The following is a 55,900-nucleotide window of genomic DNA, read 5'->3' on the forward strand; positions in this document are numbered from 1 at the left end:
AGCTGGACGTCCGCCACAAGTTCACTCGCCCCTACCGGCCGCAAACGAACGGCAAGGCCGAACGGTTCATTCAGTCCGCCCTCAGGGAGTGGGCCTACGGCTTCGCGTACCGGCACTCCAGCGAACGCACTGCGGCCCTGGATCGCTGGATCCATCACTACAACTGGCACCGCCCCCATCAGGGCATCGGAGGCGCCGCTCCGATGTCCAGACTCAACAAGTCAAGAAACAACCTCTTGACTCTTCACACCTAGTCGAAGATCTCGGTCAGCTCGCCCAGGTGCGTGAGCGTCAGCTGCGGCTCCTGCTCGTGCGGCCACAAGGCATCCGAGCGATTGAGCCACGCCGCCTGCATGCCCGCATTGAGGGCGCCCAGCGCATCCAGGGTGGCGTCGTCGCCGATGTGCAGCATCTCTTCCGGCAGCGCGTCGACGGCGCCGGCGGCCGCATGGAAGATGCGGGGGTCGGGCTTGCCGACACCGAACTCCCGGGCGCTCACGTTGGCGCGGAAGTAATGCCCCAGCCCGATGCGCTGAAGGTCCGCATTGCCGTTGGACAGCGCGACGACCGGGTAGCGGCGGGCCAGGAACTCCAGCGCGGGCAACGCGTCCTCGAACAGCATGACGCGCTGGCGCTCCGCGAAGAACACGTCGAATGCGGCCTCGGCCAGCAGCGGGTTCTCGCCGGCGCGGTACAGGGCCAGCCGGATCGACTCGCGGCGCAGGGCACTCATGTCGTGCTTGAGGTCGGGCCGCGCCGTGGTCATTTCACCGCGGATCTCGCGTAGCGCCCCGGGGCTGGAGAACAGCGCCGCCGTCATGGGCGCATGTTCGACCAGCCAGTCGTGCAGCGCCTTCTCGGCCCGTTCGATGGTGGGCCAGATCGGCCACAGCGTGTCATCCAGGTCGATGGAGACGGCCTTGATTTTCCGCGTGTCCAGCATGGCGGCGAGAATACCTCATGCCCGCGAACGAAAGCTCCCAGGTCCCCCGCCCCCACCAGCATGGGCAGGCCCCCTTCACCGCCGTGCTCCTGTGCAACCTCGGCACCCCCGACGCGCCCACGCCGGCGGCCGTGCGCCGCTACCTGGCGGAGTTCCTCGCCGACCCGCGGGTGGTGGAGATCCCGCGCGCCCTGTGGCTGCCGCTGCTGTACGGAGTGATCCTGCCCCTGCGGTCGGCGAAATCGGCGGCGAAGTACCGGACCATCTGGACGCCCGAAGGCTCACCTCTGAAGCTGTGGACGGAGCGCCAGGCCAAGCGCCTGCAAGGCTGGCTGGGGGAGCACGGCCAACGTGTGCGCGTGGCCTACGCCATGCGCTATGGCAGTCCCTCCATCGCCTCGCAACTGGGCGCGCTGGCCGACGCCGGCGCCGACCGCATCCTGGTGCTCTCCGCGTACCCGCAGTACTCCGGCACGACGACGGCCAGCGTCATCGACGCCGTCACGCAGTGGACCCGCACCCGGCGCGCCGTCCCCGAACTGCGCTTCGTGAACCACTACCACGACGACCGCGGGTACATCGAGGCCCTTGCCCACCGCATCGAGCGCCACTGGCGCGAACACGGCCGGCCCGACCACCTGGTGATGAGCTTTCACGGCGTCCCCGAACGCACCCTGCACCTGGGCGACCCGTACCACTGCGAATGCCGCAAGACGGCACGCCTGCTGGCCGACTGGCTGCAGCTGGCGCCCTCCGACTACACGCTGACGTTCCAGTCCCGCTTCGGCAAGGCGAAGTGGCTGGAGCCGTACACCGAGCCGACCCTGGAGGCGCTGGCGCGCGACGGCAAGCGGCGCGTCGACGTGGTCTGCCCCGGCTTCACCAGCGACTGCCTGGAAACCCTGGAGGAAATCGCGCAGGAAGGACGGGATGCCTTCCTGGCCGCAGGCGGGCGCACGTTCCACTACATCCCGTGCCTGAACGACGAGACCGAATGGATCCGGGCCCTGGGCGGCATCGTGCAGCAGCACCTGGGGGGATGGCCCACGCAGGCCGCACCGGATCCCCAGGCGCTGGCCGCCCAGAAGGAGCGCGCGATAACGCTCGGCGCGGCGCGTTAGGCCGCGACGGAGCTGGCCGGATCGACCACTGTCTCGTGCTGGTCGATGAAGGCCCGCACCAGGTCCAGTTGCTCCGGGACGTTCAGCGCTGGTGCGTGGCCGCAACCCTGCACCTCCACGACCTGCGTCAGCCCCAGTGGGCCGGGACCGCGCGCCAGCATCTCCGTGGCCGCGTCGGACAGCACCAGGTCGGATTCGGCACCGCGCAGCAGCAGCACGGGGATGCGCAGCCGGTCGTAGTGCTCCCACAGGTCATAGTCGTCGGGGTGGTCGGTGAACTGCCGGACCATGGACGGGTCGTAGTGCGGCGTGACGCGCCCATCGGGCAAGCGCCGGGTGGAGGTCTCCGCCAGGCGCCGCCATTGCGCATCCGAGAGCCAGCCGTAGGGCTTGTACACCTGCCGGAAGAAGCCTTCCAGTTCCGCCATGGTGGCAAAGGCCGGTGGATTGCCGGCGTAAGAGCGGATGCGCGCCACGGCCGCGGCGGCCAGCCGCGGCGCGTTGTCGTTGAGGACCAGGCTCTGGATGCGCGCCTTCAGCTGCGGCTGGAACAGGCCGGACGCGCACACCGTGCCAATCGCCCCGCCCATCGACGTGCCGACCCAGTGCGCGCGCTCGATCCCCAGCCGATCGAACAGCTCCGCCGCGAGCCGCGCATAGAACTCCAGCTTGTACTCGTTGCCCGGGTCCGGGCTCCACTGGCTGAGGCCGCGGCCTATCGTGTCCGGGCAGATCACCCGGTAGCGATCGGCCAGCGACTGCGCCAGTTCGTCCATGTCCCGTCCAGTGCGCGCCAGGCCATGCCAGGCGATCACCGTCCCGCGCTGGCCGCCGCCCCACTCGGTGAAGTGGATCTCACGTCCGGCGCAGGTGACGTAGTTCGAGCTGAAGTCCATGGCGTCCTCGTCTTCAGCCGCCGGTCATTCGACGTGGATCGCCTGCGCGGCGGGAGTGGCGTCGAACACCAGCTTTCCGGGCCAGGTCGGCCAGGTGACGCCGAGCGCAGCGTTGTTGGGATCGCCGTTGCGCGCAAACGTGGAAAGCGTCTGCATCACGGTGGCAGAGAGCTCCAGGCGCCCGGGCCGGCTGGCCTCGCCGAACCACACATTGCCGAACAACGACGGCCCGAAGTTGCCGAAGATGAACGGCAGGTCGATCACGTGCACGGCACCGTAGATGTCGTTCCAGGGCGCCGGCTGCTTGTCCCAGTCGAAGCGGTAGTACCAGACGTCCGGCTGCTTCGCCTTGAGCGCATTGAGCACGTTGTCCCGGCTGGCGAGGAAGAAGATCTGGTTCAGCCTTTCAGCGCGCGCCGTGAACCCCGTGACCGGCGCGTTCACCGGCAGGTAGGAGGCGGCGATCCACTGTTCGACCGTCGTCTGCGGCGCCGCGTTCGGGTCGTACGAGAAGTGGTTGGCGAACAGCTGCGCGTCCGTGACCAGGCGCGCGTTGCCGGTGCCTCCCACCAGCGGCAGGAAGGACGGGAACAGCTTGCCTTCGTCGCGCGCGTTACCGGCCAGGACCGGCACGTGCACGTAGTTGCCCGCGGCGATCGCGTTGATCGGGTTGGCCGCCACCACCGTGCCGTCCGGGATGGGACCGGAGCCTGAAAGCCCGAGCAAGGCCAGGCGGGTCAGCAGCGTGGAGAACAGCTGCGCAGGCGACTTGCCGCGCATGTAGGCCGCGATCTGGGCGTTACTTTGGGTGGCGATGTAGGCCAGCGCGGATGCGGTATCGGTGGCGAGCCCGTCCGCGATCACCAGGTTCTGCAGCAGCGCATTGCCCTGCAACAGGTAGGTGGAGGCGGGACTCAGTGTCGGCAGGCTGCCCGCGGGAAGGTTGCTGGCGAGCGAGATGCCGCCGGACAGCGGCACGTTGCGGTGGAACAGCTTCGGGTTCGCCGCCGTCATCAGCGGCGACGTCTGCAGCGCCCACACGTTGATGGCGCCCGCGGACTGTCCCATGATGGTGACGTTGTCCGGGTTGCCTCCGAAGGCGCGGGCATTCTTCTGCACGAACTGCAGCGCCTTGATGCTGTCCAGCATCGTGTAGTTGCCGGAGTCGTTTGCCGGGTCACCCGTCCGCAACTGCGGCAGGTTGAGGAAGCCCAGGATGCCCAGCCGGAAATTGGCCGTGACCACCACCGCGTTGGCCGTGCTCGCGAGCGCCGCGCCGTCGTACACCGGGTCCGCCGTGTAGCCGGACACGTTGCTGCCGCCGTGGAAGAAGACGATGACCGGCAGGTTCTGCTCGGAGCCGCGCGGGCGCCAGATGTTCAGGTACAGGCAATCCTCGCTGCCGACCGCCTGGTTCAGCGTCGTGCCTATGGTTTCGTCATAGCGGTTGTTCGCGCCGGGACCGTAGATGCGCCCGTATTGCGCACATGCGGGCGCGAAGGCCGTGGTGGCACGCTGCGCCGTCCAGGGCTCCGGCTCTTGCGGTGGCTGCCACCTCAGCGCGTCCACCGGTGGCTTGGCATACGCGATGCCCTTCCAGGAGAAAGTGTTGGATGCATCCGGCGCGCCGCGCACGTCGCCCAGGTGCGTCGTTCGCACCAGGCCGGACTTCGCATTGGACGACTGGAGATTCGCGGAAGCGTCGGTGCCTCCGCCGCCGCACGCGGCGAGCGACAGGAACAGTCCGACCGTGGCCGCGCAGCTCACGAGCCGCGATCGGCACTTCGAATCGAAGGACCGGGCGGATCGCGTTGTCTCTTTGGTTTTCAACTGACTCTCCTTGCAGGCTGGGGTGAATCCGGCGGGGAAGCCGGGGCGGGGGAAGGCGTTCGATGCAAGGCCGGGGACCGCAGCGCGCGCAGGCGACCCACGATCCCGGTCGGGAAGTAATAGACGGACAGGACGAACAGCAGGCCCAGCCACAGCAGCCAGCGGTCCGGCGACAGCAGCGCCGCCAGCCAGGGCAGGCCCGACACGGCCTCGCTGGCCAGCTTCAGCAGGTCCTGCAGGTAACTCTGCGCGACCAGGAACAGGCCGGCGCCGATGGCGGCGCCGTAGATGGTTCCCATGCCGCCGATCACGACGATCAACAGCACGTCCAGCATGATCTCGAAGGACAGCGTGGTGTCGGGGCCGTTGTAGCGCAGCCAGATCGCCAGCATGGCGCCCGCCAGCGTGGCGAACAGGGCCGACAGGATGCTGGAAATGGTGCGGTACACCACCACGCGGTAGCCGATGGCCTCGGCGCGGAACTCGTTCTCGCGGATCGCCTGCAACACGCGCCCGAACGGCGAGTTGACGATGCGCAGCATGGCCAGGAACAGCACCAGCGCCAGCACGAACAGCAGGTAGTAGCAGGCCAGCCGGCCATCGAGGGAGACCCCGAACAGGGGCGCGTCGGTGAACTGGTGGCTGGGCGACAGCAGCTCGGGCATCTTGAAGGTCAGGCCATCCTCGCCGCCCGTGAAGTCCGACAGCTGCGAGGCGAGCGTCTGGAACGCCGCCGCGAAGGCAAGCGTGATCATCGAGAAGAAGATCGCTCGCACACGCAGCGAGAACAGGCCGATGGCCAGCGCCAGCACGAAGGACAGCGCCAGTGCGGCGAGCGTTCCCACCAGGATGGAACTCCAGCCCGCGCCCATCCGGGTGGCGGCGATCGCCACACCGTAGGCACCGATGCCGAAGAACATCGTGTGCGCGAAACTGACGATGCCGGTGTAGCCGAGCAGGAGATCGAAGCTCGCCACCAGCACCACGAACACCAGCACCTTGGCGCCGACGTTGAGCGCCTTCACGCCCGGGAACAGGAAGGGCGTGAACGCCAGTGCGAGCAGCAGCAGCAGCAGGATCGCCGCCAGCACGCGGCTGCGGGGAAGGTCGTTGGACAGCAGGCGGGTCAGCATGGAATCACTTGCTGAAGGCATAGACACCCTGCGGCCGCCACAACAGGATGGCCATCATGAGCAGGATGTTGGAGAACAGCGCCATCTTCGGCACCAGGAAGCCGGTGTAGTTGGCCATCAGGCCCACCAGCAGCGCGCCGACCAGCGCGCCAGTGGTGGAACCCAGTCCGCCGATGATCAGCACGATGAAGATCAGCACGTTCACCTGCGCGCCCATCTGGGGCACCACGTTCTGCTGGTAAAGCCCCCACATGACGCCGCCCAGTCCGGCCAGCGCGCTGCCCACCATGAACACGCCCACGAACAGGACGCGGATGCGGTAGCCCAGCGACTCCACCATTTCGCGGTCCTGCACGCCGGCGCGGATCAGCAGGCCGATCTTGGTGCGCGTCAGCGTCCACAGCAGGATGGCGAAGACGAGGACGCCGACCACGACGGCGATCAGGCGGTACTTCTCCACCGCCGCGTCGCCCAGGTACAGGCTGCCCTTCATCCCTTCCGGCAGCGGCAGCGGGATCTGCAGCGGGCCCCAGATGACCTTGATCAGCTCCTCGCCGATGATCATCCCGCCCATGGTGATCAGGATCTGCTTCAGGTGGTTGCCGTACACCGGCCGCACGATGAAGCGCTCGAAGGCGAGGCCGATCGCACCGGCCACCAGCATGGCGACCACCATCGCCGGCAGCACCGCGAGCAGGTTGATCCACAGGCTTGCCGAGGCCGTGTAGTCCGCCATCGAGCCCAGCACGCTGGTGGCGACGAAGGCGCCCAGCGCGATGAAGACGCCGTGGCCGAAGTTCAGCACGTCCATCAGGCCGAACACCAGCGTGAGGCCCGAGGCGATGATGAAGACGATCATGCCCATCGCCAGGCCCGCCACCGTGAGCGTCAGCCAGGTGGACGGCGAGCCGATGAAGGGCAGAACGACCAGCGCGAGCACCGGCACGAGCGCCAGCGGCTTCCAGTCCATTTCCTTCCAGTTCATAGCGCCAGCCCCAGCAGCGAGTGCTGCAGCTCCTCGTCCTCGGCCAGTTCCTGCATGGAACCCGCATGGACCACGACGCCGTTGTCCATGACGGCGACGGTGTCGCCCAGCCGCTTGGCGAAGCTGATGTTCTGTTCGACCAGCAGGATGGTCACGCCCTGGGCCTTCAGCTGCGCGAAGGCGTCGATCATGTTGTTGATGATCGCGGGCGCCAGTCCCTTGCTGGGTTCGTCGATGATCAGCAGCTCGCGCGGTTCGACGATCGCGCGCGAAACGGCGAGCATCTGCTTCTGCCCGCCCGAGAGCTTGCCGGCCGGGTGGTTCCAGAACTTCTCCACGGCCGGGAACAGCGAGAAGATCCACTGCAGCCGCTTTCCGTCGATCTGGGCGGCACTGCGCGCACCGCGCGCGGCCAGCACCATGTTCTCCTTCACCGTGAGGTCGGCGAAGATGCCCATGTTCTCCGGCACGTAGGCCACGCCGAGCCCGGCGATCTGCGGCGTCGGCGCCTGCGTGATGTCCTGGCCGTCGAAGTCGATGCGGCCCTGCGACGCGCGCCACAGCCCCATGATCGTGCGCAGCGTCGTCGTCTTGCCGGCGCCGTTGCGGCCCAGGAGCATGGTGAGTCGTCCGCGCGGCACGGCGAGATCCACGCCATGCAGGATGTGGTACGCCCCGATGTGCGTGTGCACGCCGGAGAGGGTAAGGAGATTGGCAGTCATGGTCTTGCTCCTTCCCCCGCTGGGGGAAGGTCGGGATGGGGGCGCCGTGCCAAGGCGGGGACCGCCCCCACCCCAGCCCTCCCCCGGTAGGGGAGGGAGACGTGCAGTGCGGTCATGCGGCCCCCTTCGGCGCGGCCATGCCCAGGTAAGCCTCCTGCACCACCGGAGATGCGATCACGTCCGCCGGTTCGCCGTCCGCGACCAGCGTGCCGTTGTGCAGCACGATGATGCGGTCGGCGAGCTCGCGCACCACGTCCATCTTGTGTTCCACCAGCAGGATGGTCTTGCCCTTGTCCGCCTTCAGCTTGCGGATCAGGTCGAGGATGACCGGGGCCTCGGCGTGGTTCATGCCGGCGGTGGGCTCGTCGAACATGTAGACCTGCGGCTCCAGGGCCATCAGCAGCGCCACTTCCAGCTTGCGCTGGTCGCCGTGCGGCAGGTTGGCCACGAGCTCGTGCTCCTTGTCCTTCAGGGCGATCTCGGCCAGCAGCTGGTCGGCGCGCGCGAGCAGGCCGGCGTGGTCGCTCCAGACGCTCCACAGGTTCAGTCCGCGGCGGTGGGCACCCGCGCGCATGGCCTGCACCGCAAGGCGCACGTTCTCCAGCACCGTGAGGCGGGGAAACAGGTTGGTCAGCTGGAACGCGCGGCCCAGTCCCGCCCGCGTGCGCTCGGAGGCGGACGCGCCGGACAGGTCGCGGCCGCCCAGCGTCACGGTTCCGGCCGTGGCCTTGAGCTGCCCGGAAATCAGGTTGAAGTAGGTCGTCTTGCCGGCACCGTTCGGCCCGACGATGGCCGTCAGCGTCCCCGGCTCGAAGGAGCAGGTGACGCCGTTGACGGCGACGTGACCGCCGAAGCGGACCGTCAAGTCGTGCGTGGCGAGTTGGCTCATGGCTTTGGCAGGGTGAACGAAGCCGGGCCGCGCCTTCCGCGCAGCCTGCTCCCATTGAAATCCGTCGAAGGACGAGGCGGCGGTCGCCGCCTCGTTTTCACCTCCGCGCCAGCGTCACCGCTTGTTGCGGATCGGGACCTGCATTTCCTCAGGCTTGATCTCGTGCACCAGTTCCGGCACGCCCCAGGCGAACGCCGGATCCACCTTGATTCTGAAGTGGTACATGCTCTGCATGGCCTGGTGGTCCTCCTTGCGGAAGGTCATCTTGCCCTTGGGCGAGTCGAAGGACATGCCCTCCATGGCGGTGATCAGCTTGTCGCTGTTCGTGTCGCCATTGGTCTTCTTCAGCGCGGTCACCAGCGCCATCGCCGCGGAGAAGCCGCCGGCCGTGAAGAAGTCCGGCGGGCTCTTGAACTGCTTGTAGTGCTGGGCGACCATCGCCTCGTTCACCGGATTCTTCGGGATGCCGAAGTAGTAGTACGTGGCGCCTTCCATGCCGGGGAAGTTCTTGTACGAGGCCATGGCCGGCAGGATGTTGCCGCCGGTGAAGACGTCGATGTTGTAGCGCTGCTTGAGGTTCTGCGCGGCGAGCGCATTGAACGGCGGCGTGCCGCCGGCCCAGATCACCTCGATCGCCTTGCGCCCCGGCTGGTCCTTCAGCTTGTCGACGATGCGCTGGATGCCGGCGGTGAAGTCGGTCGTCGTCTGCGGCAGGTATTCCTCATGGACGATCTTGGCGTTCTTCAGGGCGTCCTTGAAGGCCTTCACGCCGTCGCGGCCGAACGCATAGTCTTGCGCCAGGGTGACGACCGAGGTGCCGGCCTTGTCCATCGCCACGGCGTTGGAGATCGCGTCCTGCGAGCTGTTGCGGCCGGTGCGGAAGACGTACTTGTTCCACTTGTCGCCGGTGATGGAGTCCGCCACCGCAGGTTCGACCAGCAGGATCTTCTTGTATTCCTCGGCGACCGGCAGCATCGCCAGGGCCACGCCGGAGGAAGTCGGGCCGATCGCCAGGTCCACCTTGTCGTCGGCATACGCGGTCGCCAGCAGCGACTTGCCCAGGTCGGGCTTGCCTTGGTCGTCCTTCTCGATCAGGACGATCTTGCGGCCGTTGACGGCCATCGTGCCGCCGGTGGCGTACTCCAGCCCCATCATCAGTCCGGTCTGCGTCTGCTTGCCGTACGCCTCCAGCGGGCCGGTGCGGCTGTAGATGTGCGCGATCCGGATTTCCTTGGACTGCGCCCACGCCAGGGGGGCGGTCAGTGCGGCGGCTGCGGTCGCGGCGAGCGCGACCCAGGTGCGTCGTTGCATGCTTCGTGTCTCCTGAATTTTCGGGGGGGGAACGCCTCCCAGTTGCACGTCCCATGCCAGCGTGCAAGTCCTTGTGGGACAAGGAGTTTTATGAGCGACCGTGATGGAATGCCCGGCTTTCAGACAACTCAAGCTGCCTGATTTCCAGGCAGATGTCTGATTTTCAGGCAGTCAGCTCGAGGCGCTCGTACAGCTTGGCCCGGGAGATTCCCAGCAGGCGGGCCGCCGCCAGCTTGTTGCCGCCGGTGGCCTCCAGCGCCGCCTGGATCGCGGAGCGCTCGACCTCCGCGACCTGCTCCGCCAGCGGCCGCAGGGCATCGCGGCTGCGCGCGGCGCGTTGCTGCGGAGGCGGCGCCGACGGCATCCGCTCGATGCCGGCCTCGCGCAGCACTTCTTCCAGCAGGCTTTCGTCGATGTGCCGGGAGTCGGTGCGCATGGCCGCCTGCTCCAGCACGTTGCGCAGCTCGCGGATGTTGCCGCGCCAGCGCTGCGACGAGAGCATGGCCAGTGCGTCGGCACCCACCTCGAACGGTGCGGTGCCGTTGCGGATGGCGATGTCCTCCACCAGCACCTCGACCAGCGCCGGAATGTCCCCGCGCCGTTCGCGCAGCGGCGGCACCTTGATCGGCAACACGTTCAGGCGGTAGTACAGGTCTTCGCGGAAGCGGCCTTCCCGCACCAGCGCCGCCAGGTCGCGCGAGGTGGCGGCAATCACCCGCGCATCGAACGGCACCACCTTGTTGGATCCCAGCGGCTCGATCTCGCCTTCCTGCAGCGCCCGCAGGAGCTTGGGCTGCAGCGCCAGCGGCATGTCGCCGATCTCGTCGAGGAACAGGGTGCCGCCGTCCGCCAGCTTGAACTTGCCGGAGCGGCCCTTGCGGTCGGCGCCGGTGTAGGCGCCGGGGGCCACTCCGAAGAACTCCGCCTCCAGCAGCGTGTCCGGCACGGCAGCGATGTTGACGCTGACGAAAGGGCCGCGCGAGCGCGCCGAGGCCGCATGCGTCGCGTGGGCCAGCAGTTCCTTGCCGGTGCCCGTTTCCCCCAGCAGCAGCACCGGGCTCGACGACTGCGCCGCCTTGCGCGCCTGCCGCTTCACTTCCACCGCCGCCGGGCTGCCGCCGACGAAGCTGGCCAGGGTGTACTTGCTGCGGCGCTGCGTTGCGAGCTCGCGGCGGGCATCGTCCAGGTCGCGCTGCAGGTTCGCGAACTTGTGGATCAGCGGTTGCAGGTTGGTCTCGGGATGGTCGAACAGCACGATGCCCAGCGCGCCGATCACCTTGCCCTGTTCGTCGCGCAGGGGGATGCGGCTCACGCCGAAGGTGCCCGCCTTGTTGGACAGCAGGTCGATCAGGATGGGCTTGCCGGTCTCCAGCACCCGGTGCATCTGCGTGTTCTGCACGACCTCGGAGACCGGATGGCCCACGAAGTCCTCCTCCCGCTCGTAGCCCAGCGCGGGCAGGAAGCGGCGGTACTGGTCGTTGATCCAGACGACGCGCGCGTTGCGGTCCACCAGCAGCATGCCTTCGCTGGCGTTGGCGAACAGGTCGAACATGGAGCGCGCGGCCAGCTCCAGGATGCGCTGGCCGTCGAGCGGCAGCGAGGCGTCGGACTTCATGCGGCGATGGTAGCGCCGCCATCCTCCTGCGCCACCCGGATCATCCCCGGGATTGACCCGGAACGCTGCGCCGCTTCAGGTTTCCACGCCGCCGTGCGGCAAGGTCCCCGCGCCGCGGCGGCGGGCCTGGACGAACTTGTAAAGGCGCGGCAAGGCCAGCACCGCCACGATGACGACGATCAGGGTGATCGACATCGGGCGCTCGAAGAAGACGCGGGGACTGCCCTCGCCGATGGAGACTGCGTTGCGCAGCTGCGCCTCGGCCAGCGGCCCCAGGATCATGCCCACGACCACGGGCGCCGTGGGAAAGTCGAAGCGCCGCATGACCACGCCGACCAGCCCGATGGCCCACAGCAGCACCAGGTCGAAGGCGCTCTGGCGCATGCCGTACGCGCCCACCGTCGCGAAGATCAGGATGCCGGCATACAGCTGCGGCTTGGGGATCTTCAGCAGCTGCACCCACAGCTTCACCAGCGGCAGGTTCAGGATCAGCAGCATCACGTTGCCGATGTACAGCGAGGCGATCAGCGCCCACACCAGCGCCGCCGAAGTGGTGAACAGCTGCGGGCCCGGCTGGATGCCGTAGTTCTGGAAGGCACCCAGCAGGATGGCGGTGGTGTTGGAGGTCGGGATGCCCAGGGTCAGCAGCGGGATCAGCGCGGTGGTGACGGTGGCGTTGTTCGCCGCCTCGGGACCGGCCACGCCCTCGATGGCTCCGGCGTTGCCGAACTCCTCCTTGTCCGCGCCCTTCGCCAGCTTCTTCTCCACGGCGTAGGACAGGAAAGTCGGGATCTCCGTGCCGCCGGCCGGGATGCAGCCGAACGGCGCGCCGATCGCGGTCGCACGCAGCCAGGCCGGGACCGAGCGGGCCCAGTCGCGCTTGGACATGTAGACCCGGCTCATCCGGTTCTGCGTTTCCTCGACCTTGCCTTCGTACATCGCGAAGTACAGGACCTCGGCGACCGCGAACAGGCCCACGGCCACCAGCACGATCTCGATGCCATCGAGCAGTTCCGGCACGCCGCCCGTGTAGCGCGCCTGGCCGGAAATCTGGTCCATGCCCACCAGGCCCAGCGCCAGGCCGAGGAACAGCGCGGTCATGCCGCGCAGCGTGCTCTGCCCCAGCACCGCGCTCACGGTCGTGAAGGCGAGCACCATCAGCAGGAAGTACTCGGGAGGACCCAGTTTCACCGCGAAGTCGGCCACCGTCGGCGCGAACAGCGTGACGATCACCGTGGCGATGGTCCCGGCCACGAACGAGCCGATGGCGGCGGTGGCGAGCGCGGCGCCCGCGCGGCCGCTCTTGGCCATCTTGTTGCCTTCCATGGCCGTGACCATGGACGCGGTCTCGCCGGGCGTGTTCAGCAGGATGGACGTCGTCGAGCCGCCGTACATCGCACCGTAGTAGATGCCGGCGAAGAAGATCATGGACGCGGTGATGTCCACCTTGGCCGTGATCGGCAGCAGCATGGCCACGGCCACCGCGGGGCCGATGCCGGGCAGCACGCCGACGGCCGTGCCCAGCACGCAGCCGACGAAGGCCCACAGCAGGTTGATGGGGCTGATCGCCGTCGCGAAGCCGTGCAGGAGGGAGGCGAAGATGTCCATGTCAGATCCAGCCGGTGGGCGTCAGCCCGGGCAGGTTGATGGCGAGGAACTTGGTGAAGGTCCAGAACACCGGCGCGGCGATCAGTGCGCCGGTCACGGCGTCGATGCCGATGCTGCCCGCGCCCATCGCCTGTCCCTGCGCGCGGCGCAGGCCCTGCACCGCCAGCAGGTAGCACAGCGTGCAGCTGAGGATGAAGCCGATCGTGGTGATCAGCGCCGCATTGGCCAGCAGGCCGGCCGACACCCAGACCAGTCCGGGCCACCAGGCTTGCGGCGCACCCGAAGGCTCGGCCATGTCGCGAAAGCCGCCGGTCACCGCCTCGCGCACGATCAGCACGCCGCACACCAGGAGGACGGTGGCCACGAGCCAGGGCAGGAAGTTCGGACCGACACCGCCATAGCCGGCCTCGCCGGGGATCGTCAGTGCGCCCACGGCCAGACCGAGCCCGACGAGCGCCACGAAGGCGCCCACGAGCGTCTGCACCGTGCGCTGGGAAGATGGTTGTGTCATGTTCTGCCCTCCACAGGCCCCGGGAAAGAGAAGCGCCCGGCAAGCCGGGCGCGTACTGCTGACGTCAGGCCGTCAGATCATGCCGGCCTTGGCCATGGTCGCGCGCAGCTTGGCGAATTCGTCGTCGACGAACTTGTCGAAGTCGGCACCGGCCAGCACGGCGGGCGTCCAGTCGTTCTTCTCCATGGCTTCGGCCCACGACTTCGTCTTGATGGCCTTCATGACCATGTCCGTCAGTGCCTTGCGCTGTTCGGCGTTGATGCCTGGCGCGCCGTAGACGCCGCGCCAGTTGCCCAGCTCGACGTTGATGCCCTGTTCCTTCAGCGTCGGGACGTCGATGCCCTTCAGGCGCTGGGGCGAGGTGACGGCGATCGCCTTCATCTTGCCGGTCTTGATGTATTCCGCGAACTCGCTGTAGCCGCTGCCGCCCACCGTGACGTTGCCGCCCAGGATGGCCGCCGTGGCCTCACCGCCTCCGCGGAAGGCCACGTAGTTGATCTTGGCGGGATCCACGCCCACTTCACGCGCGAGCATGGCCGCGGCGATGTGTTCCGTGGAACCCCGCGAGCCGCCACCCCACTTGACGCTGCCGGGGTCCTTCTTCAGCTGGGCGACCACGTCGGCCATCGTCTTGAAGGGGGAGTTGGCGGGCAGCACGTAGACGTTGTATTCGCTGGTGAGGCGCGCGATGGGCGTGGCCTGCTTGAGGTCCACCGGCGGCTTGCCGGTGATGATCCCGCCCAGCATCACGGCGCCCATCACCATCATGGCGTTCGGGTCGCCCTTGCTGCCGTTGACGAACTGTGCCAGGCCCAGCGCGCCGGCGGCGCCGCCCTTGTTGTCGTAGGTGACGCTGTCGGCCACCTTGGCATCGGTCAAGGCCTTGCCCAGGGCGCGGCCGGTGGTGTCCCAGCCGCCGCCGGGGTTGGCGGGAATCATCATCTTGACGTTGGCGGCAGCGCGGGCCGACAGCGGCAGCGCACCGGCCGCGGCGAGGGCGGCCATGCCCTTGAGAAACTGGTCACGACGCATTTCTTGTCTCCTGAATGGAAGCTGACTATGGTGAAGCCCGCGGCTGTCATTCGGCTGTCCGGAGGCATTAGGGAAAGTGCTAATGTGCCGCCCGGTTATGGTCGCGGGCATGAAGCTGCTGCTGGTGGAAGACGACCCGTCGATGCAGACGGCGCTCAAGCGCACCCTGCAGAACCGGGGCATGGAAGTCCAGCTGTGCAGCGACGGCCGCGATGCCCTAGCCCAGTGGAAGCTCGCGCCTCCCGACGTGGTCATGCTCGACCTCACCCTGCCCGGCATGGACGGGCTGCTGGTGCTGGAGGAAGCGCGGCGCAGCGGACTCGCGACCCCCGTGCTGATCCTCACCGCCCGCGGCACCGTGGGCGACCGCATCCTCGGCCTCAACGCCGGGGCGGATGACTACCTGCCCAAGCCCTTCGACCTGGATGAGCTGGAGGCGAGGCTGCGCGCGCTGCACCGCAGGCGCGCGCCCCACAGCCGCGCGGCCGCCGAGCCGGGCATCGGCGGCCTGCACTGGGATCGCGAGAGCGGCGTCATTTACTGGCGCGAGCAAATCCTGGAACTCGCGCCGCGCGAATCTGCGCTGCTCCAGGCCCTGCTGGCGCGTCCGGGCCATGCTGTTCCCAAGGAACGCCTGTTCGAAACCGTCTTTCCGGGCGAGACCGACGTGCAGTACGAAGCGATCGAGGTGGTGGTCTACCGGCTGCGCAAGAAGCTCGCCGCCACCGGCGTGAAGCTGGTGACGCTGCGCGGGCTGGGCTACCTGCTCAAAGCCGGCGAATGAGCTTGCGCTCCATCTCGCTGCGCAGCTACCTGCTCGCGGGCATCCTGGTCCCGATCGGCGTCGTGGTGGCACTCAATGCCTTCACGCTGTACCGCAAGACGCTGCAGGCGGTGAACACCGCCTACGACCGCACGCTGCTGGCTTCGGCGAAATCCATCGGCGAGCAACTGGACGTTCAGGGCTACGACGACCAGGCCGTGCTGCGCGCGACCGTTCCGTACTCCGCGCTGGAAGCCTTCGAGGCCGACGTGCAGACGCGCATGTATTACCGGGTGTCCAGCCTGCGCGGGCAATTGGTGTCCGGCTTCGAGGACCTGCCGTTCTCGCAAGGAAACATCGCCCCGCAGCCGCCGTATGCGGCGCTGGTGGACTTCTACGACACGAGCTTTCGCGACAGCCAGGTGCGCGTCGCAGTGCTGCTGCAGCCGGTGGCCAGCCCCAGCGGCCGCGGCATGGCCGTGATCCAGGTGGCGGAGACGCTGGAACTGCGCCGCCGGCTCACCCGCCGCATCCTGATCGACTTCCTCTGGCAGCAGGCCCTGCTGGTGGCGGTGATCGCGCTGGTGGTGCTGGTCGTGGTGCAAGGTGCGACCCGGCCGGTGCGCCGGCTCAGCACGACGCTGCAGGCCCGCCGCGAGGGAGACCTCACGCCGCTGCCGGCGCAGGATGCACCGCGCGAACTCGCGCCCCTGGTCGATGCCACCAACGAGGTGATGGCGCGGCTGGACCACCTGCTGGAAAACCAGAAGCGCTTCGTGCGCGACACCTCGCACCAGCTGCGTACGCCGCTCGCCGTGCTCAAGGCGCAGGTGCAGTCCGCGTTGCGGGGCGACGTCGAGCCGCGCCAGGCGCTGCAGGAGATCAACGAGACGGTGGAGCGCGCGACCGTGCTGGCCAACCAGATGCTGTCGCTGGCGAAGGTGGAACAGTTGCGCGAGCAGGCCGACGCGCAAGTCAACGACCTGTCCGAGGCGGTGCGTGCCATGGCGCTGGAACTCGCGCCCCTGGTCGCGGACAAGGACATCGAATTCGACATCGACACCCGGCCCGCACCGGTGCAGGCGCACGAGTGGATGCTGCGCGAGCTGTCGCGCAACCTGCTGCACAACGCGATCAAGCACACGCCACCCGGGGGTGCGCTCAGCATCCGGGTGCTCACCGACGGCAACACTGCGGCGCTGGTGGTGAGCGACAGCGGCCCTGGCGTGACGGCCGAGCTTCAGGCCCGGCTGTTCCAGCCGTTCTCCGCGGGCGACGTGCGCAGCGGCTCCGGGCTGGGCTTGGCGATCTGCCATGAGATCGTCCGGGCGCTCGGCGGGACCATCGAGCTGGAAAACCGTGAAAAGGACCGCCGCATCGCCGGACTGGATGCGACCGTGAGGCTCCCGCTGGCGGAGAATCGGGCCTGAATGGACCGGTTGCGAATCGACAAATGGCTGTGGGCCGCGCGCTTCTACAAGACGCGCAGCCTCGCGACGGATGAGATCGACAAGGGCCGCGTGAGCATCAATGGCCAGGAGGTGAAGCCGGCCCGCGAGGTGAAGGTGGGCGACACCGTCTCCCTGCGCCGTGAAGGCCTCACGCGCACCGTGCTGGTCAAGGGCGTGTCGGGCGTGCGCGGCCCCGCCCCGGTGGCCCAGCAACTCTATGAAGAAACGCCGGAGAGCCTGCACGATCGCCAGCAGGCGGCGGAGCAGCGCCGTTACGCGCGTGAACCCGCGCTCGCCATCGAGCATGGCCGTCCCACGAAGCGCGGCCGCCGCGAGCTCGACGAAGCACAGCGCCAGGGCTGGGGCGACCGCTGGAGTGCGTCGGTCGACGACGAGGGATCGCACCGAAAGTAGCGCCCAGCCTTGGTGCTTCCACTAGGCGACGACACCCGTGTGGGGTGGTCTACTTCCTGCTTTGCCGAACCGTCGACAAGAGGAGTATCCAGATGGGCATTCGCAAATGGGCCGCGGCCACGGCCGCCGTGCTGGTCTTCGCCGGCACCGCGCACGCGCAGCAGTTCTTCCGCATCGGCACCGGCGGCACCGCCGGCACCTACTATCCCGTCGGCGGCATGATCGCCAACGCCGTGTCGCAGCCGGGCAAGATCATCGCCACCGCGCAGGCCAGCAACGGCTCGCTGGCGAACGTGAATGCGATCGCGGGCGGTTCCATGGAAGCGGGCCTGTCGCAATCCGACGTCGCCACCTGGGCCTACACGGGCACCGGCGCCTTCGAGGGCAAGCCCAAGGTCGCCGACCTGCGCATGATCGCCAACCTGTACCCGGAAAGCATCCACCTGGTGGTGAAGAAGGGTTCCGGGATCAAGAGCGTCGCGGACCTGAAGGGCAAGCGCGTCGCGCTGGACGAGCCCGGCTCCGGCACGCTGATCAACGCCCGCATGGTGCTGGCGGCCTGGGGCGTGAAGGAGACCGACATCAGGCCGGACTACATCAAGCCCAACCAGGCGGGTGACAAGCTGAAGGACGGCTCGCTCGATGCATTCTTCTTCGTCGGCGGAGCCCCGGCGGGCGCCATCGCGGAACTCGCGTCCAGCGGCGTGGGCATCGAACTGGTGCCGCTCACCGGCGGCCCGGCCGACGCGCTGCGCAAGCAGAACCCGTATTTCGCGGTCGACAACATCGCGGCCGGCACCTACAAGGACGTCGCGGCGGTCCAGACGCTGGCGGTCGGCGCCCAGCTGGTGACGAGCGCCAAGCTGGACACCGAGACGGTCTACCAGATCACCAAGGCGATGTACTCGGACTCCACGCAGAAGACGCTGGCGGCCGGCCATGCCAAGGGCAAGTTCATCACCAAGGAGAACGCGGTCCAGGGCGTGGGCATTCCCTTCCACCCCGGCGCCGAGAAGTTCTACAAGGAAGCCGGCCTGCTCAAGTAAGGCCGCGCACCGGCACGCACAGGCAGGGAGGCAGCACCTCCCTGTTTTTGTTTGGAGACATGCATGACCACGGAGACCGCCCTGGACGATCGCAAGCTGCAGGAGCTGGAGGAGAAGTTCGACCCCGAGATGCGCTTCCGCCCCACGGTGCACCCCGCCACCTGGATCGTGATGGCGCTGCTGATCACGCTGTCGCTGTTCCATTACTACACCGCCGGTTTCGGCCTGCTGCGCGAAACGACGCATCGCGGCGTGCACCTGGCCTTCGTCCTGGGACTGATCTTCCTGGTGTTCCCACGCTCGCGCAGGTTCTACGACTCGCCCGTGGCCACCGGCTGGCACTCGCCCGGCGGCGTGCCCCTGTCCGACTGGGCCCTGGGCATCGCCTGCGCACTCAGCGTGCTGTACATCCCCTACGTGTTCGACGACCTGGCCTTCCGCGTCGGCAACCCCAGCACGCTTGACGTGGTGATGGGGTCGATCCTGTTCCTCACCCTGCTCGAGGCCACGCGCCGGTCCATGGGCTGGCCCCTGCCCCTCATCGCGATCGGCTTCACGGCCTACGCGATGGCCGGCCCCTATTTCCCGGGGCTGCTGAAGCACGCGGGCGCTTCCTGGGCACAGATGATCAACCACCAGTACCTCACCAGCCAGGGCATCTACGGCGTGGCGGTCGGCGTGGTGGCCACCTATGTCTTCCACTTCGTGCTGTTCGGCGTGATGGCCACGCGCATCGGCCTCGGCCAGCTGTTCCTGGACATCGCCGCCAGCGTGGCGGGCCGCTATGCCGGCGGGCCCGCCAAGGTGAGCGTGTTCGGCTCGGCGATGTTCGGCATGCTGTCCGGCTCCTCGGTCGCGAACGCGGTGACCGTGGGCTCGCTCACCATCCCCGCCATGATCCGCGTCGGCTACCGCCGCGAATTTGCCGGCGCGGTGGAGGCCGCCTCGTCCACGGGTGGCCAGATCACGCCACCGGTGCTGGGCGCCGCCGCCTTCCTGATGGTGGAGTTCCTCAACGTCCCTTACCAGACCATCATCGCCGCGGCCGTGGTGCCGGCCTTCATGCACTTCTTCGGCGTGTTCATGCAGGTGCACTTCGAGGCCAAGCGGTATGGCCTGCGCGGACTGACCGACGAGGAGATGCCCAAGCTGCGCGAATCGCTCAAGCAGCGCTGGCCGACGCTCCTCCCGCTGTTCCTGCTGATCAGCATCCTGGTCTCGGGCCGCACGCCCTACCTGGCGGCCTTCACCGGCATCTCGTCCTGCGCGATCGTCGGGCTGACCACGCGCACCAGCGGCAACAGACCCGCGAACTGGGCGTTGTTCATCGTGCTGCACGCGCTGCTCGCCGTGATCGCGTTTGCCGACCTCGGCGTGCGCAGCGACGAGGTGAAGCTCGCACTGTTCGCTGCCGGCGTGCTGGTGGCGGTTGCAGGCTGGAAGCTCGCGGGCATCACGGGCCGCATCGGCCACGGCGTGCTCGTCGAGGCCTTCGAGACCGGGGCCAAGTACGCGCTGGCGGTGGGTGCCGCCGCAGCCACCGTGGGCATCGTGATCGGCGTCGTCACCCTCACCGGCGTCGGCTTCAAGATCAGCTTCATCATCACGGGCTGGGCGCAGGTCATCGCGGAAGGGCTGACGGCGGTGCTCCCGGCCTTCATGGCGGACATGAAGACGCTGACGCTGTTCGCCGCCCTGGTGATGACGGCCCTGGTCTGCATCCTCATGGGCTGCGGCATCCCCACCACGGCGAACTACATCATCATGGTCACCGTGGCCGCGCCCACGCTGGTGCAGCTGGGCGTGCAGCCGCTGGTGGCGCACTTCTTCGTCTTCTACTACGGAGTGCTGGCGGACATCACGCCGCCGGTGGCGCTGGCGGCCTATGCGGCGGCAGGCATGGCCGGAAGCGACCCCTTCCGCACCGGCAACACGGCCTTCCGCCTGGGCCTGGCCAAGGCGCTCGTCCCCTTCGTGTTCGTGTTCTCTCCTTCGCTGCTGCTGGTGGCCAAGGGATTCACGGTGCAGGACTTTGCCATCACCTTCATCGGCTGCATCCTGGGCATCGTGGTGCTGGCCGCGGCGCTCAGCCGCTTCATGCTCGTCGAGTTGCGCCGATGGGAACAGATGATTTGCCTGGCCGCCGCGCTGCTGCTGATCGCGCCGGGACTGTGGGTCACGATCGCCGGCGCCGTCCTCGTGCTGCCGGTGGTGCTGCGGCAGATGGCCGCGCGGCGGCAGCAAGGGGCCGCGGTGGTTCCAGCCGAGCTGGATGTCAGATACCGCTGACCTGTGCTGGCGCAGCGCGCTGGCACAGCACGAAACGCGCGGCCCCGATACTTCCCGCACTGCAGTCACACAGACAAGACCAAGCGGCAGCGACCGCAAGTACAGGGACAGAAAGATGAACGAGACGAGAACGGTGGCGATCCTGCAGCGGGTGCCCGCCATCCTGGCGGTGACGGCGAATTCCTATGGCCTGTCCGTGCAGGCCGGCGGATCGCGCCAGCCCGGGGCAACTGGCGACCATCGTCGCAACGAGCGCAACACAGCGGGCGACAAGCCCGCGGCGCAACGATAACAAGGACGCGTTGGGAGTGAGAAGCCGCCTTCGGGCGGCTTTTCTTTTGGGCCCGGCCGTCGCTACCTGCCGTGCCGCTCGCGCGCTCGCCGGACCTGCCGGCTTTCCTTGGCGCGGCGCGCTTGCTCCTCCTTCTCCCGCCGCCGGCGGCGCCAGTTGCGGGAGAGGAAGCGGGCGATGGTGAAAGTGACCGCGGAGGTCACCACCAGCAGCAGAATGCTGGCGAAGTCGGACGGCATTCGCGCATCTTAAGCCGGACTGGAAAGCCGATGCTACATACGCCGGATCGCGATCGGTGGCCATAGGACCTTGGTCCAATGGGTGGCCCACCGGCGGGGTGAAACGATCCGTTCGTGCGAGAGCCGGACGGCATCGAGCGGATCTTCCCTGCCTTGCTGAGGCAAGTGGAAATCCCGATGGCGGTCGCGGCACTCTTCATCGCAGGATCGGCTCGCGTGCAATTGACGCACGCGACCCCAACGACACGACGAGGCTTACATGCAGCAGTGCAGTTCCCTGAAGCGGTTCATCCCCCTCATCCTCGCCGCGGCATGGTCCGCGCCCACCTGGAGCGTCGACGCCGACGCCGCGCAGGCACTCCTGAAAAAGAACGACTGCATGAAGTGTCACGCGGTCGACAAGAAGAAGGACGGCCCTTCCTTCAAGGAAACCGCCGCGAAGTACAAGGGCAAGCCAGACGCCGAGCAGAAGCTATTCACCCACCTCACGACCAGCCCCAAGGTCAAGGTCGACGGCAAGGAAGAAGAGCACAAGTCGATCAAGTCCGCCAAGGAAGAAGAGATCAAGAACGTGGTGCAGTGGATCCTTTCAAAGTGATCTGAGCGGGCGGCCGGGGGGCCGCATGCACCGGTGGTGCGGAGAACGATAACGAGGAGGTCCGATGAGCAATGCAGTGCGCCGGCTGTGGGACGTGCTGAGACGACCGAGCTCGAAGTACTCGCTGCTCGGCTTGCTGGTGGTCGGCGCCATCGGTGGCGTGCTCTTCTGGGGTGGCTTCCATACCGTGCTGGAGGCCACCAACACCCTGAAGTTCTGCACCGGCTGCCACGAGATGGGCCAGGTGTACGCGGAGTACAAGGAAACCATCCACTACAGCAACCGCTCGGGCGTGCGTGCCACCTGCCCCGATTGCCACGTCCCGAAGGAATGGGGGCCCAAGATCCTGCGCAAGATCGAGGCGACCGGGGAGCTGTACGGGAAGATGATGGGCACCATCAGCACGCCCGCGAAGTTCGAAGCGAACCGCACCCGCCTGGCGCAGAAGGAATGGGGCCGCATGAAGGCCAACGACTCGCTGGCCTGCCGCAACTGCCATTCGACCGAAGGCATGAGCCCCGACAAGCAGAGTGAAAAAGCCAAGTCGCGCCACGCCAAGGGAGTGGCGGAGGGGCGCACCTGCATCGATTGCCATTTCGGAATCGCCCACAAGGAACCCGAAGGGCCCGGGCCCCAGGAATTGTTCGCGGACAAGAACAAGAAGTAGTGACCACGGTCAACATGTGCCGCGGATCGTGAAAGTAGAAGGGTGAACTCATGAAAACCGCGATTCGCAACTGGCTGATGGCGTGGCTCGTGTTCACCGGGCTATGCATGCCCCACGGCGTGGCGTTGGCCGCCGATGCGCCGGCGAAGGCCACTGTCGCGCAACAGGCCGCCTCCGTACCCAAGGCCGACCCCGCGCAAAAGGCCGACCCCGCGCAAAAGGCCGACACGCCCAGGCCCGATATGGTGCTCAAGGGCGACGCGAAGTGCACGCGGTGCCACGACGAGTCGGAACCCTATCCGGTGCTGTCCATCGGCAAGACCCGGCATGGAACGGTGGCCGACAGCCGCACGCCCACCTGCACCAGCTGCCACGGCGAGAGCCAGCGCCACGTGGAGAACCTGCGCAAGGAGGGTGAGAAGGACCGGCCCAAGCCCGACCGCACCTTCGACGGCCCGCTGCGCGGCCTCGCCCCCTCCCGCGCGGTGGCCTATGTCCCGCCCAACAACGCCGCCCCGGAAGTCGGCAAGCGCAGCACGGTTCCCGTGGCCGAGCGCAACGCGCCCTGCCTGTCCTGCCACCAGGGCGGCAAGCGTGTCCATTGGCAAGGCAGCATCCACGAATCGCGCGACGTAGCCTGCACCTCGTGCCACCAGGTCCACGTGCAGCATGACCGGGTTCGCGACCGGCTGACGCAATCCGACGTGTGCTTCATGTGCCACAAGGAACAGCGTGCGCAGATCAACCGCATGTCGCGCCATCCGATCCAGGAGGGCAAGGTGGGTTGCTCCGACTGCCACAACCCGCACGGAACGGCCGGCGTGAAGCTGCTGGTTCGCGACAGCGTCGTCGACACCTGCTACACGTGCCACATGGAAAAGCGCGGCCCCTTCCTCTTCAACCACCAGCCGGTGACCGACGACTGCACGATCTGCCACAACCCGCACGGCAGCACGGTCGCCAACCTGTTGAAGTCGCGACCCCCCTTCCTGTGCCAGCAGTGCCACGAGCCCACCAGCCACCGTGGGGCCATTCCGGGGCTGCTCCCGGGAATCGGCAATACCCCTGCCACCCGTGGCATCACACAGGCGCGCGCCTGCCTGAATTGCCACACCAACATCCACGGTGGCAACAACCCGCTCAACAACGCCGAATCGCGTTCGTTGCGGCGCTAGCCGCAGGAGGTTGAATCATGAGTTGCCATTCACCCCTCCGACCCGCCAGCTGGCTGGCCGGCGCCGCGCTGCTCGCCGTCGCCGGGCCGGCCCTGGCCGACGACGAGGAAATCAAGCAGCTGGTCCAACCCGAATCTTCCGCACGCCTGGGCCTGGGCTATCTGAGCGACGATAACCGGCGCTTCGGCCAGTACACCGGCGTGAAGAACCAGGGCGGCTACCTGCTGCTGGACCTGGACTACCTGAAACGCGACGACGCGACCGGCACCTGGACGCGCTTCTTCGGGCGGAATGTCGGCTTGGACAACCGCGAACTGCGCGGTGAATACGGACAGCAGGGCAACTGGCGCGCGTTCATCGACTTCAACCAGATCCCCCGCAACGAGCCCCTCACCGTGAACACCGGGCTCACCGGGATAGGCACCGCCAGCCAGACACTCAATGGCACGGTGCGTCGCGACGTCGAACTGGACACGCGGCGCGACCGCGTCGGCCTCGGCTTCGAAAAGCAGCTGATGCCCGGCCTGGATTTTCAGGCCCGCTACGTGACCGAGGACAAGACCGGGGCGCGCCTGTTCGGCCGCGGCACGTCGGAGTTCCTGACCGATCCCATCGACTACCGCACCCAGCAGCTGGAGGCTACGCTGGGCTACGGCAACGAGAAGTACCAGCTGCAGGCCGGTTATTACGGCACGGCCTTCAGCAACAAGAACTCCGTCCTGGATGTCAGCACGGGCGCCGACATCGCCCTGCCGCCTGACAACGAATCCCACCAGCTGTTCCTCAGCGGCGGCTACGCCTTCACGCCGACCACGCGCGGCAATTTCAAGGCGGCCTACTCGCGCGCATCCCAGCACGACAACTTCTTCACCGCGCCGACCTTCCCGGGCAACACGCAGACCAACCTGAAAGGGCGCGTCGACACCACGCTGCTGCAGGCCGGCATCACCTCCCGGCTGACGCGCGAATTGTCGTTGCTGGGCAACCTGCGGTACGAAGACCGGGACGACAAGACACCGAGGGTGCAGTTCCTGACTCCGTCCACCGGACGGGACGGATTCAACACGCCGTTCTCGCGCACCACGACTTCGGCCAAGGGCGAAGCCTCGTACCTGTTGCCGAGCGACGTGCGCCTGATCGGCGGCATCGACTACGAGAAGCGCAAGCGCTCCGTGCTGGCGGTCCGGCAGGCCAGCTGGCGCGAAGACAACGACGAGACCACGCTGCGGCTGGAGGCCCGGCGCTCCCTCTCGGAGACGCTCAATGGCTCCGTGGCCGTGCTGTATGCCGACCGCAACGGCTCGAGCTACCTGCCGGCCAACAACAACGCGGCCATCGACCTGATCGATCCGGTCCACTTTGCCGATCGCAAGCGCACCAAGTTGCGGATGTCGATGGACTGGGTGCCGGTGGAAGCCCTGTCGCTGCAACTCCTGGCGGACGTCGCGCAGGACAACTACCAGACCCGCCAGCTGGGGCCCGACCGCGGCAAGGCCAGTTCGATCGCGCTGGACGGAAATTACGCGGTGACGGACGCCTGGCAGCTGCTCGGATGGATGTCGTTCGACGACAACCGCATCGACCAGGCCACGCAGACGGGCAACAACGGCACCCAGGTGCCGGCGCAGACCTGGCAGGCTCAGCTGCGCAACAAGGGCCAGGCCTACGGCCTGGGCGTGCGCGGCAAGCCCATGAGCGCTCTCGAAGTCGGCGCCGATGTGCAATACGGCTACGACAGCAACGCCTACAACCTCAACGCCGTGCTGCCGCCCGCGGCGCTGCTGCCTGAAATCATCACCAAGCGCACCACGATGCGGCTGTTCGGCCAGTACGCGGTGCAGAAGAACCTGTCGGTGCGGCTGGACGTGGTGTACGACCGCTTCAAGACCAACGACTGGACCTGGACCAACTGGGTCTACAACGAGGGCACCACCGCGACGAACCCCAACACGAGCAGCACCTTCCTCGGGATTTCGATCGTCTACCGGATGTGGTGAGGGCCGCATCGGCGCAGGCGGCCGTGCCACGCATCCTGCGTTGACGAACAGGACCGCAAGGATCTCCTGACTCGCGGAGCATCGATCGGTGCCTTCGCGGCGCTGACTTTTCCTGGACAGAAAAAAGAAAGCCCTGAGGACTCAGGGCTTCTTGCGTCTGGGAGGACCCCATGAGGGTCTCACCGGACCATGTCTTGGCGGAGCGAGAGGGATTCGAACCCTCGATGCAGGTTTTTGCCCACATACTCCCTTAGCAGGGGAGCACCTTCGGCCACTCGGTCATCGCTCCGACGGATGGGATTATGCCCCATGGCAGCTCGTCGGGAGCCGCCACAGGCCCGTTTTCATCACGGGGCCGGCTGGTCCAGGTCGAACGCCCGGTGCAGCGCGCGCACCGCCAGTTCCATGTACTTCTCGTCGATGACGACGGAGGTCTTGATCTCGCTGGTGGAGATCATCTGGATGTTGATGCCCTCTTCCGACAGCGCGCGGAACATCTTCGAGGCGATGCCCACGTGACTGCGCATGCCGATGCCGACGATGGAGACCTTGCAGATCTTCGTGTCGCCCTCGATGCGGTCGGTGCCCAGGGTGGGCGCCACCTTGGTCTTGAGCACGTCCACTGCGCGCGCGTATTCGTTGCGGTGCACCGTGAAGCTGAAGTCCGTCTTGCCGTCGTGGGAGACGTTCTGGATGATCACGTCGACCTCGATGTTGGCGTCCGCCACGGCGCCGAGGATCTGGTACGCGATGCCAGGACGATCGGGAACGCCCAGGATGGAAATCTTGGCTTCGTCGCGGTTGAACGCGATGCCGGAGACAACGGCTTGTTCCATTTTCTCGTCTTCCTCAAAAGTGATCAGCGTGCCGGAGGCCGCCTCTTCCGCGATGGGGATGTCCCACGGGGTGAAGCTCGACAGCACGCGCAGCGGGACCTGGTACTTGCCCGCGAATTCGACCGAGCGGATCTGCAGGACCTTGGACCCCATGGAGGCCATTTCCAGCATTTCCTCGAAGCTCACCGTCGCCAGGCGGCGCGCCTCGGGCACCACGCGCGGGTCCGTCGTGTAGACGCCGTCGACGTCGGTGTAGATCAGGCACTCGGCCGCCTTCAGCGCCGCGGCCACCGCCACGGCGGAGGTATCGCTGCCGCCCCGGCCCAGCGTCGTGATGTTGCCTCGATCGTCGACGCCCTGGAAACCGGTGATGACCACCACCTTGCCGGCTTCGAGGTCCTTGCGCACGCGGTCGTCATCGATCGATTCGATTCGCGCCTTGGTGAAGGCGCTATTGGTGCGCACCGGCACCTGCCAGCCCGCATAGCTCACGGCCGGAATGCCTTCGGCCTGCAGCGCCAGCGCCAGCAGGCCGACGGACACCTGCTCGCCGGTGGACGCAAGCACATCGAGCTCGCGCTGCACCGCGTCGTCGGCCCTGGCGGGCTGCAGTTCCTTGGCCAGGCCCAGCAATCGGTTGGTCTCGCCGCTCATGGCGCTGGGCACCACGACCATCTGGTGGCCGGCGCGCGCCCACTTGGCCACGCGCTTGGCGACGTTGCGGATGCGCTCGGTCGAGCCCATCGACGTGCCGCCGTATTTGTGAACGATCAATGCCATCGGAACGGGAGTGTGAAGGGCCGCCAGGCAGCCGGAGGCGAAAAAGTCCGCGTCGAGGGCGGACCATGGCGCGCAAAACCCCGGGATTATACCTAGCGGGTCAGTGGCTCCTTACCTGCCGGCTGCGCCTCGGGCCGGTTCCGGCCGGTACGCGAGGCGTTCGCCCTGGCGCTCCACGAACCCCGTGCCCACCTTGATCCGGATCTGGTGGCCGCGGGTCCTGCAGTCGGCGACCTGTTCCAGCAATTCATCGAGCTGCGCCGCACTGGCGGACGCCGCATGGTCGGTGCGCAACCAGTGGCGCAGCACGTTGGACTGGCGTGCGCGGGGCAACATCTGCAGCGCGGTGATGGCTGGCGTTCCGCCCATGCGCGCGAGGTCCTCCGCACCCACGCCGTCGAGCAGTTCCTGGGCCTGTGCCGCGTGCCGCGAGGACCGTGCAAAGGTTTCGCGGTAGCGCGGAAAGCACTGCTCCAGCGCCGGCAGCAGGACGTGCCGGATGCGATTGCGCGTGAAGGAGGTGTCCGTGTTGCTGGGGTCCTCGACCACGGCGATGGCCTGCTCCGAGAGCCAGTCGCGGATCGATGCGGCCGACAGCGCCAGCAGCGGCCGGACGAACACCATGCCTTCGCGCTGGAACACCGGAGGCATCGCGGCCAGGCCGGGCAGCCCGGCACCCCGGCTCAGCGCCAGCAGCAGCGTCTCGACCTGGTCGTCGGCGTGCTGCCCGAGCAGCACCGACTGCAGGCCGGCATCGCGCGCGGCGCGGGCCAACGCCTGGTAGCGCGCCTGCCGTGCCGCATCTTCCGGGCTTTCGCCCGGCAGGTGCCGTGCGTTGACGCGCCGCACCTGCAGGGGCACGCCCAGGCCCGCACAGACGGCGCCGCAATGCTCGGCAAACGCATCGGCCGCGTCCTGGAGCCCGTGGTGGACGTGGATGGCCTGCACCTGCCCGGGCCAGCGCTGCGCGGCCGCAAGAAGCAGGACGGTGGAGTCGGCGCCGCCGCTGTATGCGATCGCAAGGGGCAGCGGCAGTTGCAAGCCCGCCAGGGCAGCAGCCGCCGGATTGCCGCCCGAATCAGGCGGATTCGGCCTTGGTGTCGGAGAAGCGGCCATAGCTCTGCAGCCGCTCGTAGCGCCGTTCCAGCAGCTCGCGCACCTTGAGGTCGCTCAGCTGGCGCCACGCATCGTTGAGCGCGCGCTTGAGGAAGGCAGCCATCTGCTTGTGGTCCCGATGGGCACCGCCCACCGGCTCGTTCACGATCTTGTCGACCAGCCCCAGGGCCTTCAGCCGGTGCGCCGTGATGCCCATCGCATCGGCGGCGTCCTGCGCCTTGTCGGAGGTCTTCCAGAGGATGGAAGCGCAGCCTTCGGGGCTGATGACGGAGTAGATGGAGTACTGCAGCATCAGCACCTGGTCGCCGACCGAGATCGCCAGCGCACCGCCGGAGCCGCCCTCGCCGATGATCGTGGTGATGATCGGCACCTCCAGCTGGGCCATCTCGTAGATGTTGCGGCCGATGGCCTCGGACTGGCCGCGTTCCTCGGCGTCGATGCCGGGATAAGCCCCGGGCGTGTCGACGAAGGTGAACACCGGCAGCTTGAACTTCTCCGCCGTCTTCATCAGGCGCAGCGCCTTGCGATAGCCCTCGGGCCGGCTCATCCCGAAGTTGCGCAGCGCGCGCTCCTTGGTATCCCGCCCCTTCTGGTGGCCCAGCACCATGCACGGGCTGCCGTTGAAGCGGGCGAGGCCGCCAACGATGGACTGGTCGTCCGAGAAGTGCCGGTCCCCATGCATCTCGACGAAATCCGTGAAGATCTCGTTGATGTAGTCCATGGTGTACGGCCGCTCCTGGTGCCGCGCGATCTTGGTGATCTGCCACGGCGACAGCTGGCTGTAGATGTCCTTGGTGAGCTGGAGGCTCTTCTTCCCCAGCTGCTCGATCTCTTCGGAGATGTCGACGGCCGATTCGGTCTGCACGTAGCGCAGTTCCTCGATCTTGGTCTCCAGCTCCGCGATCGGTTGCTCGAAGTCCAGGAAGGTTCTTTTCGCCAAGCGTTTGCTCCTCAGGTTGCCGTCCGCGCGATGACCCGGCTCAGTAAGCCACGGGCAGCGGGTCCAGCGATCTCCAAATATACCAAGTCGCCACCGAGCAATATGGACTCCAGGCCGCCGCCACTTCGCGGGCATCGCTGCGGGACACCGGGTCGCCGGAAAAGTAGTTCTTGCTGATGCCGGTGATCAGGCCGATGTCGTCGAGCGGCAGCACGTTCGGACGCATCAGGTGGAAGATCAGAAACATCTCCGCCGTCCACCGCCCGATACCCCGGATGCCCACGAGCTCGGCGATGATCAGCTCATCTTCCATCTCGCGCCATGCATCCGCGTGGATCGCGCCGGAATCGAAGTGCAGGGCGAGGTCCACCAGGTACTCGATCTTGCGCGCCGAGAGGCCGGCGGCGCGCATGTCGTCCACCTTCAGCTTCAGCACGTTCGCGGGCGTCATGCGCTTGGGCAGCGCGGAAAAGCGCTCCCACACGCTCTGGGCCGCCTTCACGGAGATCTGCTGCCCCACGATGCTGCGTGCCAGCGTGGTGAACGCGTCGCCGCGCGACTGCAGGCAGGCCGTGCCGAACTGCGGGATCAGCCGCTTCATGACGCGGTCGCGGCGGGTGAGGTACTTGCGCGCCTCTTCCCAATACTCGGGGGTGACGAGCTCGACGCCGTCGCTCACTGCTTCGCTTCCCAGGTGGTGCCGGTGGCGGAATCCTTCAACACGATGCCCTGCTCGAGCAGATCCTTGCGGATGCGGTCGGCCTCGGCGAAGTCCTTCGCCTTCTTGGCCGCGGCGCGCGCGTCGATCTTCTGCTGGATGGTGGCGTCGTCCAGCACGGCGCCCGCGCGAAGGAAGGTCCTGGGGTCGCCCTGCAGGATGCCCAGCGTGGCGCCCAGCGCCTTGAGCTGGCCCGCACGCTCGGCCGACCGGGTCCGGTTCACTTCCGTCGCCAGGTCGAAGAGCACGGCCACGGCATCCGGCGTTCCGAAGTCGTTGTCCATGGCCGCCTTGAAACGGGCGGCATAGGGATCGTTCCAGTCGATCGCCACGACGGGAGGCGGAACGGCATCGAGCGCGGTATAGAGGCGCTTCAGCGCGCCGCGCGCGTCATCGAGATGGACGTCGCTGTAATTCAGCGGACTGCGGTAGTGCGCGCGCACGATGAAGAAGCGCAGTGTCTCGGCGTCGAACTTCTGCAGAACCTCGCGCACGGTGAAGAAGTTGCCGAGCGACTTCGACATCTTCTCGTTGTCGATGTTGACGAAGCCGTTGTGCATCCAGACCTTCGCGAGCGGAACGCCGTTGGCGCCCTCGCTCTGCGCGATCTCGTTTTCGTGGTGCGGGAACTGCAGGTCGGCGCCGCCGCCATGGATGTCGAAGGTGTTGCCCAGCAGCGCGCACGACATGGCGGAGCATTCGATGTGCCAGCCGGGGCGGCCTCGTCCGTACTGGCTGTCCCACTGCGCGTCGGCCGGCTCATCCGCCTTGGCGGCCTTCCACAGCACGAAGTCGAGCGGATCCTCCTTGCCCTCGAGCACCGCCACGCGCTCACCGGCGTGCAGTTCGTCGAGCGACTTGCCGGACAGCTTGCCGTAGCCAGGAAAGCGGCGAACCGCGTAGTTGACGTCGCCACCGGCACGGTAGGCGAGGCCCTTGCCTTCCAGCGTGCGCACGATGTCCAGCATCTGCGGGACATAGTCGGTGGCGCGGGGGTCGTGGGTGGGACGCTCGATGTTCAGGGCGTCGAAGTCGCGGTACATCTCGGCGATCATGCGGTCGGTCAGCGAGCGCACAGTCTCCCCGTTTTCCACGGACCTGCGAATGATCTTGTCTTCGATGTCCGTGATGTTTCGCACGAAGGTCACCCGCAGTCCGCTGGCCTTGAGCCAGCGCCGCACCACGTCGAACGCGACGTTCGCGCGCGCATGACCGACATGGCACAGGTCATACACCGTGATGCCGCAGACATACATCCGGACGTGCCCCGGCTCGAGCGGGGAAAAGTCCTCCAGAGCACGCGTGAGCGTGTTGTAGATGCGCAGGCTCATGTCAGGGGGCGCCGCGGGCGCTGTCGGCCGCACGCATACATATTGTTCTGAGGGGAGAGGCTGGAACCGCGGAGCGGCCCCACGGCTACAATCGGCCGCAGTATATAGCCCCGTTCCACTGCATTTCACAAGCGGCGGATGCCCAGCCCATGAAGTTCGCGCGCTCGAAATTCCCCGCCCCGCTGGCGCTCGTCGTCCTTACCGCCGGGCTGCTCGGCTCGGGGGTCTTGCGCGCGGACGAGTACGGGGATGTGAACCAGCTCGTTCGAACCGGCAAGCCGGCCGAGGCTCTCGCCAAGGCCGACCAGTATCTGGCGGCCAAGCCCAAGGATCCGCAGATGCGCTTTCTCCGGGGAATTGCACTGACGGAAGCCGGCCGCACCGCCGACGCGATGACCGCGTTCCAGCAGCTGACCGAGGAATACCCGGAGTTGCCTGAACCGTACAACAACCTCGCCGTGCTGCATGCCGGCCAGGGCCAGTTCGACAAGGCACGCGCGGCGCTCGAGATGGCGATCCGCACCAATCCCAACTACGCGACGGCCCACGAGAATCTGGGCGACGTCTACATGAAGCTCGCCAGCGAGGCCTACAGCAAGTCGCTGCAACTCGATCCAGCCAACGCCGGCGTTCGGCCCAAGCTCGCACTGATCCGGGACCTGTTCTCGGGACCGGCGGCTCGGACCTCGGCGGCGACTCCCGCGACCCCGAGGTAACTTGTCAACGTGTGCGCCGTGTGCATCGGCGAGATTTTTCGAAGGAGCGATCGCTTGAAGTTTTCCCTTACGCGCCGGTTGGCGGTTGCCACGCTCGCGATGGGCTGCCTGGCGGGCAGCGCCTGGGCAGCGGATGCGCCAAAGGTCAAGTTCGCCACCACGGCCGGCGACATCGTCATCGAGGTGTATCCGGACAAGGCGCCCAAGACCGTCGAGAACTTCCTGCAGTACGTGCGCGACAAGCACTACGACGGCACGATCTTCCACCGGGTGATCGACCGCTTCATGATCCAGGGCGGCGGTTTCGACCGCAACATGGTGGAAAAGAAGACCCGGGCGCCGGTGCCGCACGAAGGCCGCGAAGCCTTCGAGAAGGGCCTGCGCAACGAAACAGGCGCGCTGTCGATGGCGCGCACCAGCGACCCCAACTCCGCCACCGCGCAGTTCTACATCAACGTTGCGGACAACGCCTTCCTCGATCCTCGCGGCAACAATCCGGGCTACACCGTGTTCGGCCGCGTGGTGGGCGGCATGGATGTGGTCAACAAGATCAAGGCGGTCCCAACCGGCAACGTCGGCATGTACGGCGACGTGCCCCTCACTCCGGTGGTGATCAATTCCGCCACCCTCGTCAAGTAAGCAAAGAGGCTCTCCCATGAATCCCAAGGTGGAACTGCATATCGCGGGCGAAGGCGTGGTCACGCTGGAACTCGACGAACAGAAGGCGCCCAAGACGGTCGCCAACTTCCTGAACTACGTGAAGAAGGGGCACTACGACGGCACCGTTTTCCATCGTGTGATCGATGGCTTCATGATCCAGGGGGGCGGCTTCGCCCCCGGCATGAACCAGAAGCCGACGGACGCGCCGGTCGAGAACGAAGCCAACAACGGCTTGAAGAACAAGAAGTACACCGTCGCCATGGCGCGCACGTCGGCCCCGCACTCCGCCTCGGCGCAGTTCTTCATCAACGTGGCCGACAACGACTTCCTGGACCACAAGTCGCCCACGCCGCAGGGTTGGGGCTACGCGGTCTTCGGAAAGGTCGTGGGCGGCCAGGATGTCGTCGACCGCATCAAGGGCGTGGCCACCGGCAACATTGGCGGGCATGGCGACGTTCCGAAGCAGGACGTCGTGCTCGAAAAGGCGGTCCTGGTCTGAACACGTCGGTCCTGCCCCCTGCACCGCAGGCGCAGGAACTGCAAGCTGCGCCGCACTGGCGCGCCGTCGAAATCATTTCCGACCTGCACCTGCAGGCCGGACAGCCCGCCACTTTCGAAGCCTGGCGCCGCTACATGCTCGACCTCCGGGCCGACGCACTGTTCATCCTGGGCGACCTGTTCGAGGCCTGGGTGGGCGACGACGTCGCAGAAGGGCCAGGCTTCGAACGGCAGTGCGCCGAAGTGCTGCATGGCACGGCGCAGCGCCTGCCGGTGTTCTTCCTTGCGGGGAATCGCGATTTCCTGGTGGGCCCTGCGCTTGCACGGCTGACCGGCCTGGTGCTGTTGGCCGATCCCACGGTGTTCACCTTCGGCGCGCACCGCTGGCTGCTCTCGCACGGTGATGCGCTCTGCCTCGCGGATACGGAGTACCTGGTTTTCCGCGCACAGGTGCGCGACCCCGCGTGGCAACGCAACTTCCTCGCGCAGCCCTTGGCGAAGCGCCAGGAGACGGCCCGGGGCATGCGGGCCGAAAGCGAGCAATTGAAGCGAACCGGCCGCGCCTACGCCGACGTGGACGCCGGAGCAGCCCTGCAGTGGCTCGACGCGGCCGATGCGCCGGTGCTGGTGCACGGTCACACCCACCAGCCTGCGGACCATGCGCTCGATGCGGTCCACCGTCGCATCGTGCTGAGCGACTGGGACGTGGAGGCCACGCCTCCCCGCCTGGAAGCGTTGCGCCTGCACGCCGACGGCCGCGCCGAGCGCGTGCCCCTGGCCTGATGTGGGGCTGGCTTCGAAGGCGCGCCAGCGTCCCGGAGATCCCGGAGGCGCTGTGGCAGGCAACGCTGAAGCGATATCCCTTCCTGGGTGACCGGGCGGCCGCGGATGTCCCCAGGCTGCGCACGCTGGCAGCGGCTTTCCTGGCCCAAAAGGAGTTCCACGGCGCCGGCGGCTTGGTGATCACCGACGAAATCGCCTTGGCCATCGCCGCGCAAGCCGTGCTGCCGGTGCTGCACCTGGGCCTTCGCTGGTACGACGATTTCGTCGGCATCGTCGTGCACCCGGACGAAGTGGTCGCGAGGCGTAGCAGCGTGGACGAGACTGGCGTGGTGCACGACTGGGACGAAGTGCTGGCGGGTGAAGCCATGGAAGGCGGTCCCGTGATGCTGAACTGGCTCGATGTGGCGCAGGCGGGCGACACGGCGGAAACCGGCTTCAACGTGGTCATCCACGAATTCGTGCACAAGATCGACCTGCGCGACGGCGAACCGGACGGATGCCCTCCCCTGCCCTCGAGGAACGCGCGACGACGCTGGCTTGCGGTGCTGGAACCGCAATTCGAAGGTTTCCGAGAACGTGTGATCAAGGCCGAGCGATTCGGCGAGCCGCAGCCCTGGCTCGACGACTACGGCGCGACGGCGATCGGCGAGTTCTTCGCCGTCGCCTGCGAGGCCTATTTCGTGAACCGTCCGCGGTTCGCCCGGGAGTTTCCCGAGCTCACCGCGCTGTTCGACGGCTTCTATCTACCTGCGCAATAACGCTTTCAGGGCGTTCTGCAGGCGGCGCGCCACGTTTGCGTCGAAGCCGGTCGCGAGGACGTTCGCCACGTCCATGCCCCAGGTCTCCTGAGGACCCGGTTCATTGCGGCGCGTCAGAAGCTGCAGCTGGAACTGACGCCGGGCCGCGATCTGGTCCGCCGGCGTCGGCACATCCGCTGCGATCTCGAGGCGCAGCAAGGCCTCCGATGCATCACCGCCAGCCGGCTTGCCCAGGGACTGGATCCAGGCTTGCCGCACCTGTGTGCTCACGACCTTGCCAAGTTCCTGGTGGCTCGGCACCTGTTCCACCGAGCGCTGCTCCCACGCGGCCATCAGTTGCGCCAGCGCTTCGCCGTGCGCCTGTGCCGCGAGTTTGCGCAACGCGGCCTGGGCGTGCTCCAGCGCGTCGCGTTGCGCGCGGAAAGCGGCGTCGCCAAGGCGAGGACCGCGGTCCTCGCGGCGGTCGTCATGTTCGCTCCGGAAACCGGGACCGCGCCGATCGTCTCGGGCATCGCGGCCGCCGGGGCCGGGCCGCCGCGGATCGAACCTGCCACCGCGTGTCGGCGATGCAGTTTCAGGCCGCCGGGCGCCGGGACGGTCGTCGCCTCCCCGCATGGCCACCACGGGCTTGGGCGCGGGTTTCGGTGCGGCGGCGGGCGGCGTCTGTGATGGTTCCGGTTCTGTTCCGTCGGCCGCGCTTGCCTGGGCTTCCAATTGGGCGTCGTCACCTGAGACAGCGTCGGAAGCCGCTACGGCGGGCACGGCGACCTCTGGAGGCGCCCCCACCGGTGGTGCCGCAGCCGCATCGTCGCGCGCCCGCAGCGCCTGGTCCAACGTGGCCATGGCCGAGCGGATCTTTTGCGCGTCACCGGAGGCCGTGGCCTCTTCCACCGCCTTCGAGGCCTCCAATACCGCGCGGTCGCGCCCGCTCATGGCTGCAGCGGCCTTTTCGCGTTCGGCCGTCTTGCGATTGAAGGCATCGTCGATCGGCTTGCGGAAGGTATCCCACAGCTTCTGTTCCTGCTTGCGGTCCAGGGGCACCGACTGCGCCTCCGCCTGCCAGCGCTGCTGCAATGACTTGACGGCATCGATGCGCAGCATGGGCGCATCACCGAGCACCTTGGCCTCTTCGATCATCGCGTTGCGGCGCTCGATGCTCGCTTTTTGCGCGCGTTCGAGCGGCGCCGCGGCCAGTCCGATGGCTTCCTTCCATTGCGGCTGCAGCTCGGCGAAGGCCTTTTCGCTCAGGTGTCCTGCGTCACGCCAACGATCCGAGAACTGATGCAAGGCCCGGTTGAACGATTTCCAGTCCCCCTGGGGCGCGTCCGGATGCACGGAGGCCCACGCCTTCACTTCTTCCATCAAGGCCAGTCGGGTTGCCCGGTGTTCAGCGGCTTCGGTTTTCACCTTGTCGAGCCATTCCTGCACCACCTTGTAGGCTTCATTGCAAGCCTCGTCGAAGCGCTTCCACAACGCGTGGTTGGGGGGGCCGCCTTGGTCCACCTGCTTCCATTGCTCGCGCAGGCTGCGCAGGGTCTCCTGCATCTTGCGGCCGCCGTAACGGGGCCTGCGCACCGACAGCGGCGCGGAGGCTGGCACGGACGCGGCCACGGGTTCAGGACTGGCCACCACTGCGGGCAGAGGCGCATGCTCTCCGGCGTCGGTCACCAGGGGCGACTCGCCGTCCGCGGAGGTGGGAGTCGCACTGTCCGTGACGGGCGCAACAACGGGCGCCCCCTTCTTGGCCGGTACCGATTCGAACAGCGCCTCCGCCTTCGCGACCAGCTCCTGACGCAGTTGGTCGGCTCGCCAGCGCTGCCATCCTTCCAGTTCGGTGGCGGCGCCAAGCGCCGCGTGCGCCTGCGCTTCCAGCTTGTCATCGACCAGCTTGCCGTGTTCCTTCAACGCATTGCGCAAGGCGTTGGCCGCCCCTGCGCTGGCCTTGCCATGGCCCTGGCCGACTTCCTGTTCCAGCTTGGCAAGTGCCTCCCCGACCAATTGGTTGGCCTTCGCCCGCAGTTCTGGATCGGCCTTCGGCCTGGCGGGCTTCGGCGGTGCGCTTTCCGCCGCCTGCCCGCGCGACTGACGCAGTTCATCGGCCCAAACGGGTACGGGTGGCAGCGGCGCAGTCGCATCCGCCGAGGCCGAGGTGGCTTGTGCCAGCGCGTTCTGAAACGCGTCCCAAACCACCTGGAGTTGGCCGCGTGAGGCCTCCAGCAATGGCGGGAACTTGGGATCGACACTCCCCCAGTTCGGATCATCCAACAGCGACTGGGCCTGGGATTCCCACTGCGGCACATCCGTGCGCAAGGCTTCGGCCGCGGCCTCCGCATCCTTCCATGACTTGGTCGAAAGCACTTCGATCCGCTGGGCCAGCAGCACGGCAGCCTCCCGTTGGACCTGGACGCGGTTCTGCAGATCCTCGATGCCCCTGATGCGATCCGCCAGCTCCGTCTTGACGCCCGCCAGAGGTTCCCGACTGAGAGGTGCGCCTGCCTTGGCTGCGTCGCGTTGCCAAGCCATGGCGTCGGCAATGTTCAAACGTGGTTGCGACAGGAGGGAACGCGCTTTTTCCGCCCACTCCGCGGCGATGGCTTCCTGCCCTTTCGCGCGTTTGAGTTCGTCCAGCTTCTCGCGCAACAGCTTGGCGGCGCCCTTGTCGCGGGAACTGAGCTCGCGGAACACTTCCTGCATCTGCTCGGCGCTGGGCTCGCCGGCCAGCCACTCGCGCACGCGCGCAGCGCGCTCGCCGGACGTCGGCGCGGAAAAGGCACCCCCGGTCAGCGCGTCCAGCGCCTGGGTGTCGTGGGTTTTCAAAGTGCTCACTGCAGGTAGTCTTCGTGGGAAAGGAAAGCCCCCGGTCGGGGGCAAGGGCCGTATTCTCGCCGCGAATCCAAGCGCTGGCGCGAGGTGCCCGCGAGGACGTGTTTGGGAAACCCAAATGAAAAGCCCGGTCAGGAGCCTGAAGCTACCTGCCGGGCTTGACGGACCGACCCAATGTCGTTGCCGTCTGGGCTCGCAACGCGGACTTGGCGACCGCATCACGCCGGAAGCAAAGATTGCTTCCAAGAGGGGCCGGGGCTACCACGGATGTGGCCCTACCGGCTGGTTGCCCGATCGCTCGGGCCTGTTGAAGGTAGGTGACGGTCACCCTGATTACCAATGCTCGTTTTCAATGGATGCCGGATATGCGATTGGTGGCTGTTCCACCGCCTAGGGTGAACCTGACGGGCGGTACGAATGATCTGCTTGGCACGACGAGCGGCGGCATCGCGTGCGATGGGCCTGTGGAGCTACTTTTTTCATAGCATTTAGTCCGCTGTCAGGCGCGGCCGACAAGAGATCACCTAGGCGTCTGACAGATTTGGCCTGCTGCTCAACCGTAAATTCACCTCTATGTTATATCTATTTTTGCATAACATGTCTACATCAAATCCTTGACTGAGCATTAAGCGGCTTCCTAGAATCCCCCCGTTCCCGATGTGCCGTCGGGAAGACCAGAACCCGCTGCCGAACCCGGCGAATCGGACCGTGACAGTGCCTCCCATTGCGAGGGCGTCCAGTTCGATGGCGTACCAATCCAAACGAGGGCTGAGGTCCWGGCGCCGCCAAAAGGCGGCGCCCACCCGAGGACCCGCGCGTAGAAAGGAAGTGCTATGACAGCGTTAGGCAAACTGGCCCAGGGCATGCGGACCTTTGTCAGCGACGTTGCCCAAGGCTTCTTCGAGATCACGCACAACGGCTTCGCGGTGGTGGGGCTGGCAGTGGTGTTCTCTGCCTTGACCCTGCTCGCCCGGCCCGACCTTCGTCAGGCCGGCGAATCCCAGCTCGTGAGCTGGCTGCATGCGCGCCAGGCCGAAGCTCTCGGCGTGGTGCCAGAGCTCGACGCGATCGATCGCGCCACTGCGCTGAATCCCAAGGACCTGCCGAAGCAGCAGGCAGCGGTAGCCTATTGGCTCAGCAAGAAGTACCGGGTCGCCCCCGAACCGCTGTCGGCCCTGGTGGCAGAGGCGTACGAGACAGGTGAACGGACGAAGATCGATCCGCTGCTGCTCCTATCGGTCATGGCTGTGGAGTCGAGCTTCAATCCCTTTGCCCAGAGTCCGGTCGGCGCCCAGGGCCTGATGCAGGTCATGACCGGCGTCCATAGCGACAAGTATGAGAATTTCGGTGGCAAACTGGCCGCGTTCGACCCCGTCACCAACCTGCGGGTGGGCGCCAAGGTGCTGCAGGAGTGCATTCAGCGCGCCGGGTCGGTCCCGGCTGGCCTGAAGTTCTATGTCGGCGCGGCACTTCTGACAGAGGACGGTGGTTACGCCGACAAGGTGATGGCTGAACATGTGCGGCTGAAGGCCGTCGCCTCCGGCCGTGCCGTTCCCCTGCCCACGCCGCAGCCCCTGCGCACGTCGGCGCCGATCGAGCCTTCTCCGTCCAAGCACGACGAAACGCCCGCAGTCTGAGCGGGTAAACTAGCGCCCGTGCGCGACTGGCGATAGGCGTCCCTGTCTCAGGCAGGGGCGCTGACGTGGAATCTTTCGGGGGCGTCGCCTCCGCTCAACCACTGGGAAGCGTGCCGCGGACAGAAATCCGGCCAGCGCCGTCGGCGCTGGCTGCTTCTGTCCACGTTCCGCCGTTCGCCTGGGCAGCCCTTGTTGTTCAGATAACAGGGATCCCGTCCGAAGGACTGCCATGTACGACCGCAATATCCTCATTCCACAGACCGACCCCGAACTCTGGGCCGCGATCCAGGCGGAAAACCGCCGCCAGGAAGAACACATCGAGCTGATCGCGAGCGAAAACTACGCCTCGCCCGCGGTCATGGCAGCCCAAGGCACCCAGCTCACCAACAAGTACGCCGAGGGCTACCCTGGCAAGCGCTACTACGGCGGTTGCGAGAACGTCGACGTGGCCGAGCAACTGGCGATCGACCGAATCAAACAATTGTTCGGCGCCCCGGCTGCCAACGTGCAGCCCCACTCCGGAGCCCAGGCGAACGAGGCCGTCTTCCTCGCTTTCCTCAAGCCTGGAGACACCATCATGGGCATGAGCCTCGCAGAAGGCGGTCATCTCACGCATGGCATGCCGCTGAACATGAGCGGGAAATGGTTCAACGTCGTGAGCTACGGACTGAACCGGGAAGAGGCCATCGACTACGACGCAATGGAACGCAAGGCGCACGAGCACAAGCCGAAGCTGATCATCGCCGGCGCGTCCGCCTATTCGCTGCGGATCGACTTCGCCCGATTTGCCAAGGTGGCGAAGGACGTGGGAGCGATCTTCATGGTGGACATGGCTCATTACGCCGGCCTGATCGCGGCAGGCGTCTACCCCAATCCGGTCCCCCATGCCGACGTGGTGACTTCGACCACGCACAAGAGCCTGCGCGGCCCGCGGGGTGGCTTCATCCTGATGAAGCCGGAGCATGAAAAGGCGATCAACAGCGCTATTTTCCCGGGCCTGCAGGGCGGCCCTCTGATGCATGTGATCGCGGCCAAGGCAGTGGCCTTCAAGGAGGCCCTCTCTCCCGATTTCAAGATTTACCAGCAGCAAGTGGTGAAGAACGCCCAGGTCGTCGCCGAGACGCTGGTGCAGCGCGGTCTTCGCATCGTCAGCGGCCGCACCGAAAGCCACGTCATGCTCGTGGACCTGAGGTCCAAGGGCATCACGGGCAAGGAAGCCGAGGCCGTGCTGGGCGATGCCCACATGACCATCAACAAGAACGCGATTCCCAACGACCCCGAGAAGCCCATGGTGACCAGTGGCGTTCGCATCGGAACGCCGGCGATGACCACCCGCGGATTCAAGGAAGACGAGGCCCGGCAAACCGCCAACCTGGTGGCGGACGTACTGGACAAGCCGCGTGATGCAGCCAACATCGCGAAGGTGCGCGAGCAGGTCAACGCCCTGACACGCCGCTTCCCGGTCTACAAATAAGGCAATGCCATGAAGTGCCCGTTCTGCGGTCATGCCGATACCCAGGTGGTGGAGACGCGCATGGCGGAGGACGGGGATTTCATTCGGCGCCGACGTCAATGTGCGCATTGCGAGAAGCGGTTCACCACCTACGAGCGGCCGGATGTCACCTTTCCCGCGGTCGTCAAGAAGGACGGCCGCCGCATCGACTATGAACGCGCGAAGCTCCTGGCATCCTTGAACCTGGCCCTGCGCAAGAGACCAGTGAGCACGGAGCAGATTGACAGCGCCGTCGAACGCATCGAGGAAAAGCTGCTGAACCTCGGAGTGCGCGAAATTCCCAGCTCCCGCATCGGTGAACTCGTGATGCGCGAACTCAAGAAGCTCGACAAGGTTGCCTACGTGCGCTTTGCCAGCGTGTACCGAAGTTTCGAGGACGTGGACGACTTCAAGAGCGTGGTGGACGAGATCCGCCGCTAAGCGGAATTGCAGGAGGGAAGCTGCACCTTTTGCGTTCGGGGTCGTCCGCCGGCGCTCAGGATCACCTGCCGCGCACTGGTTGCGCCCATGGACTGGCTGCACACCGTGACAGTCCCAGCCTGGAATCCGCCTCCCACGAGCAGCGTCGCGCCGCTCGGGCTGTAGCTCACGTACTTGGCCACCGGGCTCGTGGCCGTGAATCGCAACGAACTGCCCAGGGGTAGCTTGGACTGCAGCAGTGGTTCCGTCGCCGCACGCTCGCCGTCACCATTGCTGTCGACGAAGACGATCCACCCCTGCTGCCAGGTCCCCAGTGATGTGCAGGTCTTGCCATCGGCTGACTTGCACATCACCACGCGCGCATGGCGCTTCATCGCTTCATTGCGGGTCAGCATGAGCGATGCAACCAGGTCACTCGACGCTGAAGAGACACGTGTGGAGTTAAGTACACCCGCCATCGAAGGGACTCCGAGAGAAAGCAGAGTCGCGCTGGCTGCGAGTGTGGCCAGCATCTCGGTGAGCGTGAATCCTCCGAGAGCGGCCAGGGTGGGATGTGGCATCCGACCAATCTAGAAGGCAGCCACTCTCCCCGAAAGTGAATCCGGCCACCTGAGGGGCGGCCGGATTTCGTTTGCTGAATGTTCGCTAGGTCACATGAACCTGGCCCAAGTTCTCACAGACTGATCCCTACTTCTTGTACCAGTACGTGCGCTTCAAGTTCTTGGGAATGTTCTTCCCGACGTTGCAGTTCTCCAGTGCGCTGTTGCAAGGGGGAGTGCCCGGTGGAGTTCCTGTGGTACCCGGAATGCCACATCCGATGCAGAACTTCTCCAAGGTCTCCGTCGGCCTTCCGTTGCTGTCGATGCCAGAAACAATGATCAGGCCGCTCACCGCGCTGGGAGGCAGACCGCCGCCCTGCAACACGTTGTTTGCCGACGTGGCATCGAACGGGCTCACCGCGTACGCCCGCGCCTGACCAAGGTTCGCGACGCAGGTGTTATCACGCGGGATCGGCTGGTTGGTCGCAAAGAAGATCTGCCCGTTGACCGCCAGCGGCGCATTCACCGCCTTCTCGCCGGTGGCGAAGGGAATGTAGAAGCCGGAACCGCTGCCGTCCCACGTGCTGTTGGTCGCACTCAGGGGCTTCGCATTGACCAAATCGCTGAGTTTGGCGTCCACCGTTGACGGAGCGCCCACCGGCGCACCCACCGTCGTCCCCACGTCCTTGATCATGAAGAACATGTCCTTGGTGTTGTAGGCGGACTGCGCGTTGGCCGTGTCCAGCAGCGGGTGCTCGCGATCGCCCGAGGCAAGGGAGACCGATTCGTAGGAGCCGGTGTCGCCAGCGGCGCGAATGCTCAGAACGGATGGCGGGAAGAAGAACTTCCGCGGAGTCGTGCCCGACGGGCATCCGCCGGTATCGCAGCCCAACTGAGCGATCCGGGTCGCTTTCCAGCCCGAGGTCGCGCTGGTCGCCACGTCAATGCGCCACACGTTGCCGCCCAGGTCACCCAGGTAGAACTTGTCGGTCCGGCCATTCGCATCCCGGTCCACGAACGCGATTTCCGAAGGGATCGGATACGTCATGGCGGGAACGCTCAAGCAGTCGGTGGCACCCATGGGGCAACTGGCCTGGGCGCGCCAAATCAGGGCACCCGTCTCCGCATTGATCACGTAGACGGCCCGTCCCATGGAGCTCGCGACCGGGGGCTCGGAATCTTGCGCGGGGTCATACCCGCCGCCGAACACCAGCACCGGCGCCGAGATGTTCTGCAACAGGGTCAGGCGCGGCCGCGACCAAGTCTGACCGAGTTCTTCGAACCCGGTGTCAAGGTTGCTCTTGCGCCAGAGCACCTTGGGCTTGGAGGGATCCGTAACGTCGATCGCGTACATGAAGCGACCGCCGCGGCGCATCGTCAGGAACAGGTACGCCTTGTTGATGCTGCCATCGGCGTTCAGCTCCTGCAGCACTCCGGTCGGGCCGTCGATGAAGTAGTCCTTGCGCTGCGCGGTCTTCAGGATGGTCGACGGAAACTTGAGTTCCGGTGAGTTCAGGCGCAGACGGTTGTAGTAGGGGTAGTGCTCTGTCAGCACCAATCCCCATAGCTCCCCTCCCGCCGGAATCGTGACGCCGCTGACGCTGATTGAACTCGACTGGTTGCCGTTGACTGCCCGGAAGACGCCATCGTTGGCTCCGTAGAAGGCAACGATGCCCCGGGAATCGCCGTAGTTGACCACGATCGGCCGGGAATGCAGCACGTCGCCGTGGATGGATGGGCGGACCGTAATGTCGGCCTGGGGCGCCTTTTCGTCGCCTTGGTTGTTCTCACCGCGTACCCAGCGCACCACCGTGTCGCGATTCGGTGGCGTCGACGCGCTGAAAGCCTGCATATTGACGCCGCTTGCCGGCGTGTCAGGGGTCAGCTGCACGGGCCCAAAGGTAAACGTCGAGCATCCGGTTGCAGACGTGCACGTGATGCTCCAGGTACCCGCGTAGGCCGCCTCGTCGGGATCAGCCGTTCCAGATGGGGAAACGACCACCGACATACCCGTCGTAAACGTCCCGGTGATCGGCGTGACGGCGGCCGTGGCCATGGTGCCGCTGCGCGTGATCTGTGTGATCTTGCCCGTTGTCGCACCCGTGAGGGCAAGGGTCATGGTGCCGGTCGCACCCACGCTCGGCGACACGGTGATCGGATAGGTGAACTCCGTGCAGTCCGCCACCGTACAAGTAATGGTCACGTTCGACTGTACGTAGGCGGATTCGTTGCCCGGGGCAGATCCTGTGATCTTGGAAACGTTGACCACGGCGGTGTCGTTCACGTTCACACCGAAGAACTTGGCCGGCAGCCCCGTCGCCTTGGCGACCGCACTGGTCGTCGTGGCCGCGCGCGTCAGATTGGCGATCGGCTGGGCAGAGTTATCGACCGCCACGGTCGCCGTCTCTGCCCTTGCGTTGTTGATCGAACCACTGGAGACCAGCGACGCCGTGAACGTGTAGACGGTCGGAACCGCGGTGACCTTGTAGGTGCCAGGGTACTTGCTGCCGTTTCCTCCGCTCGCATTGCTTACGGTGATGTACTGACCGACGTGAAACTTGTGCTCGATCGCGCCCGTGTTTCCGGAGATCACGCCAGATGCAGGGTTGGTCAGCGACGTGCTCGGGATGGCCGGGTTCGCGCTCGGACTCAGGTTGACCTGGTAAGCGCCCGCGGTGGCGGTTGCCACCGGCGTGATGGTGACCGGGAACTGCAGGGTGGTGGTCCCGGCAGTTGCGGTCGTCAGGCCGCTGTAGTTGAAAGCTGCCGGCGTCGCCCCCGTGACGGTCACATTGTCCGTGCTGCTGAAGGTGTGCGGAGTCGAGGTGGTGACGGTCACAGTCTCGGTGTTGTTGCCGCCCGTGGTGCTGGTCGTCCGCGAGATGCTGGTGATCGAATAGGCGGTTCCCGACGTGGCCGTGGATGCGTTGAAGGCATTCACCGTCGGGGTGCGCGGGAGGTCAGGCAAGCCGCTGAGTGTGAAGGTGTTGCCGCTGGCGCTGCCGATGTTGAAGGTACCGTTGTAGGCGCTTTGGGTGACGTTTGCGATCGTGACCGCGGTGCCGGTGCTGAAGCCGTGATTGCCGAAGGTCGTGACCACGGCGCTGGTGCCGCTGCGGACGATCGACGAGATCGCCACAGTGCTGCTGCTGCCAAAGGCGTTCAGCGGAATGTCGGCGTTGCTCGCGGCGAACACGTTGTTCCCGGCGGTCAGGTCGTCCACGCACGTGGTATTCGCCCCGCCGGGGCAGTACACATAGAGCCGCCTCGGATTGCTGCTGCTGCCCGCGGAGGCGCCAAAATCCGCCTTCAGGCTTTCCTTGCGCAACTGCTGCGCAACGCCGCCCTTTTCCACCACTTCGCCGTCAGGTGCGTCATAGCCCGTGGCGGGGGTGCCCTTCTTGTCCTTGCGAAAGAAACCACCCTCCGTGACGCCACTGACCGGGTCCGTCATGGGTTTGTCGGGATCCATGGTGAGATCCTGGTAGGTCCAGAAGCTCTTCGCCGTCGGTGAAATGAAGCCGGTGCCGGCCGAACTGATCGCCGGGTTACCCGCCGCATCGCCCAGTACGAGGGATCCGCTGGACCCGCGGACCAGCTGGTACTGTTTCAGGTTCCCCATCCAGCGCGGATTCGCGCTGCTATCAGGACGAAACATGCCCAGAAAGATCTGGTTCAGGTAACTACCTTCGGCATTCACCGACACAGGCAAACTGGCGGAGGAGAACACGCTGTTCACCGCCTGCACTTCGTTGAGTGCGGCTCCCAGCGCCGCAGACAACTCCGACACGTTGCTGACTTTGAAGTACTTGCCCCGACCATAGGTCGCCATGCTGGACAGGAGCGCCGGATAGTCAGGGGTGCAAGTTGCGTCGTTCGTGATGCCGATGGTGTAAGTGACGATGTTCTGCGTGCCGTCCTGGATCGCTTGCCCGCGGTCCTGCTCCGCCATCAGGCGCGCCCATTCATCGGCCCAGTTGGAAGACCAGTCGCTTGCCGCGTTGCCCGCCGCCTTCAGTGAGAAGCCGCAGGTCGGCGTGCTGAAGAACTGGGTGTCCTTGATCTTGGAGAGCTGCGTCGTGGTGGCGCCGGCCTGGGTGGAACTCAGTCCGTATGGCGGATCGAAGGGAGACGGACTCTCGATCGCCGGCGACTTCTCGGTGTTCGCGATGTAGATCACGAAATTGCGCTGGCAGCCCGCCTGAATCAGGGAGGTCCCGTAATTCAGCCCGGACATGCCGGTCTTGCCGTTGTAGTACGCCCAGGCCTCCTGCATCATCGTGCCAGGCAGCGCCGAGTTCACCTTGATGTTGAACTTGGTCGCATCACTCGGGCCGGAGTCCGTCCAGGACTTGATGAAGCTGATCAGGTTGGCCTTGTTCGTGGCCGTCATCAATACCAACCGCTTCACCACGCATCCGCCGTCATTTCCGGCGCACGTTTCGTGCACGCCTGCGCCGGACGCCGGACTGGTCTGTGCGAAGTTGGTGGCATTGCTCACGAGAAGGCCGATGTTCATCACCCCATCGGGCAGCGTGTTGATGGCATCGACCAGCGCGCATTGCAGGATGCCCGAGCCGGTCGTCGGCCCCAGCGAAGGCGCCGTCGTCGTCCCGCTGTACGCAGAGCAGCCCACTTTGGCATTCGCGCTGAAATTGGCGCCGTTGTCGATGACGAACAGCACGTTGGGCACGCCGGAGGTCGACGCGTTGTCGACGTAGATGTCCACGTCCTCCGCACGCAAGGAAACCGAGAAGCCGGCGAGCATGCCCGCCAGGACAAGGAGTAATGCTTTGATTTTCTTCATGGGAGTTCCCCTCATCAGGGACATTGCACCTCGGCCCCCACCCGCAGGGCGACGCCCTGCAGCACGGTCACCTTGGCTCCGCTGCGTCCATCATCGACGCTGGCGGACACGTCCCACTGCTGGTCCTTGCAGGCGGACGGCGTGGTGCTCAGCTTGCCGGATGCAAGCAGTTGCTTCTCCGTGTCGGTGCCCTCGAAGCAGGCCTGGTCTGCCGGCTTGCTTGGGTCGAGCGACGCGGTGTTGATGTTCTTGGTGAAGATGCAGAGCGGCTTCGTGACGTTGACCGTGTACGTCTGCCCACCGGTGGAAACGGAGGCAGCCGGTTGAGCAGCAATCGTGCTGATGTTGGAGGTGGACGCCATCGTGCGGACCGTGTTTTCCACCGCCACCTGTGCCGCTGCCGATGCCTCGGTTTCAGACTGGACGTTCCCCGAGATCTTCAGGTTGATGGTGCTGAACCGGAGCGCTGACGCCACCAGGAGGCTGACCACCACCAACATGACCAGCACGATGACCAACGTCATGCCGGACTGGCGTTGCGGCTTCACAGGGCCCTCCTCGCGCTCGGGTTCACAAGCCGCACCGACTGGACGAACACATGACGGCGGTAGTTGCGCTCCGCGCCGGCGGGCGTGACGGTGCCGGCAAGGCCGAGGGGATAGGTCTTGGCATCGTCGTAGCCGGGGGTCGTCTCCAGGCTGCGCGCGAGCAGGTAGATCTTGGCGGTCACCACCGCGGGCCAGTCGCCCGTGGCGACACTCGGCGCGGCCTTGTCAGATCCGTCCGGGGCACCGTCGACGGTGGCCGTGTCCAACCCGTACTCGAGCTGCAGGTTCTCGATGCCCTCGGCCACTGTCATCGCGTCGCTCCAGCCTGGCCCTTCCAACAGCTCTTTCATCTTCAGGCTAGGAATCGTGTCGGGGCTTCCTCCCGTGCAGATGCTGCACGTCGTGACGTAGTAAATGCGCACGATGATCTTGCGGACCGTCGCCAGGGAGGCTCCGTCCTTGCGCTTGAGGTCGAACGTCGCTCCGTTGCTGCCCAGGTCGATCTTGTAGGAAAAAAGGTTGGTGGCGGGATCCAGGCCGGTCTGCATGAATAGCCGCGTGTTGTTCACGGGGCTGGCGCTGCTGTTCAGCTTGCCGAGATCGACGGCCCCGGCGGTCTCGTACGGGGAAGAATCCGGCTCGGTCCGGCGGATCACCAGCACGTCCGTGCCGGCCTTGAGGTTGCTCAGACAACCCACCGTTGTCGGCATCGGCGCGGTGGAGTTGTAGCCAGGACGGGCCGTGCCGCTGGGCACCTCCAGGCCGCTCACATGCCAGCCCAGGGACGCCTCGATCTCAGTCTTTGTCGGCGCCGCCGGACTCCCGCCGCAGGGGTCCGTCCAGCCCGCCGGGGCGGTCAGGGGGGACGAAAGTTCGCCCCAGTAACCCGCCATCTGCAGGTCTTCGGCCAGCGCGCGAATGGCATAGCGCCCGTTCTCGATCAGGCGGCCGGAGCGGTCGATTTCGGCGCGGTTCACGCTCTGATCCGCGACGAGGGTCGCCAGCGCCGCGACGATGATCATCCCGAGGACGATCGACACCATGAACTCGATCAGGGTCAGACCGCGCTGGACGTAGCGGCCGCCGTGGCGGCTCCGGGTATGAGAATGCATGGCGATCATGGTCAGCTCGCGTTGGGGGGAATGACCGTAACGCTCACCGCACGGCGCAGTGCTTCATCGCCGTACTGGTTGGTGCCGCACGCGATGCCCGCCGGCGGCACACCGCCCGCCTGCATGCCCTGCCAGACCACCGACACCTGGAACACTCCGTCGATGTCCTTGGTCACGCAGCCTCGCGCGCCCAGGATGCCGCCGACCTTGTCACCGCCGGACACTTCCGCGCTACCAAGAAGCAGGTCCTTCCATTCGGCCAAGTCCTGGGAAGCGCGCGCACCTTGCGAGGTCGCCAAGCCGTAGGTGCAGGTGCCGAGGGCGGGCGTAGATGTGTTGCCCGTGCCGAGCGCGCTCGCCTGCACGTAGCAGTCGGCGGCCGCGCGGTTGCCATTGATGCGTGACGCCATGTCTTGCACCAGCAGGAGCGCTTGCATGCGCTGGTAGGACTCCTGCTGGGCCCGCTGGCTCTGGATCATGACGCCGATCAGACCCAGGAGGCCCAGCATCAGGATCACCAGCGACACCAGGATCTCGATCAAGGTGGCGCCTCGCTGCAGGCGGGGATGGAACTTTCGGGTCATGAGCAGCCCGTTGTCGTCGTGTTGGGGACGCCGCTCGCGCTGATCGTCACGCAGCGGATGGCGGTCGTGTTCGGCGCCGTGAACTCGAAGCGCATGGTGCCGGCCACTCGCCCGTTGCTTTGGTAGGCAATGCTGGTCGTCGTGTTCGGATTGGGCGTGATCGCCACGCTGTTCGTGGGCTGCTGGTTGCCCACGGTGTCCGCGCCGACTGTGATGGTCCACCCGTTCGCCCAGCCGCCGGTTGCCTCGGACAGTGTCACCGACGCATTGCGCTTCACCGCTTCGCTGCGTGCAAGCAGGAGCGCCGCGGCGAAATCGAACGCCGCAGCCTTGACGCGCTGCGTGGCCGTGAATTGGCGAAATGACGGGATTCCGATGCCGAGCATGATGGCGGCGATGGTAATCACCACCATCAGTTCGATGAGGTTGAAGCCGGATTGCCGCTTCATTTTCGAGCTCCTCACCAGCAGTCCGTGCCGCCGCCGCTCGCGGTCCTGGCGGCCGTGTTGGTCAGGCGCAGGGTGCCGCACTTGCTGTCATTGCTCGCCTGGCTCGCCTTGGGCACCGCTTCCACGTAGAAGTTGGGCGGCGTGGCGGCATTGTCGGAAACCACGGTCACGGTGTAGTTGGTAGAGACCTCGCTGGGAACCACGACGCCGATCGGGCTCAGGTCCGTTGCAGAACCGGAGACCGCCGGATAGTAGCTGCGGGCGTTGAGCATGTACTGCTCCTGCTTGCTCGCGACGTTCTGCATCAGGCCCTCCGCCGCAGCGCGCTTGGCGCGCGCCAGGTGACGCGTGTACGACGGATACGCGACGGATGCCAGGATGGCGACGATCGCCACCGTGATCATCAGCTCGATGAGCGTGAAGCCGCGTTGGTTGGATTTCAATGCACTCTCCTGGTCCTGCCATCCTCGTTGGAATCGAACCATATCCGACGCTCGCTGGGGCCTGAAGCTCCCCTCAGATGGCCGGTCACATCGAATGTGCAAAAGGTCCAGTGGCGATGCGATGCATGAGAATGGCGGATGAACGTGCATGGAACACGGGATGAACGTGCCTGAAGCCTACCTTCTCCAAGCCCTCGAACTCGCTCGCCGAAGCATCGGCAGAACCGAGCCCAACCCGCGTGTGGGGTGCGTACTCGTCTCAGCCGATGGCACTCGCGTGCTGGGATCGGGACACACGCAGCCCGCAGGCCAGGCCCATGCCGAAATCATGGCGCTACGCGATGCCGCTGCACGAGGCGAGGACGTGCACGGCGCCACCGCGTTCGTCACCCTGGAGCCCTGCGCCCATCACGGTCGCACCGGCCCCTGCTGCGATGCCCTCGTCGCGGCCGGCATCCATCGCGTTGTTGCTTCCATTGAGGATCCCAACCCGTTGGTGGCCGGGCAAGGCTTTGCCCGTCTCCGCGCCGCCGGCATCTCGGTGGACGTGGGTCTGGGCGCACGCGAGTCGCGCGAGCTGAACATCGGCTTTTTCAGCCGCATGCTGCGGGCGCGCCCGTGGGTACGGATGAAGATCGCCGCTTCTCTCGACGGGCAGACCGCGCTCGCCAACGGCCAGAGCCAGTGGATCACGGGTGAGCTGGCACGTGCGGACGGGCATGCCTGGCGGGGGCGGGCTGGCGCCCTCCTCACCGGCATCGGCACCGTGCTGGAAGACGACCCCCGGCTGGACGTCAGGCTCGCGACGGTAAAAAGGCAGCCGCCCCTGGTCGTGGTCGATAGCCGCCTGCAGACACCGCCGGATGCCGCCCTCTTCGGCGTCAAGGATCGCTCCGTGTGGGTCTACGCCGCGGAATCCCATCCCGATGCGCAGGCCGCCCTCGAAGCGCGGGGCGCCACCGTCACGCACCTGCCGGGCCCTGGGCAGAAGGTCGATCTCGCGGCCCTGCTGAAGGACCTTGCCGGCCGAGGCGTCAATGAACTCCACGTCGAGGCCGGCTTCAAGCTCAACGGATCCCTGCTGCGGGAGGGCCTGGTCGACGAATTCCTGGTGTATCTCGCCCCCAAGCTGCTCGGCGCCGGACAGGGCATGGTCAACGTCGGCCCCCTTGGCAGCCTGGGTGAGGCGACGCCCCTGGAATTCACCAGTGTCGAGCCGGTAGGAGCCGATCTGCGGATCCTGGCGCGCCCTCCCGGCCGGGCGGACTTCTAGGTTCATTGCGCCCGCGCAGGGAGCCGGATGGCGGAACCTGCGAAAATGGCCGAATGTTCACCGGCATCATCACCGGCGTCGGGCGTATCGCCGCCATCGACGACCTCGGATCTTCCCAGCAGCACGGCAAGCGGCTCACCATCACCGCCCCGTCCGGCTACCTGGACGATGTGGGGTTGGGAGACAGCATCGCGCTCAATGGCGCCTGCATGACGGTGACCTCGCTCGACGCGAACGCCGGGCACTTCAGCATCGACATCTCCGCCGAGTCCCTCGCGCGCACGGCGGGCCTCGCCGACCGTGGGCCGGTGAACCTCGAAAAGGCCTTGCGCGCCCACGACCGCCTCGGCGGGCACATCGTTTCCGGCCACGTCGACGGCGTTGGCCTCGTGCTGAAAATGGAGCCGGTCGGCGAAAGCTGGGACCTGCGCATCCTCGCACCCCAGGCGCTGGGCAAGTACCTGGCCTACAAGGGATCGATCACCGTCAACGGCGTGAGCCTCACCGTCAACAGCGTGGCGGACCGGGCCGAAGGCACCGAGCTGAGCATCAACCTCATCCCGCACACGGTGCAGAACACCGCCTTGCAAGCATTGAAGCCCGGCACCCGGGTCAACCTGGAGATCGACCTGATCGCCCGCTACGTCGAGCGCATGCTGAGCGCCGGAAAGGTCCCCGCATGAACGCGCGCACCCCACTCACCCCCGTGCCCGTCGCCCCGGTCGAAGAGATCGTCGCCGAGATCCAGGCTGGCCGCATGGTGATCCTGGTGGACGAGGAAGACCGCGAAAACGAGGGCGACCTGGTCCTCGCCGCCGACCATGTGACCCCGGAAGCCATCAACTTCATGGCACGGTTCGGACGCGGACTCGTGTGCCTGACGCTTACCCGCGAGCGCTGCGAGCGCCTGCAATTGCCCCCCATGGTGGCCCGCAATGGAACCAAGATGGGAACGGCCTTCACGGTCTCCATCGAGGCGGCCGAAGGCGTCACAACCGGCATTTCGGCCGCCGACCGGGCCCGTACCGTGCAGGCCGCCGTGGCGCGGTCCGCCAAGGCCGAGGACCTGGTGCAACCGGGTCACATTTTTCCCCTGCAGGCCGTGGACGGGGGCGTCCTGATGCGCGCCGGGCACACCGAGGCCGGCTGCGATCTCGCTGCGATGGCGGGACTCACCCCGGCGGCCGTCATCTGCGAGATCATGAAGGACGACGGCACCATGGCCCGCCTGCCGGACCTGCAGCTGTTCGCCGCCGAGCATCGCCTGAAGATCGGGACCATCGCGGACCTGATTGCCTGGCGCAGCCGTAACGAAAGCCTGGTGGAAAAGCTGGGCTCGCGTCCGCTGGCGACCGCCTACGGCGAATTCATGGCCCACGCCTGGCGCGACAAACCCAGCCAGGCCCTGCACCTCGCGCTCGTGAAGGGGGAGTGGCAGCCCAGCCAGGAAGTGCCGGTGCGCGTGCATGAACCGCTGTCGGTCCTCGACGCGCTCGAGGCCAACCGCTCGATGCACTCCTGGAGCCTGGACGCGAGCCTGCGCCACATCGCCGCCGTGGGGCACGGCGTGGCGGTGCTGCTCAATTGCGGTGAAAGCGCCGAGCAACTCCTGGCGCAATTCGAGGGCACGGCGCGGGCATCGCATGCCCCCGAACGCGGCCGCATGGACCTGCGCAGTTATGGCGTGGGCGCGCAGATCCTGCGCGAATGCGGCGTGCACCGCATGAATCTCATGGGCACGCCCCGGCGCATGCCCAGCATGGCCGGCTATGGACTGGAAGTGGTGGGCTACACCCCCCGTCCGAACGAATAACAAGGAATCCGAATGTTTGGTGCAGACAAGGGCACGGCCAGCCGGCTGGACGGGCGAAAGCTGGTCATCGGCATCGTGCAGGCCCGCTTCAACCAGGACGTCACCAACGCGCTCGCCAAGGCGTGCTGGGACGAGCTGCTGGCGCGTGGCGTCGAGGAAAAGAACATCGAGCACGTGCAGGTTCCGGGTGCGCTGGAAGTCCCGGTCGCGCTCCAGGCCATGGCGGAAAAAGGGGGCTACGACGCGCTGATCGCGCTGGGCTGCATCATCCGCGGCGAGACCTACCATTTCGAGCTCGTTTCCAACGAGTCGGCCGCCGGCGTCACGCGCGTCTCGCTGGACTACCAGCTGCCGATCGCCAACGCGATCCTCACCACCGAGGACATGGACCAGGCCCTCGCCCGCCAGGTCGAAAAGGGTCGCGACGCCGCCCTGGTGGCCATCGAGATGGCCAACCTCCTGGACGACATCGGATGACGACCACGCCCCCGCGCAAGACCTCGGCCAAGCCGCCGCGCAGCCGCGCCCGCGAGTTCGCGGTGCAGGCGCTGTACCAGCACCTCGTGGGCCGGCAGGACGCCGAGTCCATCGACCAGTTCACCCGTGGGCTGTCCGGCTTTCACAAGGCCGACTCGGTGCACTACGACGCCCTGCTGCACGGCTGCATCTGCGAAGCGGCGGAGCTCGACGCCCTCATCCTGCCGCTGCTCGATCGCAAGCTGGAGGAAATCTCCCCGATCGAGCATGCGGTGATGTGGATCGGCGCCTACGAGTTCAGGCACGCCCCGGACGTGCCCTGGCGCGTGGTGATCAACGAGTGCATCGAGCTGGCCAAGGAATTCGGCGGCACCGACGGCCACAAGTACGTCAATGGCGTCCTCAACGGACTGGCACCCCAGCTGCGCGCGCCCGAGGTGGAGGCGGACCGGGCCTCCGGGAAGGCGCGATGAAGATAGCCCGGCGCGCGGAGCGCATCGAGCCTTTCTACGTGATGGAGGTGGGCAAGGCAGCCGCCGAGATGGCGCGTGAATTCGCCGGATCGGCCAGCCCCATGATCTTCCTGAACATCGGCGAGCCGGACTTCACCGCACCGCCGCTGGTGCAGCAGGCCGCCGAGAAAGCAATCCGGGACGGCCGCACCCAGTACACGCATGCCCTGGGGCTCGGGCCGCTGCGCGAGCGCATCAGCGGCTGGTATGCCGAACGTTTCGGCGTGGACGTTCCGGCGCGGCGCATCGTGGTCACCGCCGGCGCCTCCGCCGCGCTGCAGCTGGCCTGCCTGGCGCTCATTGAGGCCGGGGACGAGATCCTGATGCCGGATCCCAGCTATCCGTGCAACCGCCACTTCGTGAGTGCCGCCGAAGGCAATGCTGTCCTGATCCCGACGACGCCCCAGGAGCGCTACCAGCTGAGCGCCGCCAAGGTCCAGGAGCACTGGGGCCCGCGCACCCGCGGCGTGCTGCTGGCTTCTCCGTCCAATCCGACCGGCACCTCGATCCACCCGGAAGAACTGCGCCGCATCCATTCCTTCGTGCAGGCCCGGGGCGGCATCACGCTGCTGGACGAGATCTACCTGGGCCTCTCCTACGAGGACACCTACGGCCACACGGCGTTGGCGATCGACGACCAGGTGGTCAGCATCAACAGCTTCTCCAAGTACTTCAACATGACCGGCTGGCGCCTGGGCTGGATGGTCGTGCCCGAGGTGCTGGTGCCGGCGATCGAGCGCCTCGCGCAAAACCTCTTCATCTGCCCCAGCACGGTGGCCCAATTCGCGGCCCTGGCCTGCTTCGAGCCCGAGAGCATCGCCGAGTACGAGCGCCGCCGTGCCGAATTCAAGGCGCGGCGCGACTGGTTCATCCCGCGGCTGCAGGCCCTGGGCCTCGCGGTGCCCGTGATGCCGGACGGCGCCTTCTATGCCTGGGCGGACTGCCGGGACGCCGCGCACCGGCTGGGTGTCGAGGGAAGCTGGGACTTTGCCTTCGAGGCGATGAAGCGTGCGCACGTTGCCGTCACGCCGGGCCGCGACTTCGGCCATGCCGAGACCGCCCACTTCGTTCGCTTCTCGACGGCCAATTCCATGGCGCAGCTGCAGGAGGCCGCGGCGCGACTCCAGGGCATCCTGGCGTGAGTCGGCACCCGGTCTTTACCTGGCCGATCCGCGTCTACTGGGAAGACACGGATGCGGGCGGCATCGTCTTCTATGCAAACTACCTGAAGTTCTTCGAGCGGGCACGTACCGAGTGGCTGCGCACGCTGGGCGTCGCGCAGAGCGGCTTGAAGAAAGACAGCGGCGGCATGTTCGTGGTGAGCGAGACCTCGCTGCGCTACCTGGCGCCGTCGCGCCTGGACGATGAACTTCTTGTTACGGCCCAGCTGGAAGCCGGCGGCCGGGCGTCTCTGATAATCGCCCAAAAGGCCTTCAGGGGTGACACGTTGCTGTGTGATGGGACGATCCGCATCGGGTGGGTCGACGCGGCGACGCTGCGGCCGGGACGCATCCCGTCCGCGATCCTGCAGGCTCTGGATACCAAGGCATGAACCAAGATCTTTCCATTCTCCAGCTCGTGCTGGGCGCCAGCCTCGTCGTGCAGCTGGTGATGCTGCTCCTGCTGGCGGTGTCGATCACCAGCTGGGCCGCCATCTTCCGCAAGCTGTTCGCCCTGCGCCGCGTCAAGTCGCTCAACGCCGATTTCGAGCGCGAGTTCTGGTCGGGCACCAGCCTCAACGACCTGTTCTCGTCGGCCGCGCAGAACGCGAAGCTCGCGGGGCCCATGGAACGCATCTTCGCCTCCGGCATGCGCGAATACCAGAAGCTGCGCGAGCGCCGCATCAGCGATGCGCCGACCCTCATGGACGGAGCGCGCCGCGCCATGCGTGCCAGCTTCCAGCGTGAACTCGACGTCGTGGAGACCAACCTCTCCTTCCTCGCTTCCGTTGCCTCGGTGTCGCCCTACGTGGGCCTGTTCGGCACGGTGTGGGGGATCATGCATGCCTTCACGGGCCTGGGCGCGCTGCAGCAGGTGACGCTGGCCACCGTGGCGCCGGGCATCGCCGAGGCGCTGGTCGCSACCGCKCTGGGCCTGTTCGCCGCCATCCCCGCGGTGGTGGCGTACAACCGCTTCGCGCGCGACATCGACCGCGTGGCGATCAACCTGGAGACCTTCATCGAGGAGTTCTCCAACATCCTGCAGCGCAACCTCGGCGGCCAGAGCGCCACCGCTTCGGGACATTGAGATGCCCCAGATGGCCCAGCGCGGGCAGCGCCGCAGGACG

At 66.5% G+C, this 55,900-nt stretch carries 55 protein-coding genes and 1 tRNA gene (1 of these 56 cut by a window edge); 29 read left to right on the forward strand and 27 right to left on the reverse strand.

All coding sequences use genetic code 11. The features are described from left to right. Positions 1–254 (forward strand): integrase core domain-containing protein (locus tag AC1DSA_RS21790; protein ID WP_477892990.1); only part of this gene is annotated, 254 nt, incomplete at its 5' end. Here AC1DSA_RS21790 and AC1DSA_RS21795 read toward each other — a convergent pair. Further along, positions 251–943 (reverse strand): HAD family hydrolase, encoded by a 693-nt coding sequence (locus AC1DSA_RS21795; RefSeq protein WP_477892991.1) that lies wholly within the window; start codon positions 941–943, stop codon positions 251–253. The genes AC1DSA_RS21790 and AC1DSA_RS21795 overlap by 4 nt on opposite strands. 17 nt (positions 944–960) lie before the next feature. On the opposite strand from AC1DSA_RS21795, the gene hemH reads away from it, so the two are divergent. After that, a complete protein-coding gene (gene hemH, locus AC1DSA_RS21800) occupies positions 961–2,064 on the forward strand; it encodes a ferrochelatase (RefSeq protein ID WP_477892992.1) in 1,104 nt (367 codons plus the stop codon). On the opposite strand, the gene AC1DSA_RS21805 is transcribed toward hemH, so the two are convergent. The 11 genes from AC1DSA_RS21805 to AC1DSA_RS21855 all read right to left on the reverse strand — a co-directional run bounded on the left by AC1DSA_RS21805 (position 2,061) and on the right by AC1DSA_RS21855 (position 14,596). Further along, positions 2,061–2,960 (reverse strand): alpha/beta fold hydrolase, encoded by a 900-nt coding sequence (locus AC1DSA_RS21805; RefSeq protein WP_477892993.1) that lies wholly within the window; start codon positions 2,958–2,960, stop codon positions 2,061–2,063. The genes hemH and AC1DSA_RS21805 overlap by 4 nt on opposite strands. A 24-nt stretch (positions 2,961–2,984) precedes the next feature. Further along, positions 2,985–4,727 (reverse strand): carboxylesterase/lipase family protein, encoded by a 1,743-nt coding sequence (locus tag AC1DSA_RS21810; protein ID WP_477893147.1) that lies wholly within the window; start codon positions 4,725–4,727, stop codon positions 2,985–2,987. Positions 4,728–4,786: 59 nt separating this feature from the next. Next, entirely contained in the window at positions 4,787–5,923 is a 1,137-nt protein-coding gene (locus AC1DSA_RS21815) for a branched-chain amino acid ABC transporter permease (RefSeq protein WP_477892994.1), read from the reverse strand. Positions 5,924–5,927: 4 nt separating this feature from the next. Then, complete coding sequence (locus tag AC1DSA_RS21820) at positions 5,928–6,908, reverse strand: branched-chain amino acid ABC transporter permease (protein WP_477892995.1); 981 nt, start codon at positions 6,906–6,908, stop codon at positions 5,928–5,930. Beyond that, complete coding sequence (locus tag AC1DSA_RS21825) at positions 6,905–7,630, reverse strand: ABC transporter ATP-binding protein (protein WP_477892996.1); 726 nt, start codon at positions 7,628–7,630, stop codon at positions 6,905–6,907. Before AC1DSA_RS21825 ends, AC1DSA_RS21820 begins: the two co-directional genes overlap by 4 nt. A gap of 112 nt (positions 7,631–7,742) precedes the next feature. Then, on the reverse strand, positions 7,743–8,519 hold the full coding sequence (locus AC1DSA_RS21830) for an ABC transporter ATP-binding protein (protein ID WP_477892997.1): 777 nt from the start codon (positions 8,517–8,519) through the stop codon (positions 7,743–7,745). Positions 8,520–8,633: 114 nt separating this feature from the next. After that, positions 8,634–9,830, reverse strand: coding sequence for a substrate-binding domain-containing protein (locus AC1DSA_RS21835; RefSeq protein ID WP_477892998.1), 1,197 nt, complete (start codon positions 9,828–9,830; stop codon positions 8,634–8,636). Between the two features lie 163 nt (positions 9,831–9,993). Continuing rightward, positions 9,994–11,445 (reverse strand): sigma-54 interaction domain-containing protein, encoded by a 1,452-nt coding sequence (locus AC1DSA_RS21840; protein ID WP_477892999.1) that lies wholly within the window; start codon positions 11,443–11,445, stop codon positions 9,994–9,996. A 75-nt stretch (positions 11,446–11,520) separates the two neighbouring features. Further along, positions 11,521–13,053 carry a tripartite tricarboxylate transporter permease gene (locus AC1DSA_RS21845; protein ID WP_477893000.1) on the reverse strand — a complete coding sequence of 511 codons (1,533 nt, stop codon included), beginning with the start codon at positions 13,051–13,053 and terminating at the stop codon, positions 11,521–11,523. 1 nt (position 13,054) lies between these two features. Continuing rightward, positions 13,055–13,564 (reverse strand): tripartite tricarboxylate transporter TctB family protein, encoded by a 510-nt coding sequence (locus AC1DSA_RS21850; RefSeq protein WP_477893001.1) that lies wholly within the window; start codon positions 13,562–13,564, stop codon positions 13,055–13,057. 72 nt (positions 13,565–13,636) lie between these two features. After that, the gene (locus tag AC1DSA_RS21855) at positions 13,637–14,596 is read right to left on the reverse strand and encodes a Bug family tripartite tricarboxylate transporter substrate binding protein (RefSeq protein ID WP_477893002.1); all 960 of its coding nucleotides are present in this window, start codon (positions 14,594–14,596) and stop codon (positions 13,637–13,639) included. Between the two features lie 109 nt (positions 14,597–14,705). Between AC1DSA_RS21855 and AC1DSA_RS21860 the strand changes: the two genes are divergently transcribed. From AC1DSA_RS21860 to AC1DSA_RS21885, 6 genes are all read left to right on the forward strand, one after another. Next, positions 14,706–15,380 carry a response regulator transcription factor gene (locus AC1DSA_RS21860; RefSeq protein ID WP_477893003.1) on the forward strand — a complete coding sequence of 225 codons (675 nt, stop codon included), beginning with the start codon at positions 14,706–14,708 and terminating at the stop codon, positions 15,378–15,380. Further along, on the forward strand, positions 15,377–16,789 hold the full coding sequence (locus AC1DSA_RS21865; RefSeq protein WP_477893004.1) for a sensor histidine kinase: 1,413 nt from the start codon (positions 15,377–15,379) through the stop codon (positions 16,787–16,789). The genes AC1DSA_RS21860 and AC1DSA_RS21865 overlap by 4 nt, the downstream gene beginning before the upstream one ends. Next, complete coding sequence (locus AC1DSA_RS21870; RefSeq protein ID WP_477893005.1) at positions 16,790–17,224, forward strand: RNA-binding S4 domain-containing protein; 435 nt, start codon at positions 16,790–16,792, stop codon at positions 17,222–17,224. Between the two features lie 92 nt (positions 17,225–17,316). Further along, complete coding sequence (locus AC1DSA_RS21875) at positions 17,317–18,270, forward strand: TAXI family TRAP transporter solute-binding subunit (protein WP_477893006.1); 954 nt, start codon at positions 17,317–17,319, stop codon at positions 18,268–18,270. A gap of 63 nt (positions 18,271–18,333) precedes the next feature. Further along, positions 18,334–20,559, forward strand: a complete 2,226-nt coding sequence (locus AC1DSA_RS21880) for a TRAP transporter permease (protein WP_477893007.1) — start codon at positions 18,334–18,336, stop codon at positions 20,557–20,559. A gap of 115 nt (positions 20,560–20,674) precedes the next feature. Next, the gene (locus AC1DSA_RS21885; protein ID WP_477893008.1) at positions 20,675–20,851 is read left to right on the forward strand and encodes a hypothetical protein; all 177 of its coding nucleotides are present in this window, start codon (positions 20,675–20,677) and stop codon (positions 20,849–20,851) included. A 62-nt stretch (positions 20,852–20,913) separates the two neighbouring features. On the opposite strand, the gene AC1DSA_RS21890 is transcribed toward AC1DSA_RS21885, so the two are convergent. Continuing rightward, complete coding sequence (locus AC1DSA_RS21890; protein WP_477893009.1) at positions 20,914–21,090, reverse strand: hypothetical protein; 177 nt, start codon at positions 21,088–21,090, stop codon at positions 20,914–20,916. A 259-nt stretch (positions 21,091–21,349) separates the two neighbouring features. Between AC1DSA_RS21890 and AC1DSA_RS21895 the strand changes: the two genes are divergently transcribed. From AC1DSA_RS21895 to AC1DSA_RS21910, 4 genes are all read left to right on the forward strand, one after another. Then, positions 21,350–21,688 carry a c-type cytochrome gene (locus AC1DSA_RS21895; protein WP_477893010.1) on the forward strand — a complete coding sequence of 113 codons (339 nt, stop codon included), beginning with the start codon at positions 21,350–21,352 and terminating at the stop codon, positions 21,686–21,688. A 64-nt stretch (positions 21,689–21,752) separates the two neighbouring features. Then, positions 21,753–22,355: a NapC/NirT family cytochrome c gene (locus tag AC1DSA_RS21900; protein ID WP_477893011.1), complete on the forward strand. Its 603-nt coding sequence runs from the start codon at positions 21,753–21,755 to the stop codon at positions 22,353–22,355. A gap of 50 nt (positions 22,356–22,405) precedes the next feature. Continuing rightward, positions 22,406–23,530, forward strand: a complete 1,125-nt coding sequence (locus tag AC1DSA_RS21905; protein ID WP_477893012.1) for a DmsE family decaheme c-type cytochrome — start codon at positions 22,406–22,408, stop codon at positions 23,528–23,530. A 17-nt stretch (positions 23,531–23,547) separates the two neighbouring features. Continuing rightward, complete coding sequence (locus AC1DSA_RS21910) at positions 23,548–25,527, forward strand: MtrB/PioB family decaheme-associated outer membrane protein (protein ID WP_477893013.1); 1,980 nt, start codon at positions 23,548–23,550, stop codon at positions 25,525–25,527. A gap of 195 nt (positions 25,528–25,722) precedes the next feature. Here AC1DSA_RS21910 and AC1DSA_RS21915 read toward each other — a convergent pair. The 6 genes from AC1DSA_RS21915 to cysS all read right to left on the reverse strand — a co-directional run bounded on the left by AC1DSA_RS21915 (position 25,723) and on the right by cysS (position 31,248). After that, a tRNA-Ser gene (locus AC1DSA_RS21915) sits at positions 25,723–25,816 on the reverse strand. A 58-nt stretch (positions 25,817–25,874) separates the two neighbouring features. Further along, a complete protein-coding gene (locus AC1DSA_RS21920; protein ID WP_477893014.1) occupies positions 25,875–27,143 on the reverse strand; it encodes an aspartate kinase in 1,269 nt (422 codons plus the stop codon). A 111-nt stretch (positions 27,144–27,254) separates the two neighbouring features. Beyond that, a complete protein-coding gene (tilS, locus tag AC1DSA_RS21925) occupies positions 27,255–28,259 on the reverse strand; it encodes a tRNA lysidine(34) synthetase TilS (RefSeq protein WP_477893015.1) in 1,005 nt (334 codons plus the stop codon). Then, positions 28,222–29,199, reverse strand: a complete 978-nt coding sequence (locus AC1DSA_RS21930) for an acetyl-CoA carboxylase carboxyltransferase subunit alpha (protein ID WP_477893016.1) — start codon at positions 29,197–29,199, stop codon at positions 28,222–28,224. The genes tilS and AC1DSA_RS21930 overlap by 38 nt, the downstream gene beginning before the upstream one ends. Before the next feature lie 40 nt (positions 29,200–29,239). Then, positions 29,240–29,878, reverse strand: a complete 639-nt coding sequence (locus AC1DSA_RS21935; RefSeq protein ID WP_477893017.1) for a DNA-3-methyladenine glycosylase family protein — start codon at positions 29,876–29,878, stop codon at positions 29,240–29,242. Further along, positions 29,875–31,248: a cysteine--tRNA ligase gene (cysS, locus tag AC1DSA_RS21940; protein ID WP_477893018.1), complete on the reverse strand. Its 1,374-nt coding sequence runs from the start codon at positions 31,246–31,248 to the stop codon at positions 29,875–29,877. Before cysS ends, AC1DSA_RS21935 begins: the two co-directional genes overlap by 4 nt. Before the next feature lie 149 nt (positions 31,249–31,397). Between cysS and AC1DSA_RS21945 the strand changes: the two genes are divergently transcribed. The 5 genes from AC1DSA_RS21945 to AC1DSA_RS21965 all read left to right on the forward strand — a co-directional run bounded on the left by AC1DSA_RS21945 (position 31,398) and on the right by AC1DSA_RS21965 (position 34,663). Further along, positions 31,398–31,964, forward strand: a complete 567-nt coding sequence (locus AC1DSA_RS21945; protein WP_477893019.1) for a tetratricopeptide repeat protein — start codon at positions 31,398–31,400, stop codon at positions 31,962–31,964. A gap of 99 nt (positions 31,965–32,063) precedes the next feature. Next, positions 32,064–32,603 (forward strand): peptidylprolyl isomerase, encoded by a 540-nt coding sequence (locus tag AC1DSA_RS21950; RefSeq protein WP_477893148.1) that lies wholly within the window; start codon positions 32,064–32,066, stop codon positions 32,601–32,603. Positions 32,604–32,619: 16 nt separating this feature from the next. Next, complete coding sequence (locus tag AC1DSA_RS21955) at positions 32,620–33,123, forward strand: peptidylprolyl isomerase (RefSeq protein ID WP_477893020.1); 504 nt, start codon at positions 32,620–32,622, stop codon at positions 33,121–33,123. A gap of 11 nt (positions 33,124–33,134) precedes the next feature. Further along, positions 33,135–33,905: a UDP-2,3-diacylglucosamine diphosphatase gene (locus AC1DSA_RS21960; RefSeq protein ID WP_477893149.1), complete on the forward strand. Its 771-nt coding sequence runs from the start codon at positions 33,135–33,137 to the stop codon at positions 33,903–33,905. After that, on the forward strand, positions 33,905–34,663 hold the full coding sequence (locus AC1DSA_RS21965) for a M90 family metallopeptidase (RefSeq protein WP_477893021.1): 759 nt from the start codon (positions 33,905–33,907) through the stop codon (positions 34,661–34,663). The genes AC1DSA_RS21960 and AC1DSA_RS21965 overlap by 1 nt, the downstream gene beginning before the upstream one ends. On the opposite strand, the gene AC1DSA_RS21970 is transcribed toward AC1DSA_RS21965, so the two are convergent. Beyond that, positions 34,649–37,489, reverse strand: a complete 2,841-nt coding sequence (locus AC1DSA_RS21970; protein ID WP_477893022.1) for a DUF349 domain-containing protein — start codon at positions 37,487–37,489, stop codon at positions 34,649–34,651. The genes AC1DSA_RS21965 and AC1DSA_RS21970 overlap by 15 nt on opposite strands. An 830-nt stretch (positions 37,490–38,319) precedes the next feature. Between AC1DSA_RS21970 and AC1DSA_RS21975 the strand changes: the two genes are divergently transcribed. From AC1DSA_RS21975 to nrdR, 3 genes are all read left to right on the forward strand, one after another. Then, entirely contained in the window at positions 38,320–39,123 is an 804-nt protein-coding gene (locus tag AC1DSA_RS21975; RefSeq protein ID WP_477893023.1) for a lytic transglycosylase domain-containing protein, read from the forward strand. A 229-nt stretch (positions 39,124–39,352) separates the two neighbouring features. Continuing rightward, the gene (gene glyA, locus AC1DSA_RS21980) at positions 39,353–40,597 is read left to right on the forward strand and encodes a serine hydroxymethyltransferase (protein ID WP_477893024.1); all 1,245 of its coding nucleotides are present in this window, start codon (positions 39,353–39,355) and stop codon (positions 40,595–40,597) included. A gap of 9 nt (positions 40,598–40,606) precedes the next feature. Beyond that, positions 40,607–41,056 carry a transcriptional regulator NrdR gene (gene nrdR, locus AC1DSA_RS21985; protein WP_477893025.1) on the forward strand — a complete coding sequence of 150 codons (450 nt, stop codon included), beginning with the start codon at positions 40,607–40,609 and terminating at the stop codon, positions 41,054–41,056. Here the strand turns inward: nrdR and AC1DSA_RS21990 are convergent. The 7 genes from AC1DSA_RS21990 to AC1DSA_RS22020 all read right to left on the reverse strand — a co-directional run bounded on the left by AC1DSA_RS21990 (position 41,053) and on the right by AC1DSA_RS22020 (position 49,538). Beyond that, the gene (locus AC1DSA_RS21990) at positions 41,053–41,616 is read right to left on the reverse strand and encodes a GspH/FimT family pseudopilin (protein ID WP_477893026.1); all 564 of its coding nucleotides are present in this window, start codon (positions 41,614–41,616) and stop codon (positions 41,053–41,055) included. The genes nrdR and AC1DSA_RS21990 overlap by 4 nt on opposite strands. Positions 41,617–41,743: 127 nt before the next feature. After that, positions 41,744–46,402, reverse strand: coding sequence for a pilus assembly protein (locus AC1DSA_RS21995; RefSeq protein WP_477893027.1), 4,659 nt, complete (start codon positions 46,400–46,402; stop codon positions 41,744–41,746). 14 nt (positions 46,403–46,416) lie between these two features. After that, a complete protein-coding gene (locus AC1DSA_RS22000; RefSeq protein WP_477893028.1) occupies positions 46,417–46,950 on the reverse strand; it encodes a PilX N-terminal domain-containing pilus assembly protein in 534 nt (177 codons plus the stop codon). Continuing rightward, complete coding sequence (locus AC1DSA_RS22005; protein WP_477893029.1) at positions 46,947–48,071, reverse strand: PilW family protein; 1,125 nt, start codon at positions 48,069–48,071, stop codon at positions 46,947–46,949. Before AC1DSA_RS22005 ends, AC1DSA_RS22000 begins: the two co-directional genes overlap by 4 nt. A 2-nt stretch (positions 48,072–48,073) precedes the next feature. Beyond that, entirely contained in the window at positions 48,074–48,646 is a 573-nt protein-coding gene (gene pilV, locus AC1DSA_RS22010) for a type IV pilus modification protein PilV (protein ID WP_477893030.1), read from the reverse strand. Beyond that, positions 48,643–49,095: a GspH/FimT family pseudopilin gene (locus AC1DSA_RS22015; RefSeq protein WP_477893031.1), complete on the reverse strand. Its 453-nt coding sequence runs from the start codon at positions 49,093–49,095 to the stop codon at positions 48,643–48,645. Before AC1DSA_RS22015 ends, pilV begins: the two co-directional genes overlap by 4 nt. An 11-nt stretch (positions 49,096–49,106) precedes the next feature. After that, positions 49,107–49,538, reverse strand: coding sequence for a type IV pilin protein (locus AC1DSA_RS22020; protein WP_477893032.1), 432 nt, complete (start codon positions 49,536–49,538; stop codon positions 49,107–49,109). Between the two features lie 160 nt (positions 49,539–49,698). On the opposite strand from AC1DSA_RS22020, the gene ribD reads away from it, so the two are divergent. The 9 genes in view from ribD to AC1DSA_RS22065 are tightly spaced (at most 53 nt apart) and all read left to right on the forward strand, a layout consistent with a single transcriptional unit that may run on beyond the window. Next, positions 49,699–50,811 (forward strand): bifunctional diaminohydroxyphosphoribosylaminopyrimidine deaminase/5-amino-6-(5-phosphoribosylamino)uracil reductase RibD, encoded by a 1,113-nt coding sequence (gene ribD, locus AC1DSA_RS22025; protein WP_477893033.1) that lies wholly within the window; start codon positions 49,699–49,701, stop codon positions 50,809–50,811. Positions 50,812–50,864: 53 nt separating this feature from the next. Further along, positions 50,865–51,494, forward strand: coding sequence for a riboflavin synthase (locus tag AC1DSA_RS22030; RefSeq protein WP_477893034.1), 630 nt, complete (start codon positions 50,865–50,867; stop codon positions 51,492–51,494). After that, complete coding sequence (gene ribBA / locus AC1DSA_RS22035; RefSeq protein ID WP_477893035.1) at positions 51,491–52,624, forward strand: bifunctional 3,4-dihydroxy-2-butanone-4-phosphate synthase/GTP cyclohydrolase II; 1,134 nt, start codon at positions 51,491–51,493, stop codon at positions 52,622–52,624. The genes AC1DSA_RS22030 and ribBA overlap by 4 nt, the downstream gene beginning before the upstream one ends. A 12-nt stretch (positions 52,625–52,636) precedes the next feature. Then, a complete protein-coding gene (gene ribH, locus AC1DSA_RS22040) occupies positions 52,637–53,101 on the forward strand; it encodes a 6,7-dimethyl-8-ribityllumazine synthase (RefSeq protein ID WP_477893036.1) in 465 nt (154 codons plus the stop codon). Further along, the gene (gene nusB, locus AC1DSA_RS22045; protein WP_477893037.1) at positions 53,098–53,574 is read left to right on the forward strand and encodes a transcription antitermination factor NusB; all 477 of its coding nucleotides are present in this window, start codon (positions 53,098–53,100) and stop codon (positions 53,572–53,574) included. The genes ribH and nusB overlap by 4 nt, the downstream gene beginning before the upstream one ends. Beyond that, the gene (locus tag AC1DSA_RS22050; protein WP_477893038.1) at positions 53,571–54,755 is read left to right on the forward strand and encodes a pyridoxal phosphate-dependent aminotransferase; all 1,185 of its coding nucleotides are present in this window, start codon (positions 53,571–53,573) and stop codon (positions 54,753–54,755) included. The genes nusB and AC1DSA_RS22050 overlap by 4 nt, the downstream gene beginning before the upstream one ends. Further along, complete coding sequence (gene ybgC, locus AC1DSA_RS22055) at positions 54,752–55,165, forward strand: tol-pal system-associated acyl-CoA thioesterase (RefSeq protein WP_477893039.1); 414 nt, start codon at positions 54,752–54,754, stop codon at positions 55,163–55,165. Before AC1DSA_RS22050 ends, ybgC begins: the two co-directional genes overlap by 4 nt. After that, positions 55,162–55,860 carry a protein TolQ gene (tolQ, locus tag AC1DSA_RS22060; RefSeq protein ID WP_477893040.1) on the forward strand — a complete coding sequence of 233 codons (699 nt, stop codon included), beginning with the start codon at positions 55,162–55,164 and terminating at the stop codon, positions 55,858–55,860. The genes ybgC and tolQ overlap by 4 nt, the downstream gene beginning before the upstream one ends. A gap of 1 nt (position 55,861) precedes the next feature. After that, positions 55,862–55,900: the 5' portion of a biopolymer transporter ExbD gene (locus tag AC1DSA_RS22065; protein WP_477893041.1), read on the forward strand. Its footprint extends 387 nt past the window's final position; 39 of the gene's 426 nt are visible here — the first part of the coding sequence; it begins with the start codon at positions 55,862–55,864; its stop codon lies beyond the right edge, outside the window.

This window comes from Ramlibacter sp. P4_H7 (assembly GCF_056400765.1).

Excerpts from the sequence above, each read along its gene's own strand:
- AC1DSA_RS21795 (WP_477892991.1), bottom strand. The coding sequence starts at position 943 with ATGCTGGACACGCGGAAAATCAAGGCCGTCTCCATCGACCTGGATGAC.
- hemH (WP_477892992.1), top strand. The coding sequence starts at position 961 with ATGCCCGCGAACGAAAGCTCCCAGGTCCCCCGCCCCCACCAGCATGGG.
- AC1DSA_RS21805 (WP_477892993.1), bottom strand. The coding sequence starts at position 2,960 with ATGGACTTCAGCTCGAACTACGTCACCTGCGCCGGACGTGAGATCCAC.
- AC1DSA_RS21815 (WP_477892994.1), bottom strand. The coding sequence starts at position 5,923 with ATGCTGACCCGCCTGCTGTCCAACGACCTTCCCCGCAGCCGCGTGCTG.
- AC1DSA_RS21820 (WP_477892995.1), bottom strand. The coding sequence starts at position 6,908 with ATGAACTGGAAGGAAATGGACTGGAAGCCGCTGGCGCTCGTGCCGGTG.
- AC1DSA_RS21825 (WP_477892996.1), bottom strand. The coding sequence starts at position 7,630 with ATGACTGCCAATCTCCTTACCCTCTCCGGCGTGCACACGCACATCGGG.
- AC1DSA_RS21830 (WP_477892997.1), bottom strand. The coding sequence starts at position 8,519 with ATGAGCCAACTCGCCACGCACGACTTGACGGTCCGCTTCGGCGGTCAC.
- AC1DSA_RS21835 (WP_477892998.1), bottom strand. The coding sequence starts at position 9,830 with ATGCAACGACGCACCTGGGTCGCGCTCGCCGCGACCGCAGCCGCCGCA.
- AC1DSA_RS21840 (WP_477892999.1), bottom strand. The coding sequence starts at position 11,445 with ATGAAGTCCGACGCCTCGCTGCCGCTCGACGGCCAGCGCATCCTGGAG.
- AC1DSA_RS21845 (WP_477893000.1), bottom strand. The coding sequence starts at position 13,053 with ATGGACATCTTCGCCTCCCTCCTGCACGGCTTCGCGACGGCGATCAGC.
- AC1DSA_RS21850 (WP_477893001.1), bottom strand. The coding sequence starts at position 13,564 with ATGACACAACCATCTTCCCAGCGCACGGTGCAGACGCTCGTGGGCGCC.
- AC1DSA_RS21855 (WP_477893002.1), bottom strand. The coding sequence starts at position 14,596 with ATGCGTCGTGACCAGTTTCTCAAGGGCATGGCCGCCCTCGCCGCGGCC.
- AC1DSA_RS21860 (WP_477893003.1), top strand. The coding sequence starts at position 14,706 with ATGAAGCTGCTGCTGGTGGAAGACGACCCGTCGATGCAGACGGCGCTC.
- AC1DSA_RS21865 (WP_477893004.1), top strand. The coding sequence starts at position 15,377 with ATGAGCTTGCGCTCCATCTCGCTGCGCAGCTACCTGCTCGCGGGCATC.
- AC1DSA_RS21870 (WP_477893005.1), top strand. The coding sequence starts at position 16,790 with ATGGACCGGTTGCGAATCGACAAATGGCTGTGGGCCGCGCGCTTCTAC.
- AC1DSA_RS21875 (WP_477893006.1), top strand. The coding sequence starts at position 17,317 with ATGGGCATTCGCAAATGGGCCGCGGCCACGGCCGCCGTGCTGGTCTTC.
- AC1DSA_RS21880 (WP_477893007.1), top strand. The coding sequence starts at position 18,334 with ATGACCACGGAGACCGCCCTGGACGATCGCAAGCTGCAGGAGCTGGAG.
- AC1DSA_RS21885 (WP_477893008.1), top strand. The coding sequence starts at position 20,675 with ATGAACGAGACGAGAACGGTGGCGATCCTGCAGCGGGTGCCCGCCATC.
- AC1DSA_RS21890 (WP_477893009.1), bottom strand. The coding sequence starts at position 21,090 with ATGCCGTCCGACTTCGCCAGCATTCTGCTGCTGGTGGTGACCTCCGCG.
- AC1DSA_RS21895 (WP_477893010.1), top strand. The coding sequence starts at position 21,350 with ATGCAGCAGTGCAGTTCCCTGAAGCGGTTCATCCCCCTCATCCTCGCC.
- AC1DSA_RS21900 (WP_477893011.1), top strand. The coding sequence starts at position 21,753 with ATGAGCAATGCAGTGCGCCGGCTGTGGGACGTGCTGAGACGACCGAGC.
- AC1DSA_RS21905 (WP_477893012.1), top strand. The coding sequence starts at position 22,406 with ATGAAAACCGCGATTCGCAACTGGCTGATGGCGTGGCTCGTGTTCACC.
- AC1DSA_RS21910 (WP_477893013.1), top strand. The coding sequence starts at position 23,548 with ATGAGTTGCCATTCACCCCTCCGACCCGCCAGCTGGCTGGCCGGCGCC.
- AC1DSA_RS21920 (WP_477893014.1), bottom strand. The coding sequence starts at position 27,143 with ATGGCATTGATCGTTCACAAATACGGCGGCACGTCGATGGGCTCGACC.
- tilS (WP_477893015.1), bottom strand. The coding sequence starts at position 28,259 with ATGGCCGCTTCTCCGACACCAAGGCCGAATCCGCCTGATTCGGGCGGC.
- cysS (WP_477893018.1), bottom strand. The coding sequence starts at position 31,248 with ATGAGCCTGCGCATCTACAACACGCTCACGCGTGCTCTGGAGGACTTT.
- AC1DSA_RS21945 (WP_477893019.1), top strand. The coding sequence starts at position 31,398 with ATGAAGTTCGCGCGCTCGAAATTCCCCGCCCCGCTGGCGCTCGTCGTC.
- AC1DSA_RS21950 (WP_477893148.1), top strand. The coding sequence starts at position 32,064 with ATGGGCTGCCTGGCGGGCAGCGCCTGGGCAGCGGATGCGCCAAAGGTC.
- AC1DSA_RS21955 (WP_477893020.1), top strand. The coding sequence starts at position 32,620 with ATGAATCCCAAGGTGGAACTGCATATCGCGGGCGAAGGCGTGGTCACG.
- AC1DSA_RS21965 (WP_477893021.1), top strand. The coding sequence starts at position 33,905 with ATGTGGGGCTGGCTTCGAAGGCGCGCCAGCGTCCCGGAGATCCCGGAG.
- AC1DSA_RS21975 (WP_477893023.1), top strand. The coding sequence starts at position 38,320 with ATGACAGCGTTAGGCAAACTGGCCCAGGGCATGCGGACCTTTGTCAGC.
- glyA (WP_477893024.1), top strand. The coding sequence starts at position 39,353 with ATGTACGACCGCAATATCCTCATTCCACAGACCGACCCCGAACTCTGG.
- nrdR (WP_477893025.1), top strand. The coding sequence starts at position 40,607 with ATGAAGTGCCCGTTCTGCGGTCATGCCGATACCCAGGTGGTGGAGACG.
- AC1DSA_RS21990 (WP_477893026.1), bottom strand. The coding sequence starts at position 41,616 with ATGCCACATCCCACCCTGGCCGCTCTCGGAGGATTCACGCTCACCGAG.
- AC1DSA_RS21995 (WP_477893027.1), bottom strand. The coding sequence starts at position 46,402 with ATGAAGAAAATCAAAGCATTACTCCTTGTCCTGGCGGGCATGCTCGCC.
- AC1DSA_RS22005 (WP_477893029.1), bottom strand. The coding sequence starts at position 48,071 with ATGATCGCCATGCATTCTCATACCCGGAGCCGCCACGGCGGCCGCTAC.
- pilV (WP_477893030.1), bottom strand. The coding sequence starts at position 48,646 with ATGACCCGAAAGTTCCATCCCCGCCTGCAGCGAGGCGCCACCTTGATC.
- AC1DSA_RS22015 (WP_477893031.1), bottom strand. The coding sequence starts at position 49,095 with ATGAAGCGGCAATCCGGCTTCAACCTCATCGAACTGATGGTGGTGATT.
- ribD (WP_477893033.1), top strand. The coding sequence starts at position 49,699 with ATGAACGTGCCTGAAGCCTACCTTCTCCAAGCCCTCGAACTCGCTCGC.
- AC1DSA_RS22030 (WP_477893034.1), top strand. The coding sequence starts at position 50,865 with ATGTTCACCGGCATCATCACCGGCGTCGGGCGTATCGCCGCCATCGAC.
- ribBA (WP_477893035.1), top strand. The coding sequence starts at position 51,491 with ATGAACGCGCGCACCCCACTCACCCCCGTGCCCGTCGCCCCGGTCGAA.
- ribH (WP_477893036.1), top strand. The coding sequence starts at position 52,637 with ATGTTTGGTGCAGACAAGGGCACGGCCAGCCGGCTGGACGGGCGAAAG.
- nusB (WP_477893037.1), top strand. The coding sequence starts at position 53,098 with ATGACGACCACGCCCCCGCGCAAGACCTCGGCCAAGCCGCCGCGCAGC.
- AC1DSA_RS22050 (WP_477893038.1), top strand. The coding sequence starts at position 53,571 with ATGAAGATAGCCCGGCGCGCGGAGCGCATCGAGCCTTTCTACGTGATG.